This window comes from Bradyrhizobium sp. 14AA (assembly GCF_054185205.1).
On the sequence record NZ_JAVAYM010000030.1, the window covers coordinates 1 to 55,711 of the forward strand.

Sequence of the window (55,711 nt, forward strand, 5' to 3'; positions counted from 1 at the left end):
CTGCCATCGGTGAGGTTGCTTTGCGCCGCCGTGGTCGTCGACCAGGCCCCGCCGCCGTTGGTCGAGACCTGATAGACCACCGTCGTGCCATTGGTATCGGCATTGCCGCTCAGCGACAGATCGAAGGTCTTGTCGGTCGAGTTGAAGTCCACAGACGACGACCCGCTGTCGCTGTAGCTCGACAGAGAGAGCGTCCCCGCCGTCGGCGCGGTGGTGTCGACCACCACCGTGACGACATTGCTGGTCGAACTGTTACCGGCGGGATCGCTGACCACGGCACGGAACTGGTAGCTGCCATCGGTGAGGTTGCTTTGCGCCGCCGTGGTCGTCGACCAGGCCCCGCCGCCGTTGGTCGAGACCTGATAGACCACCGTCGTGCCATTGGTATCGGCATTGCCGCTCAGCGACAGATCGAAGGCCTTGTCGGTCGAGTTGAAGTCCACAGACGACGAACCGCTGTCGCTGTAGTTCGACAGCGACAGTGTCCCCGCGGTCGGCGCCGACGTGTCGATCACCACCGTGACGACATTGCTGGTCGAGGAGTTGCCGGCGGGATCGCTGACCACGGCGCGGAACTGGTAGCTGCCATCGGCGAGGTTGCTCTGTGCGGCCGTGGTCGTCGACCAGGTCCCGCCGCCGTTGGTCGAGACCTGATAGACCACCGTCGTGCCGTTGGTATCGGCGTTGCCGCTGAGCGACAGATCGAAGGCCTTGTCGGTCGAGTTGAAGTCGGACGAGGATGAGCCCGAGTCCGTATAGCTCGACAGCGAGAGTGTCCCTGCCGTCGGCGCGGTGTTATCGACCACCACCGTGACGACGTTGCTGGTCGCGCTGTTGCCGGCAGGATCGCTGACCACGGCGCGGAACTGGTAGCTGCCATCGGTGAGGTTGCTTTGCGCCGCCGTGGTCGTCGACCAGGTCCCGCCGCCGTTGGTCGAGACCTGATAGACCACCGTCGTGCCGTTGGTATCGGCATTGCCGGTCAGAGACAGATCGAAGGCCTTGTCGGTCGAGTTGAAGTCGGACGAGGATGAGCCCGAGTCCGTATAGCTCGACAGCGACAGTGTCCCCGCGGTCGGCGCCGTGGTGTCGACCACCACCGTGACGACATTGCTGGTCGAGGAGTTGCCGGCGGGATCGCTGACCACGGCGCGGAACTGGTAGCTGCCATCGGTGAGGTTGCTTTGCGCCGCCGTGGTCGTCGACCAGGTCCCGCCGCCGTTGGTCGAGACCTGATAGACCACCGTTGTGCCGTTGGTGTCGGCGTTGCCGCTCAGCGACAGATCGAAGGCCTTGTCGGTCGAGTTGAAGTCCGCAGACGACGAACCGCTGTCGCTGTAGTTCGACAGCGAGAGGGTCCCCGCGGTCGGCGCCGTGGTGTCGATAATGAAAGATGTTAGGGCTGTCGGCGTCCCAGAATTTGTGCCGTTGGACGTAGTCGCGGTCGAAAATCCAACCGTATACGTTCCATCATCGAGAACGTGTGCACTCGTGACTGAGCTACTTGCAAGATCGAACGACCACGCACCCGTACCATTCGCTACTTGGACAGCTCCAACCCAGGTCCAAGTGGTCCCAAATTCTCCGCCCCTGATCCAAACACCGATCCAATCAGTTCCCCCGGTTGCCTTAGTATACGTGCCTCCCAATACGAGACTTCCGTCGGAACCGTTGTCCGAAGTGTCTAGGTCCGTCGAACTCGATCCAGAATCAGTCGTAATCTTGTTGAAGGCGACTGCGGTAATTGCGAGCACCCCATTGAACGCAGCTTGCGCTTCGACCGTAAGCGGGGACGACTGCTCATAACCGGTCAGACGCCAGTTGGGGCCAAGAGCCGTTGAGCCGATTTCCCCGACGGCTCCGTAGACCGGCCGCCCGGTCAAAGACTGCAACCCTTCAATGAAGTCGTCGGAAACCGCGGTGGCGCAGCTCCACAACGAAATTGTCCCGGATACTGACTTCCCGACAATTGCCAGATCTTCTCGAAAACTCGGCAGGTTTACGGCATTCAGCGCCCCCGCCGAAAAACTCACCTCACCCGGCCGACCATGCGCGATGACGTGGATCGCCTCGAGCCCTTCCCGCCCCTGCACCGCGCGCGCCATCTGCCGTGGCGCCGGCTCGTAGTCGTTCAGCAGGATCGGCTCCACATCCGGCCGCATGCCGTTGAGCAACGTGACGACGTCATCAACGCCGGGATCGATGAAGGCGATCTCGCGCTTGGAAAGGCTTGCGCTCATGGATGAGGTCTCCGCTTCAAACGAGGATGCGCAGGAGGTGTCGTTGGCCGTGAAGTTCACGAGGATCGGATCGGTCGCTGCGGGATGGTGACGAGTGGCCATCGGGACTGCCCTGCAAATGAAACTGATCGGGAAAAATTCAGACGTGAATGGTCGAGATCGCGGCCGGACGGGACAGCAATTCGAGCGAATCCGGCTTTGGCGCCGCCGACTGAAGCGGCGTATCGGCCCTCAGCCGCCCGGCGGCGTCGCGTTGGCGCGACGGATCGTGCGCGCGCGTGACTTGCGGCTCGACGGCCGGTCCGGGGTGTGCGGCTGATATTTTGGAAGGCCTGGCCAGATCGCGAAGTCTTGCTTCGAGATCGGACCAATTGTGGGGAAGCCTGCCCTGGTCACTTGCAGGCGATTCGTGCGGACCGAAATTCACGCGACCCAAAGCTTCAACTCCTTGCGTCTTTGCGACGCAGGAGAGGCGCAATGTGCACCAGAAATCAGTTCACAAAATTTTCGAGCGTCCGATCGCAATCGGTTGGACGCCTACGGCCAGGAGCAGCTACCGCCTCGCAAAATCTGCTCGATGGCACTCAATGCGTGTGAAATAACTTCGATGCCCTATCTGCCCCTGCCCGCTTCGTGTCCGGCGCCGCACACCGGCCACGTCGTAAAAAAAATTACTGTTGTTAAACGCCTTCCAAAACGACTTTTCTTTGAGATCGCCGCGTCTACACCGATGAATAGCGTGATGTCGGATTAGGCGAGTAACGATCCATTAACTTAATTTACGTGCAATCTGCCGCAAATTTGCCCGCGCGTCCATACGACGTTTCGATACATTTACTTAACCATTAACTTGCTCGGCGCGCGGCCTTTTTCCACCGCTCTGGAGTTTCCGTCAGGGAACTCTGACCATCGCCCGCAGTCGTCTTTGGCCATCGCCGAAGCGGCAATGGCCAACAACCTGCGGCTGTTCGGACTAGAACCGAAGCCCTTGCAGCCTCCCTTCTTCATGCTGGGACCGGATTCCGACCGCCGGGTTTTTCCACAGGCAGCATGGCTCACCCCGACGGGTTCCCGCAGTTCTCGGGACGCACAACCTCGAAAACCTAAAGACGCCCTCCTCCCGGCTCCCACGCGGCTGCCGGGATGACGTGAGGACCGAGCCTTCAGACCCAGGATGTCGCAGATACCTGCCGGGCGGCCCGACCAAACCACCAGCGATTCCCCCGCCGGAAAATGTCCATTGGCGCCCCTTCGGCTGGCCGCACGGTTACCGTGCCCGATCGTGCCAGGGCCCTGCGCCAGAGTCGACCGAGTCGGCCGATCAAAGCCCAACAATTTCAATGATTTGGTGATAGCGGAGACGGAGAGATTCGCCCCCCTCGACAGGCCTCTTCCACAAGCTCCATTGATTCCACAGCAAATCCAGTTACTTACGCCAGAAACCACGCTCTCACACGCAAGAAACATCTTGCTGCAAACGCCGGACATTCCGGCCCGCGCGTCCATTCTCGCGGCGTAACGGTTCTCGCCCCGAAAGCAGATCGGTTTTGTTTGGAAAATCGCTGGGAATATTCGAGCGCAAACACGCGCTTACAAATTGACCGCCCCAAGTAATTAGAGGCATAAGGCTCGCACCGGAGAGGTGGCCGAGTGGCTGAAGGCAACGCTTTGCTAAAGCGTCATACGGTCTCAAGCTGTATCGAGGGTTCGAATCCCTCCCTCTCCGCCACCCAGCAGCAGAATCAAGCTCTGCCGTTCTTTCACCGGAAAGCGAACGCGCGGAGATGCGAAACCCTCGCGCAAGGATCAGCGCCGCTGGCTCAGCCCGATTCGGGCTCACCTTATATATGTGCGCGCGGACCTAGATGCGGGACCGCCAGATCCGCCAATGCGAGGGCGATATCAGCACTGCCTCGTCGGCCCAGACGTTGAACCAGACGCCGGAGCTGCGCCGGCATGGAAAGTTCCAGGGCAGGATGCCCGTCTTGTGCGGCCGTCCGAGTTCCAGATCGCAGTCGTCGGGCGCGATCTGAATCGGCAACCATTGTCCGTTCGTGTCGGGGGCGCTCATGCCGCTCGGGTCTAGGCGGCGGCACGGCAAAGGAATTTGATTCAGCGCAACGAGGCCCGCCCGTGGAAACACGGGGCTGGGACGCGATGACCGCTCAGTGGGCGGAGACCCACGCCCTCGCCTCGCGCTGCGCGGCAGAGATCTCGGTGTCCGACATCTGACCGGCGACCTCCTGGCGCAGCGCCACGGCGTCCTTGCGGCCCTTCAGCGCGGCGAGGTTGAACCATTTGTGCGCGGCGACGAGATCGACCAGGCCGGAGCGGCCGCTCGCCCAATAGATGCCGCGCTCGAACAGCACGTCCGACAGCGCGCCCGCGTCGATCGGCGTGGCCGTCTCCAGATCGAAAGTACCCTGAAACATAACGCATCCCCTTTTTCTTTTGCCGCCTCGTTCCCCCGAGCGCGGCTCCCGTCCAACTCTGGTTTGCGTGATCCCTTCTGGGATCATGCCCCTGTTCAACTCATCCCCAGGGCTTTTTGCCCATGCCGTTTGCCGGCTTGTTGGAGGTGATGATGGCGGGCAAATTTGAATGGCAGTTTAAGTATCGCGATGAAGCAGACGTAAACGCGAGCACGCGCCGCGCCTGCACGAAATTCAGAAAACCCCCGTTTGGCAGGCACTTCTGGGATTCGTCAGATTCGGTTTACCCTGGGATTTTCGGAGAACGATAACCATTGCGCACGGTGGCGCGTTTCATGCGGTACGATTGGCAGGGTCGGATCGCTGACGTCGCCGCACCCGCTCCGCCATTCCCAGCGCAGGCGGGAAATCCGGCACGCCGCGGCCCATCGATTCAACCACGACCGCCTCGGAAGACTGGATCGCCCGATCCCGGCTCTGCCAGGGCTACGCCGGGCCCACAAGTGTGCTCGGTCGGCGAAGCTTTGGCGAAGACGGCAAGCCGGGCGATGACGTCCGGGCCTGCGTTCAACGGCTCGTCCCGCAGCTCTCGCCTGCCCCAAAGGCAGCGCGGCCACGTCGCGGTCAGATCGGCAATGTCTGGAGAGGGAATGCCGGCAATACCCCGGCCTCAGGAGAACGAGGGCGTCGGCGAACACGTCAGGATCAGATTCCACTTTGACCGCGAGGCCACTCGTGAAATTGCAAAACCGGAAAGCCGGCCCCACACCGAACGAAGAAAACTTGTTTCTTCTGCCGGACCGTCAAAGAGAACGATCCGACCGTTGACCTGATGTCTCGCCGACACCCTCTATCGTCGACCAGAACCTCTAGGAGGCGCTGATGACGTGCCGGCTCTCTAGGAGCCGGCAACTTCAGAAGCGAAGTTACTTCTTCTTCTTCGCGACCTTGCGGGTCTTCTTCGCAGTCTTCTTCACTGCGCTCTTCGCCTTCTTCGCCTTCTTCGCTTTCTTGGCCATGTTGCCCTCCGATGTGTGAGATGGCTTTAATCGCTGCGCGCATTCGGGGATCGAATGTGCACTCACCCCGAATACACCAACACGACGAAAAAAACATCTTCTCACTTAAGGAAGTGTTGACGACGCAGTGCGCGTGCGCCAGCCGCGCTTGATTTGCCGACACGCAGAGACACGCGCCTACGATTGCAAATGCTTCTCGCAGCATCGACGTCGGCAAGCGCAGCGATTGCGAAAAACCCTATGCAGCAAGTGCTATTCCGCGCGCGCACATCCCACCTCATCAGCGCGATGAAGCACACTGCAAGGCGCTCGATCGGGTCGCGGGGGCGAGTCGCGGACTCTGAGTCGCGAATTTTGGCAACGAAATTATTTTCATGCTTAACGGCGGAAGCGCTCGTCAGAGCGTGTGCAAGCCGCCGTTTCGCGCGAATCGCGCGACCGCGATTCGGTGGCGCTGCGCGCCCTTGAGCGGTTGATGATTGCCGTCGATGACGTGCGCGAGCGTCGCATCGTGAGCTGACGCGAGGTGACGAAGCGCGTCCGTCACCTCATTCGAACGCGCGACGTCAGACGCCGAGCTTGGACTTGAGCAGGTCGTTGACGCTCTGCGGGTTGGCCTTGCCGCCGGACGCCTTCATCACCTGACCGACGAACCAGCCGAGCGACTGCGGCTTGTCCTTCACCTGCGCGGCCTTGTCGGGATTGGCCGCGATGATGTCGTCGACCACCTTCTCGATCGCCGAGAGGTCGGTGACCTGCTTCATGCCGCGGCTTTCGACCAGCGCGCGAGGATCGCCGCCTTCCTGCCAGACGATCTCGAACAGATCCTTGGCGATCTTGCCGGAGATCGTGCCCTCGCCGATCAGGTCGATGATCGCGGCTAACTGCTCGGCGCCAACTGGAGAGCCCGTAATATCCCGGCCTTCCTTGTTGAGACGGCCGAACAGCTCGTTGATCACCCAGTTCGCCGCCATCTTGCCGTCGCGGGCGCGGTTGGCGAGCTTGTCGAGCACCGTCTCGTAAAACACCGCGCTCTCGCGCTCGGCGACCAGCACGCTTGCATCATAGGCCGACAAGCCGAAATCGGCGACGAAGCGCGTCTTCTTCTGGTCCGGCAACTCGGGGAGCTCAGCCTTCAGCTCGTCTACGAAGCTTTGTGAGAACTCCAGCGGCAAGAGGTCGGGATCGGGGAAGTAGCGATAGTCGTGCGCCTCTTCCTTGGACCGCATCGAGCGCGTCTCGCCCTTGTTGGGGTCGTAGAGCCGCGTTTCCTGTTCGATCGCGCCGCCATCCTCGAGGATCTCGATCTGGCGCCGCGCCTCGTACTCGATCGCCTGGCCGATGAAGGTGATCGAGTTCATGTTCTTGATCTCGCAGCGGGTGCCGAGCGGCGCTCCCGGCTTGCGCACGGAAACGTTGACGTCGGCGCGCAAGGACCCCTTCTCCATGTCGCCGTCGCAGGTGCCGAGATAGCGCAGGATCGAGCGCAGTTTTGTCACGTAAGCCTTGGCCTGCTCCGCGTCGCGGATGTCCGGTTTTGACACGATCTCCATCAGCGCCACGCCGCAGCGGTTGAGATCGACATGGGACATGGTCGGCGACTGGTCGTGCAGCAACTTGCCGGCATCCTGCTCCAGATGCAGCCGCTCGATCCCGATGGTCGCGGTCTTGCCGCCGTCCAGTTCGACCACGACCTCGCCCTCGCCGACGATCGGCGACTTGTACTGGCTGATCTGGTAGCCCTGCGGCGAGTCCGGATAGAAATAGTTCTTGCGGTCGAACACCGAGCGCAGGTTGATCTGCGCATTGAGGCCGAGCCCGGTCGTGACAGCCTGCCTGACGCACTCCTCGTTGATGACGGGCAGCATGCCGGGCATCGCCGCGTCGACCAGCGACACGTGGCTGTTCGGCTCGCCGCCGAATTCGGTCGACGCACCCGAGAACAGCTTTGAGTTCGAGGTCACCTGGGCGTGGATCTCCATGCCGATGACCATCTCCCAGTCGCCGGTGGCGCCCTTGAGAAGCTTGTGCGTGGCCGTGCTCATGTTGTGCTCCCGAGCAGCGTGGCAGCGATCCGCTGCCACTCCGCTTCCAATGAATCCTTTGCCGCGACCTGGCCGGCCTGGCGGTACCAGTAGCCGGCATTGCCGAGATCGCCTTCGACGCGGTGCAAATAGGCGTGCACCCAGGCGGCGTCGCGCCCCTGGTCGTCCTGCACGATCCTGTGCGCCTGGTCCCAGTCGCCCTTGCCGGCCCACCAGAGACCGGTGAGCGGCGCGTTCAGGCCAGGCGCGGGCGCCGCGCCGTCGAGGCTCGCGATGAAGTCAGCGACATTCACCACCACCTCGCGGGCGTGAAGCGGCCGGCGGCCTGCTCGATCACCTCGCCGAGCGAGAACAGCGTCTCCTCCTCGAACGGACGGCCGATCAGCTGCAGGCCGAGCGGCAGGCCCTGCGCATCCTTGCCGGCGGGCACGGCGATGCCGGGCAGGCCCGCCATGTTCACGGTCACCGTGAAGATGTCGTTGAGATACATCTCGACCGGATCGGCGCCGCCCTTCTCGCCGATGCCGAAGGCCGCCGACGGCGTCGCCGGCGTCAGGACCGCGTCGACGCCCTTGGCGAAGCAATCCTCAAAATCCTTCTTGATCAGCGTGCGCACCTTCTGGGCGCGCAGATAATAGGCGTCGTAATAACCGGCCGAGAGCACATAGGTGCCGATCATGACGCGGCGGCGTACCTCTGCGCCAAAACCTTCGGCGCGGGTGTTTTCGTACTGCTCGACGATGTTCTTGCCCTGCTCGCGCAGGCCGTAGCGGACGCCGTCATAGCGCGCGAGGTTGGAGGACGCCTCCGCCGGCGCCACGATGTAATAAGCCGGCAGCGCGTACTTCGTGTGCGGCAGCGACACCTCGACCAGCTCGGCGCCGGCCGCCTTCAGCCACGCGGCGCCCTCGCTCCAGAGTTTCTCGATCTCCGCCGGCATGCCGTCGAGACGATACTCCTTGGGGATGCCGATCTTCATGCCCTTCACGGACTTGCCGATCGCAGCCTCGTAATCAGGCACCGGAATGTCGACCGAGGTCGTGTCCTTGGGATCATGACCGGCCATCGAGCGCAGCAGCATCGCCGCATCGCGCGTGGTGCGCGCGATCGGCCCCGCCTGGTCGAGCGAGGACGCAAAGGCGACGATGCCCCAGCGCGAGCAGCGGCCGTAGGTCGGCTTGATGCCGACGGTCGCGGTGAACGCCGCCGGCTGGCGGATCGAGCCGCCGGTGTCGGTCGCGGTCGCGCCCATGCACAGCAGCGCCGCCACGGCCGAGGCCGAGCCGCCGGACGAGCCGCCGGGCACCAGCGTGGTGTTGGAGCCATCACGCCGCCAGGGATTGCCGACGGGGCCGAAGCATGAGGTCTCGTTGGCCGAGCCCATCGCGAACTCGTCATTGTTGAGCTTGCCGAGCATCACCGCACCGTCGCGCCAGAGCTGCGAGGTCACGGTGGACTCGTAGGTCGGCACGAAATTGCCGAGGATTTTTGAGCACGCCGTGGTGCGCACGCCCTTGGTCGCGAACAGATCCTTGATGCCGAGCGGAATGCCGGCGAGCGGGCCGCCCTCGCCCTTGACGATCTTCTCGTCCACGGCCTTCGCCATGTCGCGCGCGCGATCCGGCGTCTCCATCACGAAGGCATTGAGCACGCGCGCGGCTTCGATCGCGTTGAGATGCGCGTCGGTCAGCTCGAGCGACGTGAAAGTCTTGTCGGCGAGACCCTTCCGGGCCTCGGCGAGCGTCAGCGATGTCAAATCGGTCATTTATTGATCGGGCTGCAGAAGAAAGGAGACAGGGTCTTGTCGTTGGCCGGGTCGTCTTTTTTGGCTGATGCTTTCGCAGCGGCCTCGATCTCGTCGAGCACGGCATTGACGGCGACATTGGGATCGGCAGCCTTGCCCTGCCGCTCCATCTTGTCGAGGTAGTTCATGTAGGCCTGATAGGCCTTCTCATCGTCGCAAAGCAGGCACATCGGACCTAACCTGTTTATTCAACGACCTTGGGCACCAGAAAGAAGTGACCTTCGGTCGCGGGCGCGTTGGCAACGATATCGTCGGCGATCTCGCCGTCATTGACCACGTCCTGCCGCTTCTTCATCTGCATCGGGGTGACCGAGGTCATGGGCTCCACGCCCTCGACATTGACCTCCGAGAGCTGCTCGACAAAGGCGAGCATGGCGTTGAGCTCGCCCTGCAGATGCGGAACCTCGTCCTCGGAAACCGCAATGCGCGCCAGATGCGCGATGCGGCGGACGGTAGTGGCGTCGACGGACATTATATAAGGCCTCTCACGGCAAAACCTATGTGCCGTATAGCAGAGGCCGCTTTTGCGCCGCAACCGGCCCCGGAGGCCTATCCGGCCAGCGCTTTCAGACGAGCCAAGGCCGATTTGGCCAAATCGCGGGTCAATTCGGCGGCGGGGACCTCGCGGCCGAGGGCGATGGCCTGGCCGGCCCAGAGGTTGGTGAAATCCACCCTGCCCTGCTTTTCAGCAGCAGCCTTCAGCGGTCCCAGTGCGGTCGCGGCGTGGGGAAACGGCGGCGCATCCGGCGAGATCGGGCCGGCCTCGCGCATCAGGCGGTTCTGGACGCCGCGGGCCGGCCGGCCGGTCATGACGTTGGTGATCACGGTGGAATCGTCGCCCGCCGCGGCAAGTGCCTTGCGGCCGCCCGCGCTGACCTTGGATTCCGGGCAGCGCAAATAGGCGCTGCCGATCTGCACGCCTGAGGCCCCGAGCGCAAAGGCCGCGGCGATGCCGCGCCCGTCGGCGATGCCGCCGGCCGCGATGACAGGCACCTTCACGGCGTCGGCGACCTGCGGCACCAGCGCAAAGGTGCCGGGCTGCTCGGCGACCTTGTCGGTCAGGAACATGCCGCGATGGCCGCCCGCCTCCGCGCCTTGCGCGATCACGGCATCGACGCCGTGCTGCTCGAGCCAGACCGCTTCCTTCACCGTCGTCGCCGAGGAGATGACGAGAGCGCCCGCCGCCTTGACGCGCTTGAGCAGCGCGGGCTCCGGCAGACCGAAATGGAAGCTGACGACTTCCGGCTTCAGCTCCTCGACGACCTCGCAGAAGGCGGCATCGAACGGCGCACGGTTGGCCGCGGCGATCGGAGCTGAGGGATCGAGACCGTGCTCGGTGTAATAGCTCGTGAGCCGCTGCTTCCAGCGCGCTTCGGCCTCGCCCGTGAGCTCGACCGGCGTGTGGCAGAAGAAGTTCATGTTGACCGGCGCCTTCACGCGCTGGCGGATCAAACCGACCTGCTCGCGCGCCTTCTCCGCCGAGATCATCGCGCTCGGCAGCGACCCCAGCGCCCCGCCTTGCGCGGCCGCGATCACCAGCTCCGCATCCATGATGCCGGCCATCGGCGCCAGCACGATCGGGAATTCGGTCTTGAAGAGATCGATCAGTCGACGGTCAGGCCACATGGTTCTTGCCTCGTATTCGCTCTTCCCCGCTCCCCTTGCGGGAGAGGGTGGATCGCCGCGATAGCGGCGAGACGGGTGAGGGGTTTGCATCCGCGGAGACAGACCCCTCAGATTTGACTTCATTCTCCGCGGATAGAACCCCTCATCCGGCGCTGCGCGCCACCTTCTCCCACAGGGGGAGAAGGAAGGCCCATTGCTCCCGAGTTTCTCCGCCCTGCGAGCAGCTGCTCCGCTTCAACTGCAATCCGTTCGACGATCTCGCCCGCCGGTGGAATATCATGGATCAGTCCGACCGCCTCGCCCGCGATCACCGCGGCGACGTCGAAATTGCCCGCCGCCTTTGCCGCCGTATACTCGGCCGCGACTGCGGCAACATTCTGCATCAGCTCGACTTCACGCCCGATCCAGCGCCGTGCATGGTCGTTGACAAGGCACCGTCCCGTGAACGGCGCCGGCCAGACATTGTTGCGGGAGAGATCGAAGATGATGCCGCGCACGGTCGCGCCGCTGTTCGCGGCGCAGATGCGTCGCTTGGCCTCCTCCGCGCCGTCGGCCTCCTGGCTCGCATAGAAGCGCGTGCCGAGCAGCACGCCGCTCGCGCCCAGCATCATCATGGCGGCGAGCCCGCGCCCGTCGGCGATGCCACCGGCCGCCACCACGGGCACACGGCCTGCTGCAAGATCGACGATGGCGGGCACGAGATCGACGGTGGTGCGTGAAGCACCGTGACCACCCGCCTCCGTGCCCTGCGCGATCAGGACATCAGCGCCGGCATCGAGCGCCTGCCGTGCCATCGCCTCGTCCTGCACCTGGCAGATCAGCCGCGCACCGGCCGACTTGATCTGTGGTGCGAATGGTGCGGGATCACCGAACGACAACATGATCGCGGACGGTTTTGCGGCGAGCGCGACATCGAGAAGCTCGGGCTGTCTGGCGAGACTCCATGTGATGAAGCCAATCCCGAACGGAGCGCGCAATCCGGCGAGCTTTGCCGTCTCCTGCTCCAGCCACGCCTTCTCGCCATAGCCGCCACCCAGAATACTAAAGCCGCCGCCGCGGCTCACGGCCGTCACGAGCCGGCTGCCGGCGAGGACATCCATCGGCGCCGACAGAATTGGATGCCTGATCCCAAGCAGCGTGGTCAGCGGCGTCGCAATCGGCATGCATCCTCCCGGTCTGGACTCCGAGAGTAGGCGCGACTAGCATTCTCGAAAAATGAATTATTGCGAACGCTGCCATCACAAAAGCGAAACGACGCCATGGAACTCAGCGATATCCAGACCTTTGCCGCGGTCGCCCGGACCGGCGGCATCACGCGCGCCGCCGAAGAGCTGAACACGGTGCAATCCAACGTCACCCAGCGCGTAAAGGCGCTGGAGGCCGAGATCGGCACGCCGCTGTTCGAACGCCACAGCCGCGGCATGACACTTACGGCCGCCGGCAAGCGTCTCCTGCCGTACGCGCAAAGGATGACGGCCTTGTCGCACGAAGCCTTGCGCGCGGCGCGCGACAATGGCGAACCGAAGGGACCACTCGCGATCGGCTCGATGGAAACGACGGCGGCGGTGCGGCTCCCGCCCCTGCTCGCCGATTTTCACCGGCGCTTCCCCGCCGTGCGGCTCTCCTTGCGCACGGCAACCACCGCCGACCTCGTCGCCAGCGTGCTCGAAGGCACGCTCGACGGCGCCTTCGTCGCGGGGCCGATCGCGCATGCCGACCTCACCGCGACGAGTGCCTTCCGCGAGGAGCTGGTGCTGGTCAGCGCGCGGCGCTGGACTTCGCTTGCGGAGCTGCGCGCCGGCACGCCGGAGTCAGGTCCGACGGCGCTGGTGTTCCGCACCGGCTGCACCTACCGCCAGCGGCTCGAACAGATCTTCGTCGAGTTCGGCTGGCCCTCCGCCGCCCGCTTCGAGCTCGGAACGCTCGACGGCATGATCGGCTGCGTCGCTGCCGACATGGGCGTGACGCTGCTGCCGCGCGCGGTCGTCGAACGCAGCGCAATGAACGGCAGCGTGTCGATCCACGCGCTGGGCGCCTCGCACGCGCGCGTCGAGACGCTCTTCATCCAGCGCAGCGCCGGACATCAATACAGCGCGTCATCCAGCGCAGCGCCGGACATCAATACAGCGCGCTTCAAGGTTTCATCTCCTGCCTGAAGAAGGACGACGACGTCATCGCAGCCTGACGCAAGCGCTGACGTTCCATCGCACGAAATTCACTGTCACAAATCTGTCGTACTTGAATCCATCCTCGGTGCGGCGTTCAGCCGTCGCATCGTCGCGCGTCGAAAAAGTTTTGAAGCGTGTGAGTTTTCTACGTTAGGATGCGCCACTGGCCAGCGCAAAACCATAACGAAGCCAAACATCGGCAGAAAACATCGGGAGGACTATCGATGCGCAATACGCTCGTGTTGTGCTGTGTCGCTGTGTTGTCGGCGATATCAGGAACTGCAAGCGCCCAGGACTGGACCAAGTCGAAATGGGGGCCGAACGACGAGATCGGTGCCGCCAACTACATGACGCCCGAGCTCGTGCTGAAGGCCGCGTCGCTGGTGAAGACGGGAAAGACCTATGCCCTCGGCATTCCCGTCACGCCGCAGACGCCTGCTTATCCGCCGCGCGCGTTCAAGCTCACCATCGTGCAGCCCGGACAGGCCGGCAGCCCCGGTCTCGGGCCGAACAAGGCGACCTATAACGACGACATCCTTGATACGTGGGTCGGCATCGGCAGCCAGCTCGACGGTCTCGGCCATCTCGGCGTCGAGCACGTCTATTACAACGGCAACAAGCTCGCCGACTTCGCCGATCCCAATGGCTTGAAGAAGCTCGGCATCGAGAAGGTGCCGCCGATGGTCACGCGCGGCGTGCTGCTCGACATGGCGGCCTATTACAACACCGACATCGTGAAGGAAGGTACCGCCTTCAACGTCAAGGAGATCGATGAGGTCGCCAAAAAGCAGGGCGTCGAGATCCGCCAGGGCGACGTCGTCATCTTCCACACCGGCTGGCTCAGCCTGATCGGCAAGGATGACAAGCGCTATTCGGCCGCCGAGCCCGGACTCGGCGTCGAAGGCGCGAAGTACCTGACCAGCAAAGGCGTCGTCGCTGTTGGCGCCGACACCTGGGCGCTCGAGGTGCTGCCGTTCGAGTCCAAGAACGTGTTCGAGGTGCACCAGATCCTGCTCGCCATGAACGGGACCTACATCCTCGAAAACATGGACACGGCGGCGCTTGCCAAGGACAAGGGCTATGAATTCCTGTTCGTGCTGGGACAGCCGCGCTGGAGCGGCGGCGTGCAGGCGATGATCAACCCGATCGCGATCCGCTGATCGGCCAGCTGCCCCATGGGCGAGGATCGACCTGCCGCCCGGCAGGCGCCCTCGCCCGAACTATCTCTGCGGCCTGAGATGCCACCGCCGCAGTGCAACGACGGCCCAGATCGCCTCGACGAGGCCGAATGGCCAGGCACCTTGCAGGAAGCCGTAGGCCGAGCCGAGCCCGCAAGCCCCGGCAAACAGCAGCACGAACCAGTGGCTGCGATCCTCCAGGGCATAGCAGACCAGCATCGCCGTCACGGCAAACAGGCCGAATAGTGTCAGTGCATCCATTGTTCTGGGTTCACTCCACGGCGCGACGCGTGATATGCGCTAAATCCATGCCGGCTCTTATCCTGCCCCTCATCGATGCTGCAACCCACTGGCCCGAACGCGGTGGGCTGATCGGCCTCGATCTGGGTACCAAGACCATCGGCGTTGCCGTGTCCAATCCGGACCGCCGGCTCGCGACCGGTGTCGAGACCATCCAGCGCAAGGCGTTCAAGCAGGACGCGGCGCGGTTGCTGGCGATCGCGGCCGAGCGCAAGGTGGTCGGCTTCGTGCTCGGCCTGCCCATCAACATGGACGGCAGCGAGGGCCCGCGCGCGCAATCGACCCGCGCCTTCGCCCGCAACCTCGCCGGCCTGACCACGCTCCCCATCGGGCTCTGGGACGAGCGCCTCTCGACCGCGGCGGTCGAGCGCGAGTTGATCGGCATGGATGTCAGCCGCGCCAAGCGCGCCGAGGTAATCGACGAGCACGCCGCGATCTTCATCCTGCAAGGCGCGCTCGACCGCCTCGCCAATTTGCGGCAAGGCTGACCGCGGAAATAGCGACATGGCATCACCGACCAAGCCAAGGATTTCGAAAGCAAGGATTTCGATCGTCGCGGCCGTCAGTGCACTCCTCGTCATCTTTGCTACGCGGACCTTATTCGCTGCGGATGATCACGCGATCGCGAAACTCAAGGGCACCTGGTCCGGGACGTTCAATCAGTATTCGCACGACATCAACGGCAGTGTTCCGGTCAAGCTGACCATCGACGCGATCTCCGCGGATGAATTCTCGGGCACCATGGACTGGCCGACTTTCGACAACACCCGAACGAGGGTGAAGGGATTTATCGACGGCGCGCTCATCAAGTGGACCGAGACCGAGCATCTCAGAGGGGACGACGCCGTCCTCGGTGGCCTCTACGTCGCGCGTTTCAAGGCGGACAACGAGATCGCCGGCGACTGGATGGACCCCAAGCACACCATCACGCCCAAGGGCCCGCGCTTCGGGACGCGCGGGGCCGACTTCGTTCTGAAAAAGGAATAGGCGCACACCATGCCCGTCGTGATCGCGGCGCTGCTGCCGGTCTTCATCCTCATCGTGCTCGGCGTGGTGCTGAGGCACAGCCTGATGCGGCTCGACACGCAGTGGCACGGGCTGGAGCGGCTGACCTATTTCGTGCTGTTTCCGATGCTTCTGATCCAGACGCTGGTGAAGGCCGACCTCACCAGGGTCCCGGTCGCCGGCGTCGGCGGCGCGCTATTGCTGTCGGCGCTGGCGATGTCGCTGCTCTGCCTCGCGCTCCGCCCGGCCCTGTCGCGGCTCGACATCGACGGCCCCGCCTTCACCTCGATCTTCCAGGGCGCGACGCGCTGGCAGACCTATGTCGCGCTCTCGGTGTCCGCCAACATGTTCGGCGACGTCGGGCTGGCGCTGGCCTCGGTGGCGATGGTCGCGATCATTCCGCTGGTCAACGTGTTCAGCGTCGCCGTGCTCGCGCACTACGCCGCGCCGGAAAAGCAGTCCGCCCGCGCGATCGTCATGACGGTGATCCGCAATCCCCTGATCTGGGCCTGCGCGATCGGGCTCGTCGTCAACCTGATGCACCTGCCGCTGCCAAAAATCTGGCACGAGGTCGCGGACGCGCTGAGCCGGTCTTCGCTGGCGATCGGCCTGCTCGTCACCGGCGCGGGCCTGCGGCTCCGGGGTCTCCTGCGCCCCAGCCTGAGCGCGGGCATCGGCGTGGCCTTCAAGCTGGTGCTGATGCCCGTGCTCGCGCTGGCGCTGGCCGCCTGGTTTGGCCTCTCCGGCAACAGCCTCGCGATCGTCGCGATCTGCGCGGCGGTGCCGACCTCGCCGAGCGCCTATGTGCTGGCGCGACAGATGGGCGGCGATGCGCCGCTGCTGGCGCAGATCATCACGCTGCAGACGATTTTGGCGGCGGTCACGATGCCGATCGCGATCGCGCTGGTGGCCTAGCTGCCCAGCCACATCGTCAGCACCACCGCGGTCAGATTGTTCAGCGCGTGCAGGATGGTGGTGAGCCAGAGCGAATTGGCGCGATAGCGCATGTAGCCGAACCACAGGCCGATGGTGAAGACCTCGGCGAGGAAGTACATGTCGTATTGCAGGTGGACGATGGTCCACACCAGCGACGACAGCAGGATCGCGCCGGGCGCACGGAGAAAGCTCGCCGACCAGCCGCGGAAGAGGAAGCCGCGCGCCAGAAACTCCTCCGACATCGGCGCTGCCACGGCGAAGGCGAACAGCAGCAACAACGCCGCGCCCTTGTCGCGGCCGGATTTCAACAGATCGGTCATGAACCCAGGCGTTGCTTCGCGGCCGAGCGCGCGCGACATCGTCTCCCAGACCAGCACCACCAGGATGAGGCCGACCACGCCGATCACCAGCTGCTTCCAGGACGGCCAATGCAGGGCGAGATAGTCCGCGAACGAGGCCTTCTTGATGCGGATAGCTAGCCACACCGCCGCAAGCGTCGCCGGCAGGCCCATGATCACCGACAGCGCGAGCGCCTTGGGCTCCTGGCCGACGAGCTGGATCGAGGCGAGGTTCATGGGCAGATCACGCAGCGCCACCAGCAGGACGATGGCGCCGATCTGCCCGACGAACATCGCGACGAAGATGAACAAGCCCCACAGGGCCGTGCCCCAGAACCACCAGACGCGCGGGGTGTGCTCCGCGGGCATTACGACGAGCGGCGGATGGTCGGGATTGAGGGAGTCCATCAGGAGGCTTTCGTTGGGAGAACACCGTCATTCCGGGGCGATGCGTAGCATCGAACTCGGGTGCGCCCTTGCGCACCCGAGAAGTTCGAGATTCTCAGGTGCGCAAGGGCGCACCGGAGTTCGCCCTTCGGGCACCCCGGAATGACGGGATAAATAATCACGGCAGCGCCCGCTCCAGCAGCGCGCGGACGTCGCCGCTCGCAAGCTCCACCGCGCCGTACATGCTGGCGTGATTGGCGGCAAGGCGCGTTGTGGCGAACAGTTCGGCGTGGTGCGGCGAGACACCGTTCAAAGCAGCGGCCGCGGCGAGCAGTGCCAGCTTCTCGACCGCGAGGCGCGCGACGCGCTCGCCGTCGGCACGCCGAAAAGTCTTGCCGATGAACGCGACCGCCTCGCCTGCCCCCGGCAAGCCCTTCGTCTCGGCCGCAAGCGATTGCAGCACAGTCATCGCCGCCTCAGGCTCGCGCGCGAGCGCCCGGAGCACGTCGAGGCACATCACGTTGCCCGAACCTTCCCAGATCGCGTTGACCGGCGACTCCCGGTAGTGGCGCGCCAGAATGCCGTCCTCGACATAGCCGTTGCCGCCGAGACACTCCATGGCCTCATAGAGGAACGGCGGCGCACTCTTGCAGGTCCAGTATTTGATCGCGGGCGTCAAGAGCCGCATATAGGCGGCCTCCGCCGCATCGTGCGGCGTCCGGTCGAAGGCGCGGCAGAGCCGCATCACCAGCGCGACGCTCGCTTCCACATGCAGCGCCATGTCCGACAGCACGGCCTGCATCAGCGGCTGATCGGCGAGATGCTTCTGGAACACGCTGCGGTGACGGGCGTGATGCAGCGCATGCGCAAGCCCCGAGCGCATCAGGCCGATGGAGGCGATCGCGCAATCCTGCCGCGTCAGCTGCACCATCTGGATGATGGTGCGGATCCCCTTGCCCTCCTCGCCGACCGCTTGCGCGTAGGCGCCGGCGAACTCGACCTCGGACGAGGCATTGGAGCGATTGCCAAGCTTGTCCTTCAAGCGCTGGAACTGGATGGCGTTGACCGATCCGTCAGGCGCAAAGCGCGGCATGAAGACACAGGTCAGGCCGCCATCGGCCTGCGCCAGCACCAGGAACGCATCGCACATCGGCGCCGACATGAACCATTTGTGGCCGGTGATGCGGTAGGCATCGCCGTCGCGCACCGCGCGCGTCATGTTGGCGCGCACGTCGGTGCCGCCCTGCTTCTCGGTCATGCCCATGCCGAGCGTCATGCCGCGCTTCTCCCACCACGGCGCGAAGGTGGGATCGTAGGTTCTGGTCGACAGCACTGGCATCACGCGGGCGAGCAGGTCCGGCTGCATCGCCAGCGCGCCGACGGAGGCGCGCGTCATCGTGATCGGGCAGAGATGACCGGTCTCGACCTGCGCGGCGATGTAGAATTTTGCGGCGCGGACGACTTCGGCGGCATCGCCCGCCGGCCTGCCGTCCGCCGTCCAGGTCGAATTATGCACGCCGGCATGCGCGCTGTGCGCCATCAGCTCGTGATACGAGGGGTGAAACTCGACCTGGTCGCGGCGATTGCCTTTTGCATCGAAGCTGCGCAGCTTCGGCGTGTTCTCGTTCGCCATGCGCCCGCGGTCGGCCATCGCGGCCGAACCCCAATGTTTGCCGAACTCGGAGAGCTCCCGTTCCGCGGCCGCGCCGCCATTGGCCTGCACGGCGTCGACCAGCGGCCGATCCACGGCGAACAGATCGACATCCTCGAACGGCGGCGACTGGTTGAAGACCTCGTGGGTCGCAAAGCTCGGCTGGGTCATCGGCGCTTCCTCGAAGCGGACTTTAGTTCCGCCGCGGCTGGATCGGGAAATCATAGGCCGCCCCGCCCGCCCCCGGCAGGGAAAAATGCCACCACTCCTTCGAATAGTTCACAAAGCCTTGCCTGGCCATGGCAGCGACCAGCCGCTTGCGCCAGGCGCGCTGGTCCGGTGTGATCGACGGTGCCGCAGTATGGCCTTTCGTGTCCGTGCAGTCATAGCCGGTGCCCATGTCGACGCTGCCCTCCGGCGCCCGCGCCTCGACCGGCGCGGTACAAACGGCATAGGTTTTTGACGGGTCGTATTTGCCGGAATTGTCGGCCTTGAGATCGACCAGCGTGAGATCGAGCGCCGCGCCCGTCGAATGCTGCGAGCGGCTTGCGATGTAGCCGAGACGAAACAGCTCGGTCTTGGGGATCTTCGGATTGTAGCGCCGCTCGGCAGCCGTCTCGCGTCCGTTTTGCGACCACTTCACCATGTCGAGCGAGGCCCGCGCCGGCCGGTAGCAGTCGAACATCTTGAGCGAGAGGTTTTGCGCCGCCAGCTCCGCTTGAACCGCCTTCAGCCGCAGCCCCACCTCGCGCTTCACCACGCATTCACCGGCGCCATAGCCTGCGAGCGGCCGACCGACGAAATTGTTCGCGGTGGCGTAGCGGATGTCCTGGACGATGCTGGGATCGACATCGCGGAGATAGGCGAAGTCGCCGGGGAGCGATTGGGCGTGGGCGGTACTGATTGTTGCTGCAGCCATGAGCACAGTCAGAATTGTTTTCATGAAATGCCCCCACATCGTCATGGCCGGGTTATCCCGGCCATCCACGTTCTTTTGCGTCAAATGCGATAGAAGATCGTGGATGCCCGGGACAAGCCCGGGCATGATGGAGAGTCACATCCCGGCGCCCGGATCGACAGATCGGGGGATAACTCACCGCCCCGGCATTGGCCCTTGCCCCCCCAGCCATCCGCGCCTATAGCTCTCGCTTTAATGACATCGAAATCGACCTTCGTCCTCGGCCACCGGCATTTGCTGGGCATCGAGGGCCTTTCCGCGGCCGACATCACCGGCCTCCTCGACCTGTCCGAAGAATATGTCGAGCTCAACCGCCAGGTTGACAAGAAGCGCACCGTCCTGCGTGGACGGACGCAGGTGAACCTCTTCTTCGAGGCCTCCACCCGGACCCAGTCCTCGTTCGAGCTCGCCGGCAAGCGGCTGGGTGCGGACGTCATGAACATGTCGGTCTCGTCCTCGTCCATGAAGAAGGGCGAGACGCTGATCGACACCGCGATGACGCTGAACGCGATGCACCCGGATATCCTGGTGATGCGCCATCACGCCTCCGGCGCGGTGGAACTGCTGGCGCGCAAAGTTGACGGTTCCGTGATCAATGCCGGCGACGGCGCCCATGAGCACCCCACGCAAGCGCTGCTCGACGCGCTGACGATCCGCCGCAACAAGGGCCGGATCGAGGGCCTCGTGGTCGCGATCTGCGGCGACGTGCTGCATTCGCGTGTCGCCCGCTCCAACATCATCCTGCTCAACACGATGGGCGCCCGCGTCCGCGTGGTCGGCCCCACCACCCTGTTGCCGCCCGGCATCGAGCGGATGGGCGTCGAGGTCGCGCGCGACATGCGCGAGGGGCTCAACGGCGCCGACATCGTCATGATGCTGCGGCTCCAGCGCGAGCGCATGAACGGCTCCTTCGTGCCGTCGTCCAGCGAGTACTTCAACTATTTCGGCCTCGACCAGAAGAAGCTCGCTTACGCCAAGCCGGACGCACTCGTGATGCATCCCGGACCGATGAACCGCGGCGTCGAGATCGACACGGCGGTCGCCGACGGCGCGCAATCCCTGATCCGCGAACAGGTGGAGATGGGAGTGGCCGTGCGCATGGCGGTGCTGGAAGCGCTCGCCCGTAACCTGCCGAACGCGTGATGCCCATGCTGACCGACCGCCGCCCGATCCTGCTCGCCAATGCCCGCGTCGTCGATCCCTCCAGGGATTTCGACGGCGTCGGCGACGTCCTCATCGCCGACGGCACCATCCGCGAGACCCGCCGCGGCATCGGTGCTGCCGGCGTCCCCGAGGGCACCGACATCGTCAACTGCTCCGGCAAGATCGTCGCGCCCGGCCTCGTCGACATGCGCGCCTTCGTCGGCGAGCCCGGCTTCAGCCATCGCGAGACCTTTGCCAGCGCGAGCCAGGCGGCCGCGACCGGCGGCATCACCACCATCATCTGCCAGCCCGATACGTCTCCGGTGATCGACAATTCGGCGACCGTCGATTTCGTGATGCGCCGCGCCCGCGACACCGCGATCGTCAACATCCAGCCGATGGCGGCGCTCACCAAGGGCATGCACGGCCAGGAGATGACCGAGTTCGGCCTCCTCAAGGCCGCGGGCGCCGTCGCCTTCAGCGATGGCGTCAGAAGCGTGACCAATGCGCAGGTGATGCGCCGCGCGCTGACCTACGCGCGCGATTTCGACGCGCTGATCGTGCACTTCACCGAGGACCCCGATCTCGTCGGCGAAGGCGTGATGAACGAGGGCGAGTTCGCCTCGCGGCTCGGCCTGATGGGCATCCCGAATGCCGCCGAGGCCGTGATCCTCGAACGCGACATGCGCCTCGTGGCGCTGACCGGCGGCCGCTATCACGCGGCCTCGCTGTCCTGCATCGACTCGCTCGAGATCCTCCAGCGCGCCCGCGATGCCGGGCTCGCCGTCAGCGCCTCAGTCTCGATCAACCATCTGGCGCTGAACGAGAACGACATCGGTCCCTACCGGACCTTCCTGAAACTGTCGCCGCCGCTGCGCACCGAGGACGACCGCCGCGCGCTGGTGGCAGCGGTCGCCTCCGGCCTCGTCGACGTCATCATGTCCGACCACAATCCGCAGGACGTCGAGGTCAAGCGCCTGCCGTTCGCCGAGGCCGCTCCCGGCGCCATTGGTCTGGAGACCATGCTGCCCGCCGGCCTGCGGCTGGTGCACAATGGCGAGCTGGAACTGAAGACGCTGATCAAGGCGATGTCGACCCGCCCGGCCGAGTTGCTCGGGCTGGCAGGCGGAACCCTGCGTGCCGGCAGCCCGGCCGACGTCATCGTGATCGACCCCGACGTGCCCTGGGTGGTCGATCCCGCCGACCTCAAATCGCCCTGCAAGAACACCCCGTTCGACGAGGCCCGCTTTACAGGCCGCGTGGTGCGCACCATTGTCGGCGGACGGACGGTATACGAGCATGTCTGACGGGCGGAATCATGCGTGGCGTCTCGGTTCGACATGGAGATGCGGCCATGGGATTTGAAGCTTTCCTGCCGGTGGCCCTCGTCATCGGCTACCTCCTCGGCTCGATTCCGTTCGGGCTGATTCTGACCAGGCTCGCCGGGACGCAGGATATCCGCTCGATCGGCTCCGGCAGCATCGGCGCCACCAATGTATTGCGCACGGGACGCAAGAGCCTTGCCGCGGGCACCTTGCTGCTCGATGCGCTCAAGGGCACCGTGGCGGTGGTGATCGCCGGCTACATCGCAGGACCCAATGCCGCGATGGTGGCCGGGCTCGGCGCCTTCCTCGGCCATCTCTTCCCGGTCTGGCTCAAGTTCAAAGGCGGCAAGGGCGTCGCCGTCTATATCGGCATCCTGCTCGGCCTGTTCTGGCCGGGCGCAGTCGTGTTCTGCCTGCTGTGGCTGGCGACCGCCTTCACCACCCGCTACTCCTCGCTCTCGGCACTGGTGGCGGCGTTCATCACGCCGATATTCCTGTGGTGGTTCGGTCATCTTGCATTGTCTGCGCTGTTCGCAGTGCTGACGCTGCTGCTGTTCTACGCGCATCGCGAGAACATCAAGCGATTGCAAGCGGGCAAGGAAAGCAGGATCGGCGAGAAGGCCTAGAGCGTTTTCGAGCGAAGTGGATACCGGTTCGCCTCAAGAAAACGCGTCAAAACAAAATCCAGGGCCGAAAAAAGTACGGATACCGCCGCACCTCTTCCGCATTATACGCCAAATCCTGTTCGCAACTCGCGATCGGCTTGCGGCCGGCAGTAGCGAACCGGTTCCATGCCTGTCATCCTGACAGCGGAAATGGCGTTACGCGGTTGCTCAGAATGAGCGAAGAGATGGTCGGTACGCAGAACGAAGGCGGCTTGCAGGGCACTGCGGCAAGCCGGCTGCTCTCGACGACCAACATCTGGTCCGATACCCCCTCGCCGCCTGCTGCGCCAAAACCTGCTCCCGCTCTGTCGCCTGCGCCGCTCGTTGCTCCCGTCGTGCAGGCTCCCGCGGCGGTCGAGGCCGTAACCATCGCTGCACCGGTTCCGCCTCCGCAACCGCGCCCCGACCAGTGGCCGCCGCGAAAACTCTCGCTGGCGCTTCAGGGCGGCGGCACCTTCGCCGCCTTTACCTGGGGCGTGCTGGAACGGCTGCTGGAAGAGCCTGACATCGCGTTCGACACCATCAGCGGTGCCAGTGCCGGTGCCATCAATGCGCTGCTGCTTGCGTCCGGCCTTGCCGAGGGCGGCCGCGAGGCTGCCCACGCGCGGCTGAACCGGTTCTGGCTCCGGCTGATGCACGAGGCATCGTTCCGCTCATTGATGCTGGTCGGCGGATTTTCGCCGGCCGGAAGCTCGGTCGCGTTCGGTCCGACCCTGCGCTCAGGCCAGTTCGATCCGTTCGATCTCGATCCGCTCAGGCAGGCGCTGTCGCGCGACATCAATTTTGCGGCCTTGCGCGAGCCGGCCTGTCCAAAGCTGTTGATCGCGGCGACGCGGATCTGCGACGGGCAGCAGCAGATCTTTCGCAACGGTTCTGTCACCGCCGACGTCGCGCTGGCTTCGACCTGCCCGCCGCTGGTTCACTGCGCCGTCGAGATCGACGGCGAGGCGTATTGGGACGGCGGCTTCGGCGGCAATCCGCCCCTGATCCGGCTGGCGCAGGAAACCGACGCGACGGACGTGCTGCTCGTCCAGGTCACGCCCGCGCGCGACAGCTACGTGCCGATCACGCTCGCCGCGATCGACCGCCGCCTCGACCAGATTGCGGCCAACGCCGCCCTCAATGCCGAGATCGCCGCGATCGAATGGGCGCAAGCAACCGCGGCGCTATCGCCGCGCCTGTTCCGGATCGCCGCGGAAGACTCGATCGAGGGTCTCGCGCAGCGCTCATCGACCGATCTCAGCCGGGGCTTCATCCGCATGCTGCACCGAAGCGGCCGCGAGGCCGCCGGGCGCTGGCTCGGCCAAGGTGCAACCCCGGCGCAGCTTCAGCGCATCGCGTCCACTGAGCCCGCGCTAGCCTGACTTCGCCAGCGCGTTCTCCAGGAACCACGCCGTCGCCAGCGCATGTGCGTCGTTGCCGAAACGCGCGATCACCTGCACGCCGATCGGCAGGCCGTTGACCTTCAGCACGGGAACATTGACGCAAGGATTGCCCATCAGCGTCCAGAGCCGGTTGTAGCGGGGGTCGCCCGTGGTCGCGAGCTCCTTGGCCGGCGGCGTGCCCGGCGCCGAATAGGTCAAGAGCACGTCGACGCCCTCGAACAGCTCGCCAAGTTCGCGGCGGCCACGACGGCTGATCCGGCGCGCCGCGTCATATTCTTTCGGCGTCAGGCCGACCGTCGCATCGAGGCTGGCGCGCAGCATCGGCGCGATCTCGTCGTGACGCTCGGAAAACTCCCAGGCCAGCGCGCGATGCGCCTCGAAGTCCTGGATGACCGGATGGATGCGCCAGGCCTCCTGCACCGCCTCGGGCAAATCGATCGTTTGCACGCTGGCGCCGGCGCGCTCGGCCGCCTTGATCGCCGCTTGCAGGCCCGCTTCGGCGGCCGGCTCCACGGCGCCGGCGAACTCCTGCCTGACCACGCCGATGCGCGGCGCCTTGGCCGGGACAATGCCGGAGAATTCGGTGCGGCCGGTCATCGCGAGCAGTCCGCGCGCGAGATCTTCCGCGCGGGCGCCGAACAGGCCGACCGTGTCGAGCGCCCACGAATAGCACTTCACGCCGACGGTCGGCAGCATGCGAAACGACGGCTTGATCGCAGCGGTCCCGCAATAGGCCGCGGGCCGGATCACCGAGCCGCCGGTCTGGGTGCCCAGCGCCAGCGGGATCATGCCGGCGCCGACCGCTGCCGCCGAGCCCGAGGACGAGCCGCCCGGCGAGTGGCCAAGATTATGCGGATTGAGCGTCGGGGTCGGATCGCGCGAGGCGAACGCCGTCGTGGTGGTCTTGCCGATGATGGTGGCGCCCGCCCGCTTCAGCATCATCACCACAGGTGCGTCGCTGCGCGGCTGCCAGCCGCGATAGATCTCCGAGCCCATCTCGGTCGGCATATTGGCAGTGTCGATGATGTCCTTGATGCCGACGGCGATGCCGCGCAGCGGACCGGCGGCTTGCGCCTTCGCAGCCTTGTCATGGCGGACAAAGGCGCGGACATCTTTCTCTTTGGCCTCGATCGCCGCGTGCGACTGCGCGATGGCGGCATCGGGCGAAAGCTCCCCCGCTTCGATGCGGCGCTGGAGGTCGGCGAGTGAGATCATGACAGTCCTTATGTAAACGTGCCTCGGTCGCTGAACGGCAAAGGCAAGCCGTGCTCATCCAGGACGGCTTTGTAGTGATTGAGGTACGACCAAAGCCGGTTTCTGAGCTCGTTGGCATTCTCGTACGCTTGTGACGAACGGTCGAGGCCCGAACAGGCGTCGTCTGCCATGCAACAGAGTGAGTGGAGAGTATCGCCCTGAATCAGCAGGCCGGGGAAATGCCGTCCCGGATGACGCATCACCGCCGCGTTCGCGGTGTCCGCGAAAATCTCGACCTGTGCGACGCGCATTCCCAATACCTCAGAAACCAATCTGCCTAGTCACCATCCATTTATTAGGGTGTCGCAGCCGGGTCCACCCCTTCCCTACGCCCTCAGGTTGTTCCATGCTGCGCCCACAAGGAGACGCCGTGGACGCCATCAATCCGAGCACAGAGCTGACCGAGACCGACAGGATCGACCGTCTGCGGCTGATCCGCTCCGACAATGTGGGGCCGCGCGGTATTATGGCGCAAACGCCACAAGCTGGCTCAGCGTCGAATACCGTCCATTTGAGAGGAATGGACGATGCGCGGGTTAGCGATTTGGGCGGCGCTCTTTGCTGTCTTATGTCACCTTACGGGAGACCGGCATTTCGATCAGAATGAGCGGGAGCACCTTGTTGCGCTCAAACAGGTCAATCGTGAATTCAACCTGCACCGCCTTATTCTCGCTGTTTCGGTCTTGGGTGACCACCACGTTCGGGACAACCGCGCTCAGTCTGTAGATGCTGGTCGCCCCTCCGATTATGCTCCCGTCGAACATTCGATAGCCAACATGGAAAGCCAAATACAACTCGAATGGCTTGGTCTTATCTCCTTCGTCTCCCAAGAATTGGGCTATTTCTATTACGGGGGATGCTGCCAGACCGTGGTCCTTTCCGGGCATTATGGTCGTAACCGTAAAGAGAGCGTTTTTGTATTCTTGCGCCATCTCAGCTTGATGCACCCACCCCGCGTTAATGACCGGCTCCCTATTGCTTACATTGAAGAGCCGCGCCTTCATGAGGACATTGGCGGCTGGTGTCTTCCCAGTGTTCTCAAATATAGCCTCCAAATCCACGCGGATGTGTCGACCGGACTTATAGGCCTTGAGAGCACCCGGAAACTTCCAGTTAAGCCACGGGCGCTGTTCGAGGAACAGGGCTCTTTCAGCGGTCTCGGCGGCCTTCATAGCGGCTCGAGCCGATTCTCGTGCGACAGCGATAGAATCCTGCATGTCGCGGGATTGAGTGATGGAGGTTTTTCTGAGAAGCCTCAATTGGCGCTCGCCCGCAGCCCAGAGCTTATCGGTAGATCGCCAGAGCAGACCGGTGAAAACGAGAAGGCCGCCGGTAAACAGAGCGAGGAGAGAGTCGGTAATCTTCAGTTTGAGGCCAAGGAACGGAGGCCAGAACTCGGTTCCGTCCTCCTCGCTATTCTCTGCATGTTTCCCGCCGTGCTGCTCATTCGCCTTGGGGGCATTTGGTTCACTAGCCTTGGCGTGCTCCTCGCTTTTGAGAGCACTGTGGGCTTGCTGCTCGGCATTGATCTGTGGAGCATAGGGCGGATGCTGTTTTAGAGCATGTAACAGGCCCGCAACCATGATCAGAAGCGAGATAATAATCGCGAATGATAGCGCGCTGAATCGCTGCATCGGCCCCCGCCGCTAGATTTCCTCCAATGCTACTCCGTCGAGTTCTAAGGCTGCAATACACGCAAGAAAGAACGTGGCAGGGAAAGTGCCCCGCGCCAGCTTATTGGCAATCGACGCCTCGGTTTCTTTCAGCCCATGCTTTTTGAGCCGTTTTGCCAGCTCGGCATAGGTAACTTCGGTATCTTTCAGCTTGTGCTTTAGGAATGCTGCGGCGCGTTCGGCCCATTCCTCTTCGGATTTGATGTTCATGGCACCTCCATTTTGTAGGATATCATATCTGATAGATTGCCGTTGACAAGGCCAAAACATATCACATATGATATCTCTCATAAATGAGAGGGTTGGGTTATGGCACAGCATTTCCTTCTTTCCCGGGCAGCGAAGACGCTTTCACTGGCCCAGGTATTTCAGATGAAGGATGCTGAGGCGGAAATGACCTTCCGCCGCATCCGTTGGGCTGAAACCAATGGCGAGCCGGTTTGCAGCCATTGCGGCGGCGTTGATGCTTACGATTGCCGCCGCTTGAAAGGTGCACCCCGGTTCCGCTGCCGCGCCTGCAAAAAGGACTTCACCCTTACCAGCGGGACGCTGTTCGCCAGCCACAAGCTGACTCTGCGCTGCTATCTGGCAGCCATTGCGATCTTCTGCAACGAAGTGAAGGGCAAGAGCGCGCTGGCTCTCTCGCGTGATCTGTGCGTCTCCTACAAGTGCGCCTTTGTGCTGCTGCACAAACTGCGGGAGGCCATGGCCGATGAACTCAAGGGCCGCGTTGTTGGTGGGGAAGGCAAAGAGGCTGAGGTGGATGGCGGCTATTTCGGCGGCTACGTCAAGCCCGCCAACCTCAAGGAAGATCGTAAGGACCGCCGCTTCGCTCAGAACCAGAATGGAAAGCGCCGCGTGGTTGTGATTGTACGTGAGCGAGGAGGCAATTCCGTTCCGGCCGTGTTCAACAGCGAGAGCCAAGCCGCCGCGTTCATCCGCGCTCGCATCGCAAAGGGCACGGTCATCAATGCCGACGAGTCCGCGGCTTGGGATCACCTCCACGAACGGTATGAGGTAAAGCGCATCAACCATCAGGAGGCGTACAGCCTCGATGGCGCCTGCACCAACATGGCAGAGGAATATTTCAGCCGTCTCCGCCGGGGCGAGATCGGCATTCACCACCATATCGCCGGACCGTACCTGCTCCGCTATGCGCAGGAGTCTTCATGGCGTGAAGATAACCGCCGCGTCTCGAACGGGGATCAGACGCAGCGGGTTGCCAAGCTGGCATTGGGTCGCGGCAAAAGCGTGGACTTTACCGGCTATTGGCAGAGGCACATTGAGGACTAAAGCAAAGGGCCCCGCCTTTCGGCAGGGCCCTTAAATTGAAGCTACCAGAGGTTTGCGATCACCCCAAGATAGCTGCCAAGAGTTGATTAGACCCTTGGACTTAACTGCCGGACTGGCAAGTCCGGCGACCTGTGGAATATGGGTACTCGTGCGGAGTCTGTCAACAAAGGGTTTACAACCCCTCAACGCTTACAGCCCAAGGCCGTTCCGGACGCAATCTCTCACCTTTTCAAGGGTTCCATCGTCCAAGATGCGCACGTCGTAGACCCTCTGCCCTGAGTTCCATCCAGAGAAAAGCAACCTAAGGCGGTGAAAGGCTACCGTGAGGACAATATCTCCTTTCACCCACATTTCTGGATTTTCAAATGGCTCAGGAAGTGGCGGGTCTAGGGTCAGCTTTAGATGGTAGTCACGTGGGCGCCTTGGCGCCGTAGTGCTCAATGGAACGATGGTGCACATGAAGTCCCGTCCCGCTAGGGGCGGAGATAGCACAATGCAGGGACGGCGCTTCCTCATCTCGGGCTCTCGAAATCCCTCGTTGAGGTCAACCCGCACAATGGTTCCGGGCACCGGATGAGCAATAACAGTCACTTCAATACTCGCGGGAACGATTCTATTCCCACAACTATTGTGGTCAGATGGTTAAACGGCAAGCCGCCATTTGTACGGCCTAGCATCGCCAACCCGCTCCACCCCCTTGCCGTCGTGGTTGGCAAGGCTGTGCTGTATGCCCAGCGCCACGCTCTGCACATCCTCTTTAGAGGCATCCTGCACGCCATGGGCGGCGAGGATGGCGGCGGCTAGCTCCTGCGCTGTCATGGGCTCCGGCGCCGTCCTGAGCACGTCCACTGCCTTCCTATAGAGCGTCCCGCGCTTGAACCACTTGTTCGGCTGCCGCCGCTTCACCGTGATCCCAGCCAGGTTGTAGCTGGGGTCTAGCATCTTGATGACGGCCTCGACGTGACGCATCTGGTGGCTCAGCTCATCGTACCTCTGCCGGTTCTCCAAGAGCTGTCCGCCTAGCTCGGCATGAAGCCGCTCTAGCGTGAAGATGGCGGGGCGAGTGTACGGGTTATTCGTCGGGCGATGTCGCGCCATGGTGATCTCCTTTGCGGTGGAGATGGCAGCGACACTTCAAATTGCTTGTGGCGTTTGCGCCATAATACCGCAAAAAAGTGCGTTCTTGCGGGGTTTTCGACAGTCACACATGTAGTCCTGGTTACAAATCTATACCATGGGTGACCCAAATGAAACTCCTCCATATCGACTCCAGCGTCCTCGGCCCCCACTCCGTCCCAGGCAGGTTTCCGCCGCCATCGTCGACCGGCTCCGGCAGGCCACGCCCTCGCTTCAGGTCGTCTATCGCGACCTGACCCAGACCCCTCTCGCCCATCTCTCGGGCTCGCACCTGGCGGCCGCACAGGGCGCGCCCGCACCGGCGGAACTCGGCCCCGACCTTGCCGCGAGCGCGGCCGCGCTGGACGAGTTCCTGACCGCCGACATCGTCGTGATCGGCGCGCCCATGTACAACTTCACGATTCCCAGCCAGCTGAAGGCCTGGATCGACCGTGTCCTGGTGGCGGGGAAGACTTTCAAATACGGCGCGGCCGGACCCGAGGGGCTCGCCAGCGGCAAGCGCCTGATCGTGGCGATCTCGCGCGGCGGCTATTACGGCGCGGGCTCGCCGGCGGCGGCGCTGGAGCACCTCGAAAGCTACCTGCGCGGCGTGTTCGGCTTCATGGGCATCCACAACCCGGAATTCATCATCGCCGACGGCATCCAGGTCGGCCCGGAGCATCGTGAGAAGGCGCTGGCAGGCGCCCTCCAGGCCGCCACCAGCCTGCGCGCAGCCTGAGGCCATGCGCACATCATCAGCCGTCGCGCGAATAGCCGCGGCGGCTGATGCCTGTGCGGGCGATCTGCGAAGCTAAAACCAGACGCCCTGCATTCCCAGGATCACGGCAACGAGCGAGACGAACAGGCCGATGCCGGAGAACAACGCGACGGCGACGAGTTCGGAGGTTCCGGCGCGCTTGGCCGGAATGGCGGAGTTTTCGGTGTAAATACGCGGTGCTGAAATCGACGAAAAAATGCGGGCTGCTTTTGGCATACCGGGCTCCCTTGAAAATGAGTCTTCTGACCCCTGCCCGTAAAAATGTCTGTGCAGCAGTTGCGAAGGTTCAATGCCTCACGCAAGGTTCAGCGAAATACATTCACCGAGATGCAGGAACCGGCCGGCACAACCGCCATGATCGTGCCGACCGATTCAATTTTCACTTCATTTGATCAGCCGCGATAGATCGGCGCGCCGCTTGGCGAAGCAACCGCGCCGCCGTCTACGAAGATCTCCTGGCCCTGCACATGCGCGGAATCATCGGAGGCGAGGAACAGCACCGTCTTCGCAACGTGATCCGTTTCGCCAATGCGCCCCAGCGGCGTCGACAGCGAGATCCGCTTCTCGAACGCCTTCTCCGCTTCCGGTGTCGCCGTCGCAGGTCCCCAGATCGGCGTCCGGATCGCACCGGGCGCAACGACGTTGACGCGAATGCCGCGCGGCGACAGTTCTGACGCCATGATGCGCGCCATCGCACGCACGCCGGCCTTCGCGGCGCCGTAGGCCGAGTAGCCGGGAATGCCGAGCACCGAGATCACCGAGCCATTGAGGATGATCGAGCCGTTGTCATTGAGATGAGGCAGCGCGGATTGAACGGTGAAGAACACGCCGGTCAGATTGGTGCTGATAACCTTCTCGAAGACCTCGAGCGTGGCCGAGCCCAGCGGCGTGCCGCCGGCGATTCCGGCATTGGCAAACACGATGTCGAACTTGCCGAATTTTTCGGCGCCCTTCGCGATCGCGGCCTCGGTGGCGGCGATGTCGGTGGCATCGGCGACAACCGCGAGCGCGTTCGGCCCGAGCTCTTTCGCGGCCGCTTCCAGCGTCTCCTTGTTGCGCCCGGTGATCACGACCTTCGCGCCTTCGGCCACGAACAGCTTTGCGGTCGCCAGTCCAATGCCGCCGTTGCCGCCGGTGATCAGGGCCGTCTTGTTCTTCAGTCTCACGTTCGCCTCCAGTGGTTGCATCATAAAACTATGTTGCCATCTAGGGCATATGGTTTTATGATGCAACCACACAAGCGCGTGATCGGCACTGGAGTCGTGCGAACGCGACAGGACCCGGGCGATGGTGAAACGAACGAGCTTCGAGGGCGATTCCTGCCCGATTGCGCGCTCACTGGAAGCGATCGGCGACTGGTGGTCCCTGCTGATCATCCGCGAGGCGCTGTTCGGACTGCGCCGCTTCGGCGAGTTTCAGAGCAAGCTCGGCATGGCCAAGAACATCTTATCTGTGCGGCTGCGCGCGCTGGTCGACCATGGCATTCTCGCGACCGCCCCCGCCTCCGACGGCAGCGCCTATCAGGAGTATGTACTGACGCCGAAGGGCCGCGGCACCTACCCGATCCTGGTGGCGCTGCGCCAATGGAGCGAGGAATTCGACGATCATCCCGAGCAGATCGCGACCATCCTGGTGGATCGCGAGAAAGGCCGTCCGGTGAAGAAGCTGGAAATGCGCGCGGAAGATGGGCGCCTGCTCAGCCAGGCGGACACCACGCTGAAGCCGCGGCCGGCGCCGCGGCGAAGGGCGGCGGGATAGGCGATACGGCAAGCTGTCGCCGCGCTCTCGCTGTCATCGCCCGCGAAGGCGGGCGATCCAGTATTCCACCCCGATAAGCCGCGGCGTACTGGATTCCCCGCCTGCCGCCTTCGCCAAAGCTTCGGCGCTCCGAGACCTCAACCCCGGCGAAGCCTTGGCGTAGCCGGGTCGCGGGGAATGACAGCTGTTGTGGGGCGACACCGCTACGACAGCTTGCGCTTGCTCCGCAACCGCAGATGCTCGTCGGCCTCCAGCTTGGTCATTCCCAACAGATAATGCAGCACGTCGAGCTTGTGGCGCTCGGCGAGCTTGCGCAAGGCAGCCACCTGCTCGGCGATGAAGGCCACGGCCTCATCCGCCCCGCCCTCCCCGGGTTCCTCGCCGCGCGAGCCTCCCGGCACGCCTGATGCTGCGCGCGCCCGTTTCTTTCCCGGCCTTGTCACCCAACCCACCCCGAATCCATGCCCCGCAGAAACATTACGCCGATAGGGATCGCAACTCCAAGGTGGTAATTTGCAACTTTCTCGATATGAAACTTTTCCCATTTGGGAGGCTTTCAACACCCCTCGATTTGACAGCGAGGGCCTCACCACCCATGTTCGGATCGAAACGGCCGACCCGAGTCCTTTCGTTTTCGGCCCGAGATTTTCCCGTAAGTTACTGGAACTACATGAATATCGTCATTGTGGAGTCGCCGGCGAAAGCCAAGACGATCAACAAATATTTGGGCTCGTCCTATGAGGTTCTGGCCTCGTTCGGCCATGTCCGCGACCTGCCGGCGAAGAATGGCTCCGTCGATCCCGACGCAAATTTCAAGATGATCTGGGAGGTCGACCCCAAGGCGGCCTCCAGGCTCAACGATATCGCCAAGTCCCTGAAGAATGCCGACCGCCTGATTCTGGCGACCGACCCTGATCGCGAGGGCGAGGCCATCTCCTGGCACGTGCTGGAGGTGATGAAAGAGAAGCGCGCGCTCAAGGACCAGAAGATCGAGCGCGTGGTGTTCAACGCCATCACCAAGCAGGCCGTCACGGACGCGATGAAGCATCCGCGCGAGATCGACGGCGCGCTGGTCGACGCCTACATGGCGCGCCGTGCGCTGGACTATCTGGTCGGCTTCACGCTCTCCCCTGTGCTGTGGCGCAAGCTGCCGGGCGCCCGCTCGGCCGGCCGCGTGCAGTCGGTGGCACTGCGCCTCGTCTGCGACCGCGAGCTCGAGATCGAAAAGTTCGTCGCGCGCGAATACTGGTCGCTGATCGCGACCCTGCTGACGCCGCGCGGCGATGCCTTCGAAGCCCGCCTCGTCGGCGCCGACGGCAAGAAGATCCAGCGCCTCGACATCGGCACCGGCGCGGAAGCCGAGGAGTTCAAGAAGGCGCTCGAAACAGCCGCCTACGCCGTCACCTCCGTCGATGCGAAGCCGGCCCGGCGCAATCCGCAGGCGCCCTTCACCACCTCGACGCTGCAACAGGAAGCCAGCCGCAAATACGGCTTTGCACCGGCGCACACCATGCGCATCGCCCAGCGCCTCTATGAAGGCATCGACATCGGCGGCGAGACCACCGGACTCATTACTTATATGCGTACCGACGGCGTGCAGATCGCCCCCGAGGCGATCACCCAGGCGCGCAAAGTGATCGGCGAGGACTACGGCAACGCCTACGTGCCGGACGCCCCGCGCCAGTACCAGGCCAAGGCCAAGAACGCCCAGGAAGCGCACGAAGCGATCCGCCCGACCGACATGTCCCGCCGCCCCGACAGCATGAGCCGCAAGCTCGATGCCGATCAGGCCCGGCTCTACGAGCTGATCTGGAAGCGCACCATTGCGAGCCAGATGGAATCGGCCGAGCTGGAGCGCACCACCGTCGACATCACGGCGAAGGCCGGCGGCCGTGCGCTGGAGCTGCGCGCCACCGGCCAGGTCGTCAAGTTCGACGGCTTCCTCGCACTCTATCAGGAAGGCCGCGACGACGAGGAGGACGAGGACTCCCGCCGCCTGCCCGCGATGAGCCCGAACGACGCACTGAAACGCCAGTCGCTCGCCGTCACCCAGCACTTCACCGAGCCGCCGCCGCGCTTCTCCGAGGCGTCGCTGGTCAAGCGCATGGAAGAGCTCGGCATCGGCCGGCCCTCGACCTATGCCTCGATCCTTCAGGTCCTGAAGGACCGCGGCTACGTCAAGCTCGAGAAGAAGCGCCTGCATGGCGAGGACAAGGGCCGCGTCGTGGTCGCGTTCCTCGAAAGCTTCTTTGCCCGCTACGTCGAATACGATTTCACCGCGGGCCTCGAAGAGCAGCTCGACCGCATCTCCAACAACGAGATTTCCTGGCAGCAGGTGCTGAAGGATTTCTGGACCGGCTTCATCGGCGCCGTCGACGAGATCAAGGATCTGCGCGTAGCCCAAGTGCTCGACGTGCTCGACGACATGCTGGGCCAGCACATCTATCCGCCCCGCGCCGATGGCGGCGATATCAGGCAGTGCCCGAGCTGCGGCAACGGCCGGCTGAATCTCAAGGCCGGTAAGTTCGGCGCCTTCGTCGGCTGCTCGAACTATCCGGAATGCCGCTACACCCGCCAGCTCGCCGCCGACGGTGAGGCCACGGCCGACCGTTCGCTCGGCCAGGATCCTGATACGGGTCGCGATGTCTGGGTCAAGGCCGGCCGGTTCGGACCCTACATCCAGCTCGGCGAGCAGAAAGACTACGCCGAAGGCGAGAAGCCGAAGCGCGCAGGCATCCCGAAGGGCACCTCGCCCGGCGATGTCGAGCTCGAGCTTGCGCTGAAACTGCTCTCGCTGCCGCGCGAGATCGGCAAGCATCCGGAAACCGGTCAGCCGATCACCGCAGGTCTCGGCCGCTTCGGGCCGTTCGTGAAGCACGAGAAGACCTACGCCAGCCTGGAGGCCGGCGACGAGGTGTTCGACATCGGCCTCAACCGCGCGGTGACACTGATCGCGGAAAAGGTCGCCAAGGGCCCGAGCCGCCGCTTCGGCGCGGATCCCGGCAAGGCGATCGGCGATCATCCGACACTCGGCACCGTCACTGTGAAGAGCGGCCGTTACGGCGCCTATGTCACAGCAGGCGGCGTCAATGCGACGATCCCTGCCGAGTTCGAAAAGGACACGGTCACTATTGCCCAGGCGATCGCGCTGATCGACGAGCGCGCGGCCAAGGGCGGCGGCAAGAAGCCGAAGAAGGCTGCGAAGCCGGCCAAGGCCAAGAAGACTGCAGCGAAGGCCGCGGACGGCGATGACGCCGCGCCGAAGAAGAAACCGGCCGCGAAGAAGGCGGCCAAATCGAAAACTGAATCCACCAGCAAGGCGCGCGCAGCCGTGTCGTCGACGGCAAAAACGTCGCCGACCAAGGCAGCCGCCCCCAAGGCCCCGGCCAAGAAGAGTGCCGGCAAGACTTAGGTGGCAAGACTTAGGTGGCAAGACTTAGGTGGCAAGACTTGGGTGGCAAGACTTAGATCAAGAATTAGAGGTTAAGTGAAACGCAAGAATGACCATGGCTTTCCCGACCGGCAAGCCATCGTCGCCTTCATCAAGGCAAATCAGGAGAACGTCGGCACCCGCGAAATTGCGCGCGAGTTCGGCCTGAAGAACGCCGATCGCGTCGAGCTCAAGCGCATGCTGCGCGAGCTCGCCGACGACGGGACCATCAAGAAAAAGCGCCACAAGGTGTCCGAGCCGGACGCACTGCCGCCGACACTGGTCGCCGACATCACCGGGCGCGACTCCGACGGCGAATTGATCGCCTCCCCCACCGAATGGGACGAGGTCGAAAGCGGCGAGCCGCCAAAGATCCGCATCCAGATGCCGCGCCGGCCGAAGCCCGGCACAGTCGCCGGCGTTCGCGACCGCGTGCTGCTGCGCGTCGAGCCGAGCAACGAGACCGAGGGACCTGCCTATCGCGGCCATATCATCAAGGTCTTCGACAAGACCAAGAGCCGCATCCTTGGCGTGTTCCGCGGCCTGCCCGAAGGCGGCGGACGGCTCGTCCCCGTCGACAAGAAAGCTGCCGATCGCGAGCTGAACATCGCCGCCGCCGATACGCACGGCGCCCAGGACGGCGACCTCGTCAGCGTCGACATCGTCCGCACCCGCAGCTTTGGCCTCGCCTCCGGCCGGGTCAAGGAGAAGCTCGGCTCGGTCAAGTCGGAGAAGGCGATCAGCCTGATCGCGATCTACGCGCACGACATCCCGCTGCAATTCTCCTCCGGCGCGATGCGCGATGCGGAAGCCGCAGAGCCCGCCAACCTCAGAGGACGCGAGGACTGGCGCGACGTGCCGCTTGTCACCATCGATCCGCCGGACGCCAAGGATCACGACGACGCGGTGCATGCGCAGCCCGATGACGATCCGAACAACAGAGGCGGCTTCATCGTCAACGTCGCGATTGCCGATGTCAGCTTCTATGTCCGGCCGGGCACCGCGCTCGACCGCGACGCGCTCGACCGCGGCAACTCGGTCTATTTCCCCGACCGCGTCGTGCCGATGCTGCCCGAGCGCATCTCCAACAATCTCTGCTCGCTGGTGCCGGGCGAGCCGCGCGGCGCGCTCGCGGTGCGCATGGTGCTCGGCCCCGACGGCCGCAAGCGCTCGCATAGCTTCCACCGCATCCTGATGCGCTCGGCCGCGAAGCTGAGCTACGCGCAGGCGCAAGCCGCGATCGACGGGCGGCCCGACGACGCCACCGGCCCCCTGCTCGATCCGATATTGAGGCCGCTCTACGCCGCCTATGCCTGCGCCAAGCGCGCGCGCGACGAGCGCGATCCGCTCAATCTCGATCTGCCCGAGCGCAAGATCCTCCTGAAGAGCGACGGCACGGTCGATCGCGTCGTGGTGCCGGAGCGTCTCGATGCGCACAAGCTGATCGAGGAGTTCATGATCCTCGCCAACGTCGCAGCCGCCGAGATGCTGGAGAAGAAGTCGCTCCCGCTGATCTACCGCGTGCATGACGAGCCGACGCTGGAGAAGGTCCACGCGCTTTCGGAGTTCCTGGAAACGCTCGACGTTCCCTTCACGAAATCAGGTGCGCTGCGCCCGACGCTGTTCAACCGCGTGCTGGCCCAACTCGAAGGCCACGACTATTACCCGCTGGTGAGCGAGGTCGTGCTGCGCGCCCAGGCGCAGGCCGAATACTCCTCCGAGAATTACGGTCATTTCGGCCTGAATCTGCGCCGCTACGCGCATTTCACCTCGCCGATCCGCCGCTATGCCGACCTCGTCGTGCACCGTGCGCTGGTCCGCGCGCTCGGGCTCGGCGAAGGCGCCCTGCCCGACAGCGAGACGCCGGAAAGCCTCGGCGAGGTCGCGGCCCACATCTCTGTGACCGAGCGGCGCGCGATGAAGGCTGAGCGCGAGACTGTCGACCGGCTCATTGCTCATCACCTGGCTGATCGCATCGGCGCCAGCTTCCAGGGCCGCGTCTCCGGCGTCACGCGCGCCGGCCTGTTCGTCAAGCTGAGCGAGACCGGCGCGGACGGATTGATCCCGATCCGATCCCTCGGCACGGAATATTTCAACTATGACGAGAGCCGCCATGCCCTGGTCGGCACGCGCAGCCGCACCATGTATCAACTCGGCGACGTCGTCGACGTCCGCCTGATCGAAGCAGCCCCCATCGCCGGCGCGCTGCGCTTCGAGCTGCTGTCGTCCTCCAGCGAGACCGCGCCGCGCGACCGCCGTCGACCCGGTCCACAACGCCGCCCCTCATTCAAGGCCCATCCCGGACGCAGCCCGGATAAAAAACGCAAGCCGTCAAAGCCAAAGTCCGGCAAGGGGAAGAAGAACAAGGGCAAAGGCAAAAAGGGCAAGGCATGGTGACGATGAGCACGGCCCCGAAGATCTGGACACGCGAGAGCGGCCTCGTCGAGAAGCGCGACGTCTTTGCCGCGATGAAGCGCGGCTTTCGCGGCCGCTGCCCGCGCTGCGGCGAGGGAAAGCTGTTCCGCGCCTTCTTGAAGACCGCGGACAATTGCGCCCAATGCGGCCTCGATTTCACACCGCACCGCGCCGACGATCTGCCCGCCTATCTCGTGATCGTCATCGTCGGCCACATCGTGGTGCCCACCATTTTATGGATCGAGACCAATTACACCACGCCGGTCTGGATCAGCTTCGCAGCCTATCTGCCCTTCACCTTCGTCGCCTCGCTGGCGCTGCTCCAGCCGGTCAAGGGAGCTGTGGTCGGCTTGCAATGGGCTCTGCGCATGCACGGGTTTGACGAGAACCCTCCGGATGGTATTCCGCCAGTCTAAGCAAACAAGAAGCGGTTCGGGTGAGGACATGACGGATACGTCGCAGACAGCCGAGAAGGCAAAAATCCACGAGGGCAAGGAAGCCGACCACCATCCCTATTTCCGCCCGAAGGATGCGGCGACGCTGATCCTGGTCGATCGCAGCGGCAGCATGCCAAAAGTGCTGGTCGGCAAGCGCCATGACAAGGTGGTGTTCATGCCCGGAAAGTTCGTCTTCCCCGGCGGCCGCGTCGACAAGGACGATTATCGCGTGCCGTGTGCGGCCCCCATCACCGCCGAGCTGGAAGCCAATCTCGCCAAGGGCAGCCCGAAGACGCCGGCCTCGCGCGCCAAGTCGCTCGCCGTTGCCGCGATCCGCGAGGCCTGCGAGGAAACCGGCCTCTGCCTCGGTCGCAAGAGCGAAGGGAAAGCAAAACTCGAAGGCGCCTGGAAGCCGTTCGCGGATGCAGGGCTGCTGCCCGACCCGTCCGGCCTGTTCCTGATCGCGCGCGCGATCACCCCGCCCGGCCGCGTCAAGCGGTTCGACACGCGCTTCTTCACCGCGGATGCCTCCGCGATCACCCACCACGTCGAGGGCGTGATCCACGCCGATGCCGAGCTGGTCGAGCTGGTCTGGGTCGAGCTCGGCTCGAAGCCGCTCGCCGATCTGCATCCGATGACGCGCAACGTGCTCAACGAGCTCGACACGCGCCTTGCCACCGGCCCGCTCCGCCACGATGCGCCGGTGCCGTTCTTCCATTTCTACGGCGGCAAGATGCAGAAGGATATTTTGAGCTAGCCCTGCGGATCAGTCCGCATCAGGCTCGGTGCCGACATAGTCGCGCGCCGGCAGTTTCAGGAGGCGGCCGATCTCGCTCGCCAACTTGTCCGCCTCCTCGCGCCTGGTGAAGCTCTGAAGCGTGATCGGCTCGGTACCCTTGTTGCCGCAGAGGTTGACGTCATAGGCCGTCAGTTCCGGGTCATAGTCTTCCGTGATGCTGACGAAGTGATAGTCGGCGAGATCGCGCGATGAGCGGATATTCAGCAGGCCGAACTGCCTGGTGATGACGATCTGGCGCAGCGTCTCGTTGAGCACGACGAAATAGCGGAACGTCAGCAGGATGAGTCCGGGAATACCGACCAGCAATCCGAGCCCCGTAAACACCAGCACCGGCACGAGATCATCGGCGAGCCTTCCGAAGCCGAAAAAATCCTGCCGCAGGCCGAGCGCAACGTTCCACAAGAGATAGCCGCTCGCCGCCAGCAGCGGCAGCGACAACAGCCGGCCGACCCATGGCATGGGACGGTCGATGCGGACGATGCCGCCGTCCACGGTCATTGCGCCGGCCATTGAAGCGTCTCCTCGGAAGCGAAGGTTGAGGCTTGGTCGGGCCGAACGGCGGATTGGTTCGATGGCTCCTCCCTCCTCCGTGATTCCAGGGCGCGCCCCCTGGGCGCGAGCCCGCAATGACGCGATTGTGCTGAGTGTGTCGCGAAAAACAAAAAATTCTTCCCACCTCCCCCAATGGCGGAGTTCCCCGGCGTGCCTATGTCTTTCCGCAACGACAACCCAGACGGACCCAGGGCGCGCAATGGCACAACGGCAACTCAAGCTTGGCGCGTTCATGCGCCCGATCAGCATCCACACCGGCGCCTGGCGCTATCCCGGGGCCTGGCCCGACGCCAATTTCAATTTCGGTCACATCAAGACGCTGATCAGGAAGCTAGAGGCCGGCAAGTTCGACGCCTTCTTCATGGCCGATCACCTCGCCGTGCTGAACATGCCGGTCAACGCGCTCAAGCGCAGCCACACCGTGACCTCGTTCGAGCCGTTCACGCTGCTGTCGGCACTCTCGGCGGTCACCGAGCGCATCGGCCTGATCGCGACCGGCTCGACCACGTTCGACGAGCCCTATCACGTCGCGCGCCGCTTCGCCTCGCTCGACCATCTCAGCGGCGGGCGTGCGGGCTGGAACATCGTCACCACCTCGAATCCCGATGCCGCACTGAATTTCGGTCTCGACGACCACATGGAGCACGCCGAGCGCTACAAGCGCGCCCGCGAGTTCTACGACGTCGTCACGGGCCTGTGGGATTCCTTCGCCGACGATGCCTTCGTGCGCGATGTCGAGAGCGGGTTGTTCTTCGATCCCGCGAAGATGCACACGCTCGACCACAACGGCAAATATCTGAAGGTGCGCGGCCCCCTCAACATCGCCCGCCCCGTGCAGGGCTGGCCGCTGATCGTGCAGGCTGGCGCATCGGAAGACGGCAAGCAGCTCGCGGCCGAAACGGCGGAAGCCGTGTTCACCGGCGGCGGCAGCCTCGCCGACGGGCAAAAGCTCTACGCCGACATCAAGGGCCGCATGGAAAAGATCGGCCGCGATCCCGAGCATCTGAAGATCCTGCCCGGCGCCTTCGTCGTGGTCGGTGACAGCGTCGATGAAGCCAAAGAGAAGCGCGCCCTGCTCGACAGCCGCGTGCATTACGACAGCGCGATCGCCTCGCTCTCCGTCATTCTCGGCACCGATGCCTCCGGCTTCGATCCGGATGGACAATTGCCGGAGATTCCGGAGACCAATGCCAGCAAGAGCGGCCGGCAGCGCATGGTCGACCTCGCCAAGCGCGACAAGCTCACGGTGCGCCAGCTCGCCCAGCGCGTCGGCGGCTATGGTGGCCTGTCCTTCGTCGGCACGGCCAAGACCATCGCCGACCAGATGGAAGAATGGCTGGTCGGGCGCGGCTCCGACGGCTTCAACATCATGTTCCCGTTCCTGCCCGCCGGCCTCGACGATTTTGTCGACAAGGTCGTCCCGGAGCTCCAGCGGCGCGGCATTTTCCGGAAAGAGTATGAAGGGCCCACTTTGAGGGAGAATCTGGGCCTGCCGCGGCCGAAAAACCGCTTCTTCGAGGGGTAATCGGGCCGATTTGAGTGGTTTTCGGCCCTAGAGCCCCGTTCGGGGCTCTAGGTTGTTGTTTTTGACGCGTTTTCTTGACGCGAACCGGTGCCCACTTCGCTTGAAAACGCTTCGAAACCTTGACATCAGGCGGTTTCTGGCTAGGTTGCCGGCCAACGCGGGCCGTTTGGCCGGCTCCAGATTCCCTTCATTTCTGAGGTTCAGAACATGGCCAAAGCGGTCACCATCAAGGTCAAGCTCGTGTCCTCGGCCGACACCGGCTTCTACTACGTCGCCAAGAAGAATTCGCGCACCATGACCGACAAGCTGGTCAAGAAGAAGTACGATCCCGTGGCGCGCAAGCACGTCGAATTCCGCGAAGCCAAGATCAAGTAAGATCGGCAAAGCGTTGAAGAGTTTTACGGGGCCCTTTCGGGCCCCGTTTTATTTTGTCTCCGCTCTCGTGTCCCGGACGCGGTGCAGCGTGTAACGCTGCTCCGCTGAGCCGGGACCCAGCAAGCAACAGAGCGCGATGCGGAGACATGGGCCCCGGCCCAGCAGCGCACCGCACCGGACGATGCTTCGCATCGCCGGGAGCGCTGCGCCGCGTCCGGGGCACGAGGTTGAGTTCACGCGCTACTCTTTCAGCACGCCGTCATTGCGAGCGCAGCGAAGCAATCCAGGATCGTTCCGCAGAGGCACTCTGGATTGCTTCGCTGCGCTCGCAATGACTGAGCACGCGCCGAACGTTCTCCGGGCGGCGTCGATGGGGCGTTTATCGGCAGACCTCCCCTCAACCCTCGGTTGCTCAACTCCAAATGTATGTTAGCGTGAACTTACCGGCACGGCATTTCCGTCCCGGATTTGGAAGGACATGGTCATGAGATTGTCATCAAGCCTTGTCGTGCCTTCAGCCCTCGCCGTCCTGTCGACCGTCCTGCTCTGCGCCCCGGCCGCATCGCAAGTCCCGACGGGCTCCGCCGCGACAATTCCCCCCGTCTCCGTCGATGCGCCGAAGCAGCTGGCAAGGCCGCAAAAGCCGACCCAGGCAACAAACACCGGGGCATCATCGCGTCGGACTGCGTCAACCGCTCGAACGTCAACCGCGCGCACGCCGTCCTATGCACCGGGTTCTGTGATGGGGAGGATTGCCGGCCTGGAGAAAGTTGCCAGCAGCTGCAACGGGGGCTGCGCATCAAGCTTCAGGCACGGCAATGAGCCCTGGATTGGATGCAGCGAGTCGGGCGGCAATATAGACTATGGACCTTTCTCGCCAACGTGCCGAGACACCATCACCCATACATCCTATGAGAATTGCGTCGAGACGAAGGTGTTCCTGGGCGAGAATCGAAACAGAGCCCACTGGTTCTGCAGCAGCCTGGCCGCCGGCAACAGGTTTAAGGTCGCAGAACTCAAGCGGCCAGGACGTCCGCGCTAAGGCATGATCCGGAAACGTGCGAAGCTGTTTTCCGGAAAGATCATGCAACAATCTAAAAGCGCGATGACGATTCATCCAAATCTCGTCGCGCTTTAGTCCATACCTCTCGCAGGCTCTCTGTTCGGTGGAAGTCAGCCATTGATGTCGGCCACGCTTGCCGCAGGTCGCCGAAGTTCGGCCGCCAGTTGCCGCGCACGTGCGGCCGTCCACCTGGAAGGCGACGTTGAAGCCGTTCGATTTCAGCGTTGGCGCCAACAGCTGACGTCAACGGCTGTCGCCGACAGCCCGCCGACAAGCGCTCCCCAACTCATCTCCAGGGGCACCACGCAGAGCGTCAGCAGTCCAAATCCGGCCACTCACGTCGGCCGTCATTGATGGCAACCCAGCTACGCAGCACGCTTCATGCGTTCGATAGTCTGCGTTATGTGGTTTCCGGCATCGTCAGCCACCTTGAGGGACATATCGGCCATCCGGCGGCTGGAATCCAGGGCGCTGCTAATCGTGTCACGCACGAGATCGCTGTGCACAGCCGCTAGATCGTGAGGAGTTCGGCAGCGCCAGAGTTCATTCATGCGGTCCATGTTCCTCTCGATCTGTTGTCGGATGAAATCAAAGTACTCGCGTGAGACGCCGTTCATGCCCTTGGCGACAACAGTGGCGGAATACATGATTGCTTCGGCGTTCTGCGCCGAGCGTTCCGTTGCCCGCTGCGCCTCTTCGCCCGTCAAACCGAACGTGCGGCCAAGCTGGTCAGTGGAGCGGCCCATCACCGCCATGGCCATGTCTACGCCAAGCCGCCAAGTGTTTTGCAGCATGTCGGCATTTTGTTGCAGCAAATGGCTGCTGGCTTGAGCCACCTCCTCGCCCGCCTGAGCCGCAGCTAATCCGATGCGCCTCGTTTGCTCGCTGCTCCTCTCGCCGGCGCGTCGGATCATGTCTTCAGGATTGTGGGTAGATTTTTCCCCATGGCGTGGCTTTTCCTCCTGGCGTGGATTGGCCATTTCAATTCCTCCATCGCTGTTGTTGTTGGTGAGGTCGGATCCTGTGCGTCTCCGTCACAGGTGCGATCCTACGCAAGCAAACGTGGCCGCCTTTGGGCCGTTCCCGGGCGAGTGATTTTTAATCGATGCTCGGCGACTGCGCGCAAGGACGAGCGCTTCAACCTCTAATGACTCGACGAACTGGCTCATCTATTCATTACCCGGCTCATAGTCTCGGCCGAGACCGCGCCATGAAGGCTCAGCATTGACCACCGCTGAACCGTATTGCTCGTCGCGGCCTCGCTGTTGGTGCTTCTCGTCATCGGTAATGTCGTTTTCTCCAGCTGGCGGAGTCGAAGAATCCACCCATCGGCAAATTCCCCCGATGCGGCGGCATGCTTCTGCACGACATCGATCGCGGTGATACCGCGGCTCCTTGTGTCGTGCTGTTCCATGGCGACGGATCCATGATCCAGGACTTCATCAGCGGGGCTTGTTGACCGTCTTGCTCAGGATCATCGAGTCATGCGGTTCGACCGTCCAGGATTTGAGCGTAGTCGACGGCCGCGGTTCCGGATCTGAACGGCAGCTTGCGCACGTCATCGAGCATAATTTGCGCACCCGCTCGCCCGAGATTACTTCGCGTTTGCCGCGCCCCGAAAAATGGAACTCCTTATGGTGTTACCCATACGCATTTTGCAATTGTGTCCGCGTGGTGCTGGGATCTAATTCAATGATCCTGCGACACGAGAATTTGCCTCCGGGTCGCGTGTGTTTGGAGTTTTGTTTTTGAGATTGGGAGCTTTCGCAGCTGAATTGGATTTCGCGGCGCGAAGCGTAGGCGGATTCAAACAAAGTTTGAGATTGCCGCCCTATGCTGCTCGAAATGCGATGCGACGGATGGTTCGCGGCGGGCTACAGTGACGCTTCCCAGCGGAATTGGTAACCGACTTCTGGCATCACTGCCGACTGCGGATCTCGATCTGCTGGCACCCGAGCTGGAGATGGTCACGCTCGATCGGGACGCGGTCGTCTCGCGGGCGGGTGACCATACCGAGCACGTCCTCTTCCCTCATAGTGGCGCCGTTTCGGTGATGATCGACATGGCGAATGGGCAGACGGTCGCCAGCGCCGCAATAGGGCGCGAGGGGGCAGTCGGTACTCTTTCCGTGCTGGGCCCGTCCCCTGCGGCCGTTACCGCCATCGTTCGTGCCGCGGGGATAGCCTCGCGCATCCCCGCAGCGCAATTCCATGCCGCCTTTAGCCGGAGTCCCGCGATCCGGCTCGCAGTCCAGATGCACTTCAAGGCGATGCTGATACAGCTACAAATTGGCGGGGCCTGCAACGCGTTGCATCCGGTCCAAGCCCGCATGGCACGCTGGCTGCTCCATCTTCGCGACCGCGTCGACCACGACGTCCTGCCGCTCACCCAGGAGGCGCTTTCGCAAATACTGGGTGTGCGACGAACGACGGTGACGCTCCTGATGCGCAATCTGCGCGCTTCCGGAGCGATCAGATCCGAACGGCGAGGCGAAATCGAGATCGACCCATCGCGGCTCGCTGCGGTGGCGTGCGAATGCCGCGACGCCATGCGTCTCGAAGTCGAGGAGATCTTCTCTGTGAATGCAGCGCCATCTCGCGTTTTGACGCTGCCGACGCAGTGAATGAACCGGGCTATCCAGCCGTTTCGCCGCGGCCCGGTGAAGCCGGCGAACACCGCGCTGAAATCAGCTTCGCCGAATGCGTATCCTTCGGGCCGATCAGGCCGCGGCCCGGTGACGAGGTCTATAGCCAAGCATGGCTGCGGCCTTCAATGACCGGCGATGCCGGCAACAGCCAGCCCTTCAGCAAAACGATCGACGAAGCCTTGATCGTTGCAGAAGAACAGCTCCTGCCGCGCAGTCTCTATCGTGTAATCCGGCTTGCGTTGCAGCAGCTCAGCGGTTGCCGCATTTGCCTGCGCCTTTTCATCCAGGCGGCCAAGGGAGGCAGCCAGTGTCGCAAAAGCACGATACGTGGCATTCGGCTGCCGCGTCGCCCGTCGAGCAAACTCCACGGCAATGTCATATTCTCGAAGCGAGAAATGCGTCCACGAACGAACGTGGTGAAAGCTCCATAGATGGCTGTCGCGGGGACTGAGCATTGTCGCGCGATCAAGCAGCGCTTCGGCCTCGATCTCCCGCCCGCACCACAGCAGATTGAATCCTTGTGCAAAATATCCTTGCGCAAAGCTTGGATTGAGTTCCAACGACGTGTCGATGGCGGCCAGCGCCTCGTCGTTCTGACGCGTCAAGCATAGCGCTCGTCCAAGGGCGCAATGACAGAAGCAATCGAGCTCATCAAGCGTCACCGCGAGACGAGCCTGGCGCAGCGCCGTTTCCAGTCGCGCGGGTCGAATCTTCGGATCATCATAGAGCGCGCGCTGGACATTGACGTAGCTGAGCGCACCATGTCCACGCGCGAACCCGGGATCTGCCGCGATCGCACGCTGGAAATAGTCCTCGGCCGAGTCGAATCCCGGGGTGGTAAATCGCCAGAGATTCCATAGGCCGCGCTGGTAGCAGTCCCACGCGTCGAGGCTTTCGGGCGCCTTTCGTGCGGCGAGTTGTTGCTCCGCTTTCGACAATTCAGGTTCGATGGTGGCGGCGATCTGCTTCGCCATCTCTTCCTGGATATCGAAGATATTCTCGAGTTGAAGTTCGTATTTGTCGGACCAAAGCTGCATTCCGTCCGCAGCCCGGGTTAGCTCTGCCGTGATCCTGACCACATCGCGACTCTTGCGAACGCTGCCGGACATCACATAGCTCACCCCGAGCTGTGCACCGACGTCGCGTGCGTCGACAGTCCGCCCCTGAAACCCGATCGTCGAGTGGCGCGAGATCACGGAAAGCCAGCGGTTGCGAGCGAGAAGCCGGATGATGTCTTCCGTCAATCCGTAGCTGAAATAATCGTTTTCCGGGTCGCTCGACATGTTCTCGAACGGCAGCACGGCGATGAATGAGCGTGAATTCGCCTCTGCCTTGACGGCTTCCGAGACGATGTCGCCGAGTTGGGACACGTCGGTAGAAAGCGGTGCTCGTCCCGGGACTTTGATTGTTGCGCCGTGGTCCGGCGCGAGCCGGATTGCATCGGCGTCAGAGCCGCCGATCGCCTGGACCTGAGCTACGAACCGAAAGCCGCGCCGATGCAACGTCCTGATAAAGAGCTGATCAGTTCCGTTGTCGCCAAGCACACGCCGAGCACCGTTGATGCGGCTGGAAAAAGCCGCCTCGGAGATGATGCGGCCATTCCACACGATATCGATGAGTTCGTCCTTGCTCACAACCCGCTCATGGTTGCGGACCAAATGAACGATGAGATCGAAAACCTGAGGTTCAATGTGGACAGGCATTCCCTCACGTCGAAGCTCTTGCTGGCTGAGATCGACCTCGAAATCCGAAAAACGGTATTTAACTACCATTGTCATCTCTCCGCCGAGGCTGGCCGCATCTCGCGGTCGTCGTCGAAACAATCTCCAACTCAGAAAAAACCAACGTCTCCCGAAGAACTCCATCAAGCGTGAGGGATCGGCTGAGTTTAGAGACCGGTTAATCATCGTTCAACCGGAGATGCCACATGGCCCGCGCACCTGGTCTCCTGCGCAGATATTCTGCCGGATGGATTGCCGTCTTCGCACATCGCGGCTCCCTACAGACGCTTGCATCCCTCCCATCCGTGACGACGCCGACCTTGAGGAAGAAGGTCCTCTTGCTGGCGGGCCGGCTGAGGCGATTGTTCAATGCGTGGGCTGCAGCGTCGATCGCTCATCAGGCCGCTTCAGCCGCTCGGCAACCGCGCGATCATCCGCCAACGCGCGAGACGTCCTCCAGCGCGGCGCGATCGACCCGCGCTGCGCAAAGCGGCGGCATTCAACAAGCGCCGCGATGATCCGGCGCGCGTGCAGGAGCCGAGCGTGTCGTAGAGCACCCCTCCTCCATAGGCGCCGAGGAATCCGCCGATCTGGTGGCTCATGAAGGCGAGGCCCTCGAATTGTCACGTCCGCTCTTCGTGCAGACTACGATGTTGAAGGCGGACGGTTGGATGTCAGTCCTGAGCCAGAAGCGGAAGTGGCTGGACGTTGGAACTTTTGCTATACCTCCGATCTCGCTGGAGGATGGGTCATGCCAGACAATCAGCCCGCAGCGTCGACTTTGCCTGCCCCACACATTCAATTGATCCAGATGGGCCGGGCCTTTGTAATTTCGAGGACACTGTACGCTGCGGCCAAGCTGGGGCTGGCGGATCAACTCGCCTCCGGACCGAAGAGCGCTGAGGAACTCGCCGGCCCAATGCAGGTGCATGCGCCTTCGTTGCACCGGCTGATGCGCACGCTGGCGAGCCTCGGCATCCTGACCGAGCGACCGGAGCAGCGTTTTGCACTGACCGATTTGGGCGAGGCGCTGAAGACCGGCGCACCCGGTTTGGCGAGTTCGAGTCTGCTGATTTCCGGCAGCCCCTGGTCTCAGAGGGGTTGGGATAATTTGGTTTACTCCGTTCAGACCGGCAAAACCGGCTTCGAGAAGACGCACGGCGTGTCGTTCTTCGACTACCTGGCACAACATCCGGATGACGCCTCGCTATTCAGTGAGACGATGATCGGCTTCCATAGTCAGGAGCCACCGGCCGTCGCCGCCGCTTACGATTTTTCGACCTTCAAGACCATTGTCGACGTTGGCGGGGCGACGGGGAATTTGCTCGCGACCGTCCTCGCCAGTCATTCCGGGCCGCGCGGCATATTGTTCGACAGGCCGCATGTCGTGCGAGACGCGCCGGCGTTGCTTGACGCAAGAGGCGTGAGCGATCGCGTCACGATCGAGCCCGGCAATTTCTTCGAAAGCGTTCCGGCCGGAGCAGACGCCTATATCCTTTCGCACGTCCTCCATGACTGGGACGAAGATCGATGTCTTTCGATCCTGGGCCATGTACGCCAGGCCATGAACGCGGCCGGACGTCTGCTGATCGTCGAAATGGTGATACCGCCCGGTGACACGCCGCATCCGGGAAAAATGCTCGATATGGCCATGCTCGTGCAACTCGGTGGCCAGGAACGTACGGGCGCCGAATACGGGCTTCTTCTCGGCAAAGCCGGCTTTCGCCTAACTCAGGTGGTGCCGACGAATTCAGCCGCAAGCGTTGTGGAAGCCGTGGTGGCCTAGGCTGGATAGATGTCAGTTTTTGGATGTCCGTCCTGAGTCACAAGCGGTTCACCAGAACCAGGCAGCGCGGCATCCCTCAACCGGCAATAGCCCACATCACAACGGGTCAGCGTGGTTTGGCTAAGGGGCAGAAGCCGACCCTCTACAGACCGCGCGTGGTAGCTTTCCAGAACTTATCCATCGACAAGCAGTGCTCTTTGCACTTTGGCCCTAGGAATCTAAGCAGCGCCCTGAAATCGAATACTTCCTCGCCGTCTGCGTGCTGCAATGTTTCAAGAAAGCCCGTCGACAGAGCAGCCCGCTCTTCAGCAGAACCATTGTTTAGCGCCTGCTCACAGAGTTCAAAAGCGGACTTTACCGTGTCTTTTGGCAGTTGCTCGAAATGCTCGATGAGAGCCTGTGCCAATTCGGCGCCAGCGATTGTTACAGGCACCGTCTCAGGTGACCAATCCGCCTTCAGCGCAGCGGCCGCCTCTCTCAACTGAGGCGCCAAATCAGCAATTCTTTCAAGATAACTCTCATCCGTAGGCATGTGATCAATATGTCGGACACGGATCATGTCGGCAATGGGTCACAAGCAGCTCATCGCAACCAAACAGCCCGGCGTCCGCTGCAAACCTAAGCGCCCCCAATAAGGACGCTCTCTCGCTACGCCGTCCGCAACACCGGCGCCGGCGGCTGCGACGGCCGGATCCACCTGCACGATGCCGCCGGCCAGGCCCAGCGCCACGCCGATGCGCCAGGCCATGGTGTAGGAGCCGAGCGCGTCGTAGAACGCCCCTCCTCCGCAGGCGCCTCAGACTACTTCGGCGGCTGCAAGCCGGGCGACCGCAGCCATTCGCTCATGTGCGAGCCGGTTTCGGCCTGTCGGGCCTTTCGTAGCAGCTCCTCGCGAGCCGCCCCAGGTGGAAGCAATGCGGCTTTATTACGTAGGCGAGTCGCTTCTTCGGCAAGACGGACCTCCAGGGTGTTTGTCTGTTTGAACCGACGCCGCTCACTCATCGCTCAACCTCCGAATACGGGTTCCTAATCCGTCAACGGGACTGCCGATATATGCAGATGCGCTGCTGTCGGTTCCAAAGTTGGATTCAATTAATCCACGGCACCCACTAGGGCGGACTTACGCCAAGCTCTTCTATGGCCAAAGCCGACAGTTGCCTCGCCTCGCGAACGCCGCGTTGCCCCAGTTCTACGATCTTTTTTGCGATCAGGTCTGTGATTGGGTCGTTGCGGTCAACCAGGCAAAGCGCGTGCAAAGTGCGCTCGTAGGCGTCCGTCAATATGGCTATTTCCTCCGGGCCCAACGGAGAGTTCTGTAACAGGCGGTAGATGGCCATTTTGGGTTCTAGCTCCGGACCCATTGTCGCGCCGAAACTCAAATTAGGACACACCTAAATTCAGCTTAGGACGCTCGGAGTAAAATACGAATATCCCGCAGCGCAAAAAGAACGTTTAGACCTCGCAGCAATGGGTCGGTCATCGACCGGGACCAACGCAATGTCCGCCAGGTCACAAGCGCCTCTGGGCTTCACGGCGGGCGACCTCCGGTCGACTCAGCACTCCGGACATATCCCCGCGCGGCGGCCAAAAAGCGACCTACCGTCCTCCCTGCTCAGCTTCGCCGGTTGATCTCATGGATGATGAGGTCACGATGCGCGATGTGCGAAGCCAGCGCAACTCGGAACGTGGCCAACAGTTCTCGCGCCAGCTCAGTCTCACAACCGGCGCGATCCAGGACAGCTATGCGCTCTTCCTGAACCGCGATGTGTTGCTCGCCTTCGGCTACGTGCCGTTCGGCTTCTCGCAAGTGACGCAGGTGCATCTCGCGATCCATCCGCGAGCCCTACACGAGTTTCTGCGACCGAGCTTGACCAAGATCAACGTTACTTCTCGTCTTGCGGGAAGGGCTCTTGGGTCTTGCGGGCAACGAACGTGTCCGACTCTGGACACTGGCAAAGCACGTCTTTCGCCTTTTTCACGACCTCTTTTGCGCGTTCGAGCGCTACGCCGTCCGCAACACCGGCGCCGGCGGCTGCGACGGCCGGATCAGCGCGAACGCCACCTGCACGATGCCGCCGGCCAGGCCCAGCGCCACGCCGATGCGCCAGGCCATGGTGTAGGAGCCGAGCGCGTCGTAGATCACTCCTCCTCCGTACGCGCCGAGGAAGCTGCCGATCTGGTGGCTCATGAAGGCGAGGCCCTGGATCATCGCCTGCCAGCGCAGGCCGAACATCTCGGCGACCGCGCCTGCGACCAGGGGACCGACGCCCATCCAGAGGAAGCCCATGATCGCGCCGAACAGCAGCGTCGAGAACGGCGTCGCCGGCAGCATGAAGTACCAGGCGAGCGCCAGCGAGCGCAGGATGTAGATGCCGCCAAGTAGCGCGAGCTTGTTCCAGCGCTGGCCGGCCCAGCCGAAGAACAGCGAGCCCAGCACGTTGAAGCCGCCGATCATGCCGAGCGTCTGCGCGCTCAGCATCGGATCGAGGCCGCAGATGGCGAGATACGACGGCAGATGCGTGGTGAGGAAGACGAGCTGCATGCCGCAGACGAGATAGGCGCAAGTCATCACGACGAAAGGCGCGTTGCCGAACGCCGCCTTCGTCGCGGACGCGGCCGTGGCATCGCCGATGTCGTCGGCGGCCGGCTTCGGCAGCGGGACCTGGTCGACGCGCCCCGCATACCACGCGGCGGGAATCATCAGCACCGACATGACGACGAAGCCGGCGAGCCCGACGCGCCAGCCAAAGCCCTCATTGAGCATCTGTCCGATCGGCGCCGACAACAGCGCGCCGAGCGAGCCCGCGCCGGAGACGATGCCGAGCACGGTCGAGCGCACCGTCGCGGGCACCGCGCGCGCGGCGACCGACATCGCGATCGCCGCCGCGGTGCAAGCGAGCGACGTGCCGATCAGCACGCCGCCGCCGATCATGATGCTGACCAGGCCGCCCGCGGTCGCCATCAGAATGAGGCCCGCGATGTACATGAATGAGCCGACGATCATGATCGGACGGAAGCCGTAGCGAACCGTCATCGCGCCGGCGAGCGGCTGGAGAAAGCCCCAGGCGAGGTTCTGCACGGCCAGCGCCAGCGTGAAGTCCGAGATCGAAATGTGGATGTCATGCGTCAGCGGCTGCATGAAGATGCCGAGGCTCTGCCGCAGCCCCATGCTCAGCGTCAGCATGATCGAGGCGCCGATCAGGATGGGCAATGTCGGACGCAGGACCTGCAACAGGGGCATTTTTGTCTCCCTCGGGGCGCGGCGCGAGTGCCGGCGTCTGCAATATCAGTTGATTTTGGTTACACAGACCTGTGTACTTAGGCTATGTTGGGCCGCAGCTGTCAAGCCAAGAGGATGCGCGCTACCGCATGGCTCCCCCGCCCGCCCCACAGACGATGAAAGAGCGGATCCTTCAGACCGCAGACAAGCTGTTCTATCTGCAAGGCATTCGCGCCATCGGCGTTGACACCATCGCGGCCGAGATCGGCATCTCCAAGCGCACGCTCTACAACCACTTCCCCTCCAAGGACGCGCTGATCGCGGCTTACCTCGAGCGCCGCTTCGTGCATGCCCGCCCCTCCGACAAGCCGCCGGCCGAGCAGATCCTCGCCACCTTCGATTCGCTGGAGCGGCGGTTTGCGGCGAAGGATTTTCGCGGCTGCCCGTTCGTAAATGCGGTCGCCGAGCTCGGTCCCCAGGACCGCGCCGTGAAGAAGATCGCCATCGCCTTCAAGGAAAGCCGCCGCGTCTGGTTTCGCGACCGGCTGACCGAGCTCGGCGTTGCGGAGTCGGATGCTCTCGCAACGCAGCTCGTGCTGCTGGTCGACGGCTCGATCGCGCAGGACCTCGTGCGCGATGATCCGGCAATGGCACGCGCTGCGAAGGAAGCGGCGAAGGTGTTGCTGCGAAATGCAGGGGTGGATGTGGGCGATGCGAAGCCGGTGAAGGGGCGCAAGCAGGCGCCGCAATAACCGCCGTCGCATATCACACGGTGTCATGCCCCGCGAAGGCGGGCATCCAGTATTCCAGAGACGGATGTGATTGAATCGAGAAGCCGCGGCGTACTGGATTCCCGCCTTCGCGGGGAATGACAGTTGAGTTTGTGGAGAGAGCGACGGTCACCTGACTCCACGTCAGCGCCAATCCGCCATCCTACCAAGATGCTCCTGTTTTGCCCGACGTGTCAAATGCCGATGCTGCCTGCGCAAGCCACTTCGCCACCCGCGTAAGCCATTGATCCGGCTGGCGCCGGCTACTGTGCATGGGGTTGTTTTCGCGACTCTTGTGCGAGCGGCCTCACGCCGCCTGCGACACCACGCGATTGCGGCCGTCGTGCTTGGCCCGATACAGCGCGGTGTCGGCGCGCTTGAGGACGTCGGCGACCGCCTCGCCCTTCTGCTCCAGCGTGGTCAGGCCGATCGAGATCGTGACCTCGATGCGCTTGGCACCCTTGTGGATCGCGAACGGCTCGCCCGCGATCGAGCGGCGCAGGCGCTCGGCGACCATGCCGGCGACGTGGAGATCGGTCTCCGGCATCACGATGACGAACTCCTCGCCGCCATAGCGGCAGGCAAGGTCAATGCCGCGGATCGATTTTCGCACGCGCACGGCGAATTCGCGCAGCACGTCGTCGCCGGCGTCGTGGCCGTAATTGTCGTTGATCGACTTGAAGAAGTCGATGTCCAGGATCATCAGCGCCAAGGGCTTGCCGCGCGTTGCGGCCTGCTCGGCGAGCGTCGCCAGATGGCTCTCCATGTAGCGGCGATTGTGCAGGCCGGTGAGCGCGTCGGTGATCGCCATCTCGATCGAGTTCTGCACGTTGTCGCGCAGATGATCGGTGTAGCGGCGGCGGCGGATCTGGGTGCGGGCGCGGGCCAGCAGCTCGATCTTGTCGATGGGACGCAACAGGTAGTCGTTGACGCCGATCTCGAGGCCGCGGAGCAGCCGCGTTGAGTTCTCGGGGTCCGCGATCGCCAGGATCGGCACGTGCCGCGTCCGCTCCAGCGAACGCGCCTGGCTGCACAGCCTGAGGCCGTCGAAATTGTTGAGGTCGAGCGAGACGATCAGCAGGTCGTAATTGCCCTCGGCGGCGTGGAACAGCGCTTCCGTCGGATTCGGCTCGACGTCGATGGTGTGCTCGGCGGCAAGGATCGTCGCCAGCCGCTCGTAGGAGGACTGGCGGTCGTCGACCAGCAGGATGCGGCCGCCCTTGCCGGTGTCGGCCACGGCGCTGCGCTCGGGCGCCTGCATGCCGATCTCGAGCGAGGTGATGGCGCGCATGCGCAGCTCATCGGTCATCATCTTCAGCCGCGTCAGCGAGCGCACGCGCGCGATCAGCACGACGTCCGAGACGGGCTTGGTGAGGAAATCGTCGGCGCCGGCCTCCAGCCCGCGATTGCGATCGGAGGGGCTGTCGAGCGCGGTAACCATGACGACGGGAATGTGGTGCGTCGCCGGGTCGGTCTTGAGCCGGCGGCAGACTTCATAACCGTCCATGTCGGGCATCATCACGTCGAGCAGGATGATGTCGCATTCGGCGCGACGGGCCAGCGCCAGCGCCTCGGTGCCGTTCGAAGCGGTCATCACGTCGAAATATTCGGCGGACAGGCGGGCTTCGAGGAGTTTGACGTTGGCAGGAACGTCATCGACAACCAGGATACGCGCGGACACTTTGCACTCACTTCCTATCCGATGAAACGCCGGACCGTCTCAATGAATTTGCCGACCGAAATCGGCTTGGACAAATAGGCCTCGCAGCCGCCCTCGCGGATGCGCTCTTCGTCGCCCTTCATCGCGAACGCCGTGACCGCGACGACGGGAATGGAACGCAGCTCCGGATCGTCCTTGATCCAGCGCGTCACCTCGAGGCCCGACACCTGCGGCAACTGGATATCCATCAGCACGAGGTCGGGCCGCATCTTGCGAACGAGATCGAGCGCCTCGTAGCCGTTGCTGGTGCCGGAGGTCTGGTAGCCGTGCGCCTCCAACAGGTCGCGGAAGAGCTTCATGTTGAGCTCGTTGTCTTCCACGATCAGGACGGTCTTAGCCATCCCGCCCTCCTGATTGGTCCTGAAGACCGATACATGTAACGCCTCAGGCGCCGCTCGCCGGCGCTTCGAAAACTGGATTCAAACTAGCCTCAGATTCGCTTGAGTTTCGTTAAACCCGAGGGGCCACTTTCTGCGACGTGGTTTCCAGTTGCTTGCCCCGGGTTGCAAGACTCAGGCACGAGACTCGGGCATGATGCAAAGTAGACACCGAAAGTTAACGGAAAGGCAAACCGGGCCCGTGAAAAAGCCTGTTCACAACCCCCGCGAAGTCGCTGAAATCGTTGCGATTCAGGCGCTGTCCTTCGTCGCGAGCGACCCTGAGCGGCTCGGCCTGTTTCTGGCCGAGACAGGTGTCGGTCCGGAGACCCTGCGCAATGCGGCCGCGGACCCGAATTTCCTGCTCAGCGTGCTCGATTTCGTGCTGCGCGATGAC

General features: G+C 63.3%; 55 protein-coding genes, 1 tRNA gene and 3 pseudogenes (1 of these 59 cut by a window edge). 24 read left to right on the top strand and 35 right to left on the bottom strand.

The features are described 5' to 3' along the window. A partial coding sequence (locus tag RAD15_RS37265; protein WP_458183706.1) for an Ig-like domain-containing protein occupies window positions 1-2,342 on the bottom strand: 2,342 nt, incomplete at its 3' end. A 1,534-nt stretch (window positions 2,343-3,876) separates the two neighbouring features. On the opposite strand from RAD15_RS37265, the gene RAD15_RS37270 reads away from it, so the two are divergent. Beyond that, window positions 3,877-3,969, top strand: a tRNA-Ser gene (locus RAD15_RS37270). Between the two features lie 132 nt (window positions 3,970-4,101). Here RAD15_RS37270 and RAD15_RS37275 read toward each other — a convergent pair. From RAD15_RS37275 to RAD15_RS37315, 9 genes are all read right to left on the bottom strand, one after another. Continuing rightward, entirely contained in the window at window positions 4,102-4,311 is a 210-nt protein-coding gene (locus RAD15_RS37275; RefSeq protein WP_458183707.1) for a hypothetical protein, read from the bottom strand. A gap of 94 nt (window positions 4,312-4,405) precedes the next feature. Continuing rightward, window positions 4,406-4,672, bottom strand: coding sequence for a hypothetical protein (locus tag RAD15_RS37280; protein ID WP_458183708.1), 267 nt, complete (start codon window positions 4,670-4,672; stop codon window positions 4,406-4,408). 1,585 nt (window positions 4,673-6,257) lie between these two features. Beyond that, window positions 6,258-7,736, bottom strand: coding sequence for an Asp-tRNA(Asn)/Glu-tRNA(Gln) amidotransferase subunit GatB (gene gatB, locus RAD15_RS37285; RefSeq protein ID WP_458183709.1), 1,479 nt, complete (start codon window positions 7,734-7,736; stop codon window positions 6,258-6,260). Continuing rightward, on the bottom strand, window positions 7,733-8,035 hold the full coding sequence (locus RAD15_RS37290) for a hypothetical protein (RefSeq protein ID WP_458183710.1): 303 nt from the start codon (window positions 8,033-8,035) through the stop codon (window positions 7,733-7,735). Before RAD15_RS37290 ends, gatB begins: the two co-directional genes overlap by 4 nt. After that, window positions 8,026-9,501 (bottom strand): Asp-tRNA(Asn)/Glu-tRNA(Gln) amidotransferase subunit GatA, encoded by a 1,476-nt coding sequence (gatA, locus tag RAD15_RS37295; RefSeq protein WP_458183711.1) that lies wholly within the window; start codon window positions 9,499-9,501, stop codon window positions 8,026-8,028. The genes RAD15_RS37290 and gatA overlap by 10 nt, the downstream gene beginning before the upstream one ends. Next, the gene (locus RAD15_RS37300; RefSeq protein ID WP_458183712.1) at window positions 9,498-9,710 is read right to left on the bottom strand and encodes a hypothetical protein; all 213 of its coding nucleotides are present in this window, start codon (window positions 9,708-9,710) and stop codon (window positions 9,498-9,500) included. The genes gatA and RAD15_RS37300 overlap by 4 nt, the downstream gene beginning before the upstream one ends. Before the next feature lie 14 nt (window positions 9,711-9,724). Further along, the gene (gatC, locus tag RAD15_RS37305; RefSeq protein ID WP_157330292.1) at window positions 9,725-10,012 is read right to left on the bottom strand and encodes an Asp-tRNA(Asn)/Glu-tRNA(Gln) amidotransferase subunit GatC; all 288 of its coding nucleotides are present in this window, start codon (window positions 10,010-10,012) and stop codon (window positions 9,725-9,727) included. Between the two features lie 77 nt (window positions 10,013-10,089). Then, the gene (locus tag RAD15_RS37310; protein WP_458183713.1) at window positions 10,090-11,166 is read right to left on the bottom strand and encodes an NAD(P)H-dependent flavin oxidoreductase; all 1,077 of its coding nucleotides are present in this window, start codon (window positions 11,164-11,166) and stop codon (window positions 10,090-10,092) included. A gap of 119 nt (window positions 11,167-11,285) precedes the next feature. After that, entirely contained in the window at window positions 11,286-12,329 is a 1,044-nt protein-coding gene (locus tag RAD15_RS37315; protein WP_458183714.1) for an NAD(P)H-dependent flavin oxidoreductase, read from the bottom strand. A gap of 96 nt (window positions 12,330-12,425) precedes the next feature. On the opposite strand from RAD15_RS37315, the gene RAD15_RS37320 reads away from it, so the two are divergent. Both RAD15_RS37320 and RAD15_RS37325 read left to right on the top strand, forming a co-directional pair. Beyond that, the gene (locus RAD15_RS37320) at window positions 12,426-13,322 is read left to right on the top strand and encodes a LysR substrate-binding domain-containing protein (RefSeq protein ID WP_458183715.1); all 897 of its coding nucleotides are present in this window, start codon (window positions 12,426-12,428) and stop codon (window positions 13,320-13,322) included. Window positions 13,323-13,558: 236 nt separating this feature from the next. Beyond that, on the top strand, window positions 13,559-14,494 hold the full coding sequence (locus RAD15_RS37325) for a cyclase family protein (RefSeq protein WP_458183716.1): 936 nt from the start codon (window positions 13,559-13,561) through the stop codon (window positions 14,492-14,494). Between the two features lie 60 nt (window positions 14,495-14,554). Here RAD15_RS37325 and RAD15_RS37330 read toward each other — a convergent pair whose 3' ends face one another. Beyond that, the gene (locus RAD15_RS37330) at window positions 14,555-14,773 is read right to left on the bottom strand and encodes a hypothetical protein (RefSeq protein WP_458183717.1); all 219 of its coding nucleotides are present in this window, start codon (window positions 14,771-14,773) and stop codon (window positions 14,555-14,557) included. A gap of 47 nt (window positions 14,774-14,820) precedes the next feature. Here RAD15_RS37330 and ruvX point away from each other — a divergent pair, with 47 nt between their 5' ends. From ruvX to RAD15_RS37345, 3 genes are read left to right on the top strand one after another with little or no spacing between them, the layout of a single operon-like run. Further along, window positions 14,821-15,300: a Holliday junction resolvase RuvX gene (gene ruvX, locus RAD15_RS37335; protein ID WP_458183718.1), complete on the top strand. Its 480-nt coding sequence runs from the start codon at window positions 14,821-14,823 to the stop codon at window positions 15,298-15,300. A gap of 16 nt (window positions 15,301-15,316) precedes the next feature. Continuing rightward, on the top strand, window positions 15,317-15,799 hold the full coding sequence (locus RAD15_RS37340) for a hypothetical protein (RefSeq protein WP_458183719.1): 483 nt from the start codon (window positions 15,317-15,319) through the stop codon (window positions 15,797-15,799). A gap of 9 nt (window positions 15,800-15,808) precedes the next feature. After that, window positions 15,809-16,732 carry an AEC family transporter gene (locus RAD15_RS37345; RefSeq protein ID WP_458183720.1) on the top strand — a complete coding sequence of 308 codons (924 nt, stop codon included), beginning with the start codon at window positions 15,809-15,811 and terminating at the stop codon, window positions 16,730-16,732. Here the strand turns inward: RAD15_RS37345 and RAD15_RS37350 are convergent. The 3 genes from RAD15_RS37350 to RAD15_RS37360 all read right to left on the bottom strand — a co-directional run bounded on the left by RAD15_RS37350 (window position 16,729) and on the right by RAD15_RS37360 (window position 20,048). Beyond that, window positions 16,729-17,499, bottom strand: coding sequence for a CPBP family intramembrane glutamic endopeptidase (locus tag RAD15_RS37350; protein ID WP_458183721.1), 771 nt, complete (start codon window positions 17,497-17,499; stop codon window positions 16,729-16,731). The genes RAD15_RS37345 and RAD15_RS37350 overlap by 4 nt on opposite strands. A 157-nt stretch (window positions 17,500-17,656) precedes the next feature. Next, window positions 17,657-19,300: an acyl-CoA dehydrogenase family protein gene (locus RAD15_RS37355; RefSeq protein WP_458183722.1), complete on the bottom strand. Its 1,644-nt coding sequence runs from the start codon at window positions 19,298-19,300 to the stop codon at window positions 17,657-17,659. Window positions 19,301-19,322: 22 nt separating this feature from the next. After that, the gene (locus tag RAD15_RS37360) at window positions 19,323-20,048 is read right to left on the bottom strand and encodes a M15 family metallopeptidase (RefSeq protein ID WP_458183723.1); all 726 of its coding nucleotides are present in this window, start codon (window positions 20,046-20,048) and stop codon (window positions 19,323-19,325) included. 234 nt (window positions 20,049-20,282) lie between these two features. On the opposite strand from RAD15_RS37360, the gene RAD15_RS37365 reads away from it, so the two are divergent. The 4 genes from RAD15_RS37365 to RAD15_RS37380 all read left to right on the top strand — a co-directional run bounded on the left by RAD15_RS37365 (window position 20,283) and on the right by RAD15_RS37380 (window position 24,584). Further along, window positions 20,283-21,230: an aspartate carbamoyltransferase catalytic subunit gene (locus RAD15_RS37365; protein WP_458183724.1), complete on the top strand. Its 948-nt coding sequence runs from the start codon at window positions 20,283-20,285 to the stop codon at window positions 21,228-21,230. A gap of 5 nt (window positions 21,231-21,235) precedes the next feature. Beyond that, window positions 21,236-22,537: a dihydroorotase gene (locus RAD15_RS37370; RefSeq protein WP_458183791.1), complete on the top strand. Its 1,302-nt coding sequence runs from the start codon at window positions 21,236-21,238 to the stop codon at window positions 22,535-22,537. Window positions 22,538-22,584: 47 nt separating this feature from the next. Continuing rightward, window positions 22,585-23,181, top strand: coding sequence for a glycerol-3-phosphate 1-O-acyltransferase PlsY (gene plsY / locus RAD15_RS37375; RefSeq protein WP_458183725.1), 597 nt, complete (start codon window positions 22,585-22,587; stop codon window positions 23,179-23,181). Between the two features lie 212 nt (window positions 23,182-23,393). Beyond that, on the top strand, window positions 23,394-24,584 hold the full coding sequence (locus RAD15_RS37380) for a patatin-like phospholipase family protein (protein WP_458183726.1): 1,191 nt from the start codon (window positions 23,394-23,396) through the stop codon (window positions 24,582-24,584). Here the strand turns inward: RAD15_RS37380 and RAD15_RS37385 are convergent. Beyond that, window positions 24,576-25,820 (bottom strand): amidase, encoded by a 1,245-nt coding sequence (locus RAD15_RS37385; protein ID WP_458183727.1) that lies wholly within the window; start codon window positions 25,818-25,820, stop codon window positions 24,576-24,578. The two genes, RAD15_RS37380 and RAD15_RS37385, sit on opposite strands and share 9 nt — an antisense overlap. A gap of 8 nt (window positions 25,821-25,828) precedes the next feature. Further along, window positions 25,829-26,110 carry a DUF6959 family protein gene (locus RAD15_RS37390; protein ID WP_458183728.1) on the bottom strand — a complete coding sequence of 94 codons (282 nt, stop codon included), beginning with the start codon at window positions 26,108-26,110 and terminating at the stop codon, window positions 25,829-25,831. A 95-nt stretch (window positions 26,111-26,205) separates the two neighbouring features. Between RAD15_RS37390 and RAD15_RS37395 the strand changes: the two are divergent. Further along, window positions 26,206-26,352 (top strand): annotated as a pseudogene (locus tag RAD15_RS37395) (DNA-processing protein DprA); the annotation flags it as partial. Window positions 26,353-26,425: 73 nt separating this feature from the next. Here the strand turns inward: RAD15_RS37395 and RAD15_RS37400 are convergent. Beyond that, window positions 26,426-27,493, bottom strand: coding sequence for a hypothetical protein (locus RAD15_RS37400; RefSeq protein WP_458183729.1), 1,068 nt, complete (start codon window positions 27,491-27,493; stop codon window positions 26,426-26,428). A 12-nt stretch (window positions 27,494-27,505) separates the two neighbouring features. Further along, window positions 27,506-27,742 carry a DUF6471 domain-containing protein gene (locus RAD15_RS37405; RefSeq protein ID WP_458183730.1) on the bottom strand — a complete coding sequence of 79 codons (237 nt, stop codon included), beginning with the start codon at window positions 27,740-27,742 and terminating at the stop codon, window positions 27,506-27,508. A 99-nt stretch (window positions 27,743-27,841) separates the two neighbouring features. Between RAD15_RS37405 and RAD15_RS37410 the strand changes: the two genes are divergently transcribed. Then, window positions 27,842-28,825 carry an IS1595 family transposase gene (locus RAD15_RS37410; RefSeq protein ID WP_458183731.1) on the top strand — a complete coding sequence of 328 codons (984 nt, stop codon included), beginning with the start codon at window positions 27,842-27,844 and terminating at the stop codon, window positions 28,823-28,825. Window positions 28,826-29,014: 189 nt separating this feature from the next. Here the strand turns inward: RAD15_RS37410 and RAD15_RS37415 are convergent, their stop codons facing one another. Beyond that, window positions 29,015-29,416, bottom strand: a complete 402-nt coding sequence (locus tag RAD15_RS37415; RefSeq protein ID WP_458183732.1) for a type II toxin-antitoxin system PemK/MazF family toxin — start codon at window positions 29,414-29,416, stop codon at window positions 29,015-29,017. 51 nt (window positions 29,417-29,467) lie between these two features. Beyond that, the gene (locus RAD15_RS37420; RefSeq protein ID WP_458183733.1) at window positions 29,468-29,923 is read right to left on the bottom strand and encodes a hypothetical protein; all 456 of its coding nucleotides are present in this window, start codon (window positions 29,921-29,923) and stop codon (window positions 29,468-29,470) included. Between the two features lie 149 nt (window positions 29,924-30,072). Between RAD15_RS37420 and RAD15_RS37425 the strand changes: the two are divergent. Further along, window positions 30,073-30,680, top strand: a pseudogene (locus tag RAD15_RS37425) (FMN-dependent NADH-azoreductase). A 72-nt stretch (window positions 30,681-30,752) separates the two neighbouring features. Here the strand turns inward: RAD15_RS37425 and RAD15_RS37430 are convergent. After that, window positions 30,753-30,935, bottom strand: coding sequence for a hypothetical protein (locus tag RAD15_RS37430; protein WP_458183734.1), 183 nt, complete (start codon window positions 30,933-30,935; stop codon window positions 30,753-30,755). Window positions 30,936-31,111: 176 nt separating this feature from the next. Then, window positions 31,112-31,885, bottom strand: a complete 774-nt coding sequence (locus RAD15_RS37435; RefSeq protein WP_458183735.1) for an SDR family NAD(P)-dependent oxidoreductase — start codon at window positions 31,883-31,885, stop codon at window positions 31,112-31,114. Window positions 31,886-32,006: 121 nt separating this feature from the next. Here RAD15_RS37435 and RAD15_RS37440 point away from each other — a divergent pair, with 121 nt between their 5' ends. Beyond that, entirely contained in the window at window positions 32,007-32,477 is a 471-nt protein-coding gene (locus RAD15_RS37440; protein WP_458183736.1) for a winged helix-turn-helix transcriptional regulator, read from the top strand. Window positions 32,478-32,680: 203 nt separating this feature from the next. Here RAD15_RS37440 and RAD15_RS37445 read toward each other — a convergent pair whose 3' ends face one another. Continuing rightward, a complete protein-coding gene (locus RAD15_RS37445; protein ID WP_458183737.1) occupies window positions 32,681-32,824 on the bottom strand; it encodes a hypothetical protein in 144 nt (47 codons plus the stop codon). A gap of 323 nt (window positions 32,825-33,147) precedes the next feature. Here RAD15_RS37445 and topA point away from each other — a divergent pair, with 323 nt between their 5' ends. From topA to RAD15_RS37465, 4 genes are all read left to right on the top strand, one after another. After that, complete coding sequence (gene topA, locus RAD15_RS37450; RefSeq protein ID WP_458183738.1) at window positions 33,148-35,889, top strand: type I DNA topoisomerase; 2,742 nt, start codon at window positions 33,148-33,150, stop codon at window positions 35,887-35,889. A 75-nt stretch (window positions 35,890-35,964) separates the two neighbouring features. Further along, the gene (gene rnr / locus RAD15_RS37455) at window positions 35,965-38,304 is read left to right on the top strand and encodes a ribonuclease R (RefSeq protein WP_458183739.1); all 2,340 of its coding nucleotides are present in this window, start codon (window positions 35,965-35,967) and stop codon (window positions 38,302-38,304) included. Continuing rightward, the gene (locus RAD15_RS37460) at window positions 38,298-38,738 is read left to right on the top strand and encodes a DUF983 domain-containing protein (protein WP_458183740.1); all 441 of its coding nucleotides are present in this window, start codon (window positions 38,298-38,300) and stop codon (window positions 38,736-38,738) included. Before rnr ends, RAD15_RS37460 begins: the two co-directional genes overlap by 7 nt. Before the next feature lie 28 nt (window positions 38,739-38,766). Next, a complete protein-coding gene (locus tag RAD15_RS37465) occupies window positions 38,767-39,516 on the top strand; it encodes an NUDIX hydrolase (RefSeq protein WP_458183741.1) in 750 nt (249 codons plus the stop codon). Window positions 39,517-39,525: 9 nt separating this feature from the next. On the opposite strand, the gene RAD15_RS37470 is transcribed toward RAD15_RS37465, so the two are convergent. Next, window positions 39,526-40,068, bottom strand: coding sequence for a hypothetical protein (locus tag RAD15_RS37470; RefSeq protein ID WP_458183742.1), 543 nt, complete (start codon window positions 40,066-40,068; stop codon window positions 39,526-39,528). A gap of 241 nt (window positions 40,069-40,309) precedes the next feature. Between RAD15_RS37470 and RAD15_RS37475 the strand changes: the two genes are divergently transcribed. Together RAD15_RS37475 and rpmG are read left to right on the top strand one after the other, a co-directional pair. Then, the gene (locus RAD15_RS37475; RefSeq protein WP_458183743.1) at window positions 40,310-41,635 is read left to right on the top strand and encodes an LLM class flavin-dependent oxidoreductase; all 1,326 of its coding nucleotides are present in this window, start codon (window positions 40,310-40,312) and stop codon (window positions 41,633-41,635) included. Between the two features lie 207 nt (window positions 41,636-41,842). Next, entirely contained in the window at window positions 41,843-42,010 is a 168-nt protein-coding gene (gene rpmG / locus RAD15_RS37480; RefSeq protein ID WP_007603295.1) for a 50S ribosomal protein L33, read from the top strand. 799 nt (window positions 42,011-42,809) lie between these two features. Here rpmG and RAD15_RS37485 read toward each other — a convergent pair. From RAD15_RS37485 to RAD15_RS37495, 3 genes are all read right to left on the bottom strand, one after another. Then, window positions 42,810-43,127, bottom strand: a complete 318-nt coding sequence (locus tag RAD15_RS37485) for a hypothetical protein (protein WP_458183744.1) — start codon at window positions 43,125-43,127, stop codon at window positions 42,810-42,812. Between the two features lie 311 nt (window positions 43,128-43,438). Then, window positions 43,439-44,053, bottom strand: a complete 615-nt coding sequence (locus tag RAD15_RS37490) for a phasin family protein (protein ID WP_458183745.1) — start codon at window positions 44,051-44,053, stop codon at window positions 43,439-43,441. 185 nt (window positions 44,054-44,238) lie between these two features. Further along, the gene (locus tag RAD15_RS37495) at window positions 44,239-44,487 is read right to left on the bottom strand and encodes a hypothetical protein (RefSeq protein ID WP_458183746.1); all 249 of its coding nucleotides are present in this window, start codon (window positions 44,485-44,487) and stop codon (window positions 44,239-44,241) included. A gap of 465 nt (window positions 44,488-44,952) precedes the next feature. Here RAD15_RS37495 and RAD15_RS37500 point away from each other — a divergent pair, with 465 nt between their 5' ends. Then, window positions 44,953-45,696 (top strand): Crp/Fnr family transcriptional regulator, encoded by a 744-nt coding sequence (locus RAD15_RS37500; protein WP_458183747.1) that lies wholly within the window; start codon window positions 44,953-44,955, stop codon window positions 45,694-45,696. Between the two features lie 146 nt (window positions 45,697-45,842). Here RAD15_RS37500 and RAD15_RS37505 read toward each other — a convergent pair whose 3' ends face one another. Further along, window positions 45,843-47,492: a winged helix-turn-helix domain-containing tetratricopeptide repeat protein gene (locus RAD15_RS37505; RefSeq protein WP_458183748.1), complete on the bottom strand. Its 1,650-nt coding sequence runs from the start codon at window positions 47,490-47,492 to the stop codon at window positions 45,843-45,845. 700 nt (window positions 47,493-48,192) lie between these two features. Here RAD15_RS37505 and RAD15_RS37510 point away from each other — a divergent pair. Further along, entirely contained in the window at window positions 48,193-49,227 is a 1,035-nt protein-coding gene (locus RAD15_RS37510) for a methyltransferase (protein WP_458183749.1), read from the top strand. Between the two features lie 142 nt (window positions 49,228-49,369). Here RAD15_RS37510 and RAD15_RS37515 read toward each other — a convergent pair whose 3' ends face one another. From RAD15_RS37515 to RAD15_RS37535, 5 genes and pseudogenes are all read right to left on the bottom strand, one after another. Further along, window positions 49,370-49,759, bottom strand: a complete 390-nt coding sequence (locus RAD15_RS37515) for a DUF7674 family protein (RefSeq protein WP_458183750.1) — start codon at window positions 49,757-49,759, stop codon at window positions 49,370-49,372. A 116-nt stretch (window positions 49,760-49,875) separates the two neighbouring features. Beyond that, a pseudogene (locus RAD15_RS37520) lies at window positions 49,876-50,023 on the bottom strand (MFS transporter); the annotation flags it as partial. A gap of 313 nt (window positions 50,024-50,336) precedes the next feature. Next, window positions 50,337-50,564, bottom strand: coding sequence for a hypothetical protein (locus tag RAD15_RS37525; RefSeq protein ID WP_458183751.1), 228 nt, complete (start codon window positions 50,562-50,564; stop codon window positions 50,337-50,339). Between the two features lie 275 nt (window positions 50,565-50,839). Beyond that, the gene (locus tag RAD15_RS37530; protein ID WP_458183752.1) at window positions 50,840-51,061 is read right to left on the bottom strand and encodes a hypothetical protein; all 222 of its coding nucleotides are present in this window, start codon (window positions 51,059-51,061) and stop codon (window positions 50,840-50,842) included. Window positions 51,062-51,229: 168 nt separating this feature from the next. Next, on the bottom strand, window positions 51,230-52,468 hold the full coding sequence (locus RAD15_RS37535; RefSeq protein ID WP_458183753.1) for an MFS transporter: 1,239 nt from the start codon (window positions 52,466-52,468) through the stop codon (window positions 51,230-51,232). 128 nt (window positions 52,469-52,596) lie between these two features. Between RAD15_RS37535 and RAD15_RS37540 the strand changes: the two genes are divergently transcribed. Then, window positions 52,597-53,199, top strand: a complete 603-nt coding sequence (locus tag RAD15_RS37540; RefSeq protein ID WP_458183754.1) for a TetR/AcrR family transcriptional regulator — start codon at window positions 52,597-52,599, stop codon at window positions 53,197-53,199. A 325-nt stretch (window positions 53,200-53,524) separates the two neighbouring features. On the opposite strand, the gene RAD15_RS37545 is transcribed toward RAD15_RS37540, so the two are convergent. Together RAD15_RS37545 and RAD15_RS37550 are read right to left on the bottom strand one after the other, a co-directional pair. Beyond that, a complete protein-coding gene (locus RAD15_RS37545) occupies window positions 53,525-54,898 on the bottom strand; it encodes a PleD family two-component system response regulator (RefSeq protein WP_458183755.1) in 1,374 nt (457 codons plus the stop codon). A gap of 14 nt (window positions 54,899-54,912) precedes the next feature. Next, complete coding sequence (locus RAD15_RS37550) at window positions 54,913-55,278, bottom strand: response regulator (RefSeq protein WP_008130064.1); 366 nt, start codon at window positions 55,276-55,278, stop codon at window positions 54,913-54,915. A gap of 238 nt (window positions 55,279-55,516) precedes the next feature. Between RAD15_RS37550 and RAD15_RS37555 the strand changes: the two genes are divergently transcribed. Beyond that, window positions 55,517-55,711, top strand: the 5' portion of a protein-coding gene (locus RAD15_RS37555; RefSeq protein WP_458183756.1) for a DUF3572 domain-containing protein. Its footprint extends 117 nt past the window's final position; the window shows 195 of its 312 coding nt (coding positions 1-195); it begins with the start codon at window positions 55,517-55,519; its stop codon lies off the right edge, out of view.

Coding starts and splice junctions, on each gene's coding strand:
- RAD15_RS37320 (WP_458183715.1), top strand. CDS start 12,426: ATGGAACTCAGCGATATCCAGACCTTTGCCGCGGTCGCCCGGACCGGC.
- RAD15_RS37515 (WP_458183750.1), bottom strand. CDS start 49,759: ATGCCTACGGATGAGAGTTATCTTGAAAGAATTGCTGATTTGGCGCCT.
- RAD15_RS37345 (WP_458183720.1), top strand. CDS start 15,809: ATGCCCGTCGTGATCGCGGCGCTGCTGCCGGTCTTCATCCTCATCGTG.
- RAD15_RS37310 (WP_458183713.1), bottom strand. CDS start 11,166: ATGTGGCCTGACCGTCGACTGATCGATCTCTTCAAGACCGAATTCCCG.
- plsY (WP_458183725.1), top strand. CDS start 22,585: ATGGGATTTGAAGCTTTCCTGCCGGTGGCCCTCGTCATCGGCTACCTC.
- RAD15_RS37440 (WP_458183736.1), top strand. CDS start 32,007: ATGGTGAAACGAACGAGCTTCGAGGGCGATTCCTGCCCGATTGCGCGC.
- RAD15_RS37475 (WP_458183743.1), top strand. CDS start 40,310: ATGGCACAACGGCAACTCAAGCTTGGCGCGTTCATGCGCCCGATCAGC.
- RAD15_RS37430 (WP_458183734.1), bottom strand. CDS start 30,935: ATGCCAAAAGCAGCCCGCATTTTTTCGTCGATTTCAGCACCGCGTATT.
- RAD15_RS37530 (WP_458183752.1), bottom strand. CDS start 51,061: ATGGATCGCGAGATGCACCTGCGTCACTTGCGAGAAGCCGAACGGCAC.
- RAD15_RS37365 (WP_458183724.1), top strand. CDS start 20,283: ATGACATCGAAATCGACCTTCGTCCTCGGCCACCGGCATTTGCTGGGC.
- gatA (WP_458183711.1), bottom strand. CDS start 9,501: ATGACCGATTTGACATCGCTGACGCTCGCCGAGGCCCGGAAGGGTCTC.
- RAD15_RS37355 (WP_458183722.1), bottom strand. CDS start 19,300: ATGACCCAGCCGAGCTTTGCGACCCACGAGGTCTTCAACCAGTCGCCG.
- RAD15_RS37325 (WP_458183716.1), top strand. CDS start 13,559: ATGCGCAATACGCTCGTGTTGTGCTGTGTCGCTGTGTTGTCGGCGATA.
- RAD15_RS37300 (WP_458183712.1), bottom strand. CDS start 9,710: ATGTGCCTGCTTTGCGACGATGAGAAGGCCTATCAGGCCTACATGAAC.
- RAD15_RS37400 (WP_458183729.1), bottom strand. CDS start 27,493: ATGCAGCGATTCAGCGCGCTATCATTCGCGATTATTATCTCGCTTCTG.
- RAD15_RS37495 (WP_458183746.1), bottom strand. CDS start 44,487: ATGGAACAGCACGACACAAGGAGCCGCGGTATCACCGCGATCGATGTC.
- topA (WP_458183738.1), top strand. CDS start 33,148: ATGAATATCGTCATTGTGGAGTCGCCGGCGAAAGCCAAGACGATCAAC.
- RAD15_RS37275 (WP_458183707.1), bottom strand. CDS start 4,311: ATGAGCGCCCCCGACACGAACGGACAATGGTTGCCGATTCAGATCGCG.
- RAD15_RS37360 (WP_458183723.1), bottom strand. CDS start 20,048: ATGGCTGCAGCAACAATCAGTACCGCCCACGCCCAATCGCTCCCCGGC.
- RAD15_RS37385 (WP_458183727.1), bottom strand. CDS start 25,820: ATGATCTCACTCGCCGACCTCCAGCGCCGCATCGAAGCGGGGGAGCTT.
- gatB (WP_458183709.1), bottom strand. CDS start 7,736: ATGAGCACGGCCACGCACAAGCTTCTCAAGGGCGCCACCGGCGACTGG.
- gatC (WP_157330292.1), bottom strand. CDS start 10,012: ATGTCCGTCGACGCCACTACCGTCCGCCGCATCGCGCATCTGGCGCGC.
- RAD15_RS37315 (WP_458183714.1), bottom strand. CDS start 12,329: ATGCCGATTGCGACGCCGCTGACCACGCTGCTTGGGATCAGGCATCCA.
- RAD15_RS37550 (WP_008130064.1), bottom strand. CDS start 55,278: ATGGCTAAGACCGTCCTGATCGTGGAAGACAACGAGCTCAACATGAAG.
- RAD15_RS37420 (WP_458183733.1), bottom strand. CDS start 29,923: ATGGCGCGACATCGCCCGACGAATAACCCGTACACTCGCCCCGCCATC.
- RAD15_RS37280 (WP_458183708.1), bottom strand. CDS start 4,672: ATGTTTCAGGGTACTTTCGATCTGGAGACGGCCACGCCGATCGACGCG.
- RAD15_RS37465 (WP_458183741.1), top strand. CDS start 38,767: ATGACGGATACGTCGCAGACAGCCGAGAAGGCAAAAATCCACGAGGGC.
- RAD15_RS37540 (WP_458183754.1), top strand. CDS start 52,597: ATGGCTCCCCCGCCCGCCCCACAGACGATGAAAGAGCGGATCCTTCAG.
- RAD15_RS37490 (WP_458183745.1), bottom strand. CDS start 44,053: ATGGCCAATCCACGCCAGGAGGAAAAGCCACGCCATGGGGAAAAATCT.
- RAD15_RS37370 (WP_458183791.1), top strand. CDS start 21,236: ATGCTGACCGACCGCCGCCCGATCCTGCTCGCCAATGCCCGCGTCGTC.
- RAD15_RS37460 (WP_458183740.1), top strand. CDS start 38,298: ATGGTGACGATGAGCACGGCCCCGAAGATCTGGACACGCGAGAGCGGC.
- RAD15_RS37410 (WP_458183731.1), top strand. CDS start 27,842: ATGGCACAGCATTTCCTTCTTTCCCGGGCAGCGAAGACGCTTTCACTG.
- RAD15_RS37330 (WP_458183717.1), bottom strand. CDS start 14,773: ATGGATGCACTGACACTATTCGGCCTGTTTGCCGTGACGGCGATGCTG.
- RAD15_RS37505 (WP_458183748.1), bottom strand. CDS start 47,492: ATGGTAGTTAAATACCGTTTTTCGGATTTCGAGGTCGATCTCAGCCAG.
- RAD15_RS37485 (WP_458183744.1), bottom strand. CDS start 43,127: ATGAATCGTCATCGCGCTTTTAGATTGTTGCATGATCTTTCCGGAAAA.
- RAD15_RS37535 (WP_458183753.1), bottom strand. CDS start 52,468: ATGCCCCTGTTGCAGGTCCTGCGTCCGACATTGCCCATCCTGATCGGC.
- RAD15_RS37525 (WP_458183751.1), bottom strand. CDS start 50,564: ATGGCCATCTACCGCCTGTTACAGAACTCTCCGTTGGGCCCGGAGGAA.
- RAD15_RS37380 (WP_458183726.1), top strand. CDS start 23,394: ATGAGCGAAGAGATGGTCGGTACGCAGAACGAAGGCGGCTTGCAGGGC.
- ruvX (WP_458183718.1), top strand. CDS start 14,821: ATGCCGGCTCTTATCCTGCCCCTCATCGATGCTGCAACCCACTGGCCC.
- RAD15_RS37405 (WP_458183730.1), bottom strand. CDS start 27,742: ATGAACATCAAATCCGAAGAGGAATGGGCCGAACGCGCCGCAGCATTC.
- RAD15_RS37470 (WP_458183742.1), bottom strand. CDS start 40,068: ATGGCCGGCGCAATGACCGTGGACGGCGGCATCGTCCGCATCGACCGT.
- RAD15_RS37510 (WP_458183749.1), top strand. CDS start 48,193: ATGCCAGACAATCAGCCCGCAGCGTCGACTTTGCCTGCCCCACACATT.
- RAD15_RS37340 (WP_458183719.1), top strand. CDS start 15,317: ATGGCATCACCGACCAAGCCAAGGATTTCGAAAGCAAGGATTTCGATC.
- RAD15_RS37350 (WP_458183721.1), bottom strand. CDS start 17,499: ATGGACTCCCTCAATCCCGACCATCCGCCGCTCGTCGTAATGCCCGCG.
- RAD15_RS37390 (WP_458183728.1), bottom strand. CDS start 26,110: ATGCGCGTCGCACAGGTCGAGATTTTCGCGGACACCGCGAACGCGGCG.
- rpmG (WP_007603295.1), top strand. CDS start 41,843: ATGGCCAAAGCGGTCACCATCAAGGTCAAGCTCGTGTCCTCGGCCGAC.